Origin of the sequence: Mesorhizobium argentiipisi (SeqCode) (assembly GCF_037179585.1) — a bacterium.
Lineage (GTDB): Bacteria > Pseudomonadota > Alphaproteobacteria > Rhizobiales > Rhizobiaceae > Mesorhizobium > Mesorhizobium argentiipisi.
This window is the reverse complement of record NZ_JAPYKO010000017.1, coordinates 1-55150: the sequence shown is the minus strand read 5'-3', so window position 1 is coordinate 55150 and position 55150 is coordinate 1. Positions and strand designations below refer to the sequence as shown.

Annotated in this window: 54 protein-coding genes, 1 tRNA gene and 2 pseudogenes (1 of these 57 cut by a window edge); 17 read left to right on the top strand and 40 right to left on the bottom strand. The window is 63.9% G+C overall.

Going from position 1 to position 55150, the window contains the following annotated elements:
- Positions 1-1167 carry the 5' portion of a CoA-acylating methylmalonate-semialdehyde dehydrogenase gene (locus tag O7A05_RS22280; RefSeq protein ID WP_337095106.1) on the bottom strand. It extends 330 nt beyond the left edge of the window, so 1167 of the gene's 1497 nt are visible here — the first part of the coding sequence; its start codon is at positions 1165-1167; its stop codon lies beyond the left edge, outside the window.
- Positions 1168-1326: 159 nt separating this feature from the next.
- Between O7A05_RS22280 and O7A05_RS22275 the strand changes: the two genes are divergently transcribed.
- Positions 1327-2208, top strand: coding sequence for a LysR family transcriptional regulator (locus O7A05_RS22275; RefSeq protein WP_337095105.1), 882 nt, complete (start codon positions 1327-1329; stop codon positions 2206-2208).
- On the opposite strand, the gene O7A05_RS22270 is transcribed toward O7A05_RS22275, so the two are convergent.
- Positions 2205-2780: a hypothetical protein gene (locus O7A05_RS22270; RefSeq protein ID WP_337095104.1), complete on the bottom strand. Its 576-nt coding sequence runs from the start codon at positions 2778-2780 to the stop codon at positions 2205-2207. The two genes, O7A05_RS22275 and O7A05_RS22270, sit on opposite strands and share 4 nt — an antisense overlap.
- A 152-nt stretch (positions 2781-2932) precedes the next feature.
- Here O7A05_RS22270 and O7A05_RS22265 point away from each other — a divergent pair, with 152 nt between their 5' ends.
- Entirely contained in the window at positions 2933-3373 is a 441-nt protein-coding gene (locus tag O7A05_RS22265) for a hypothetical protein (RefSeq protein ID WP_337095103.1), read from the top strand.
- Positions 3370-5532: a phospholipase D-like domain-containing protein gene (locus tag O7A05_RS22260; protein WP_337095102.1), complete on the top strand. Its 2163-nt coding sequence runs from the start codon at positions 3370-3372 to the stop codon at positions 5530-5532. The genes O7A05_RS22265 and O7A05_RS22260 overlap by 4 nt, the downstream gene beginning before the upstream one ends.
- A gap of 38 nt (positions 5533-5570) precedes the next feature.
- Here the strand turns inward: O7A05_RS22260 and O7A05_RS22255 are convergent, their stop codons facing one another.
- From O7A05_RS22255 to rsfS, 8 genes are all read right to left on the bottom strand, one after another.
- Positions 5571-7004 carry a D-amino acid dehydrogenase gene (locus O7A05_RS22255; RefSeq protein ID WP_337095101.1) on the bottom strand — a complete coding sequence of 478 codons (1434 nt, stop codon included), beginning with the start codon at positions 7002-7004 and terminating at the stop codon, positions 5571-5573.
- Positions 6970-8133 carry an alanine racemase gene (gene alr, locus O7A05_RS22250; protein ID WP_337095100.1) on the bottom strand — a complete coding sequence of 388 codons (1164 nt, stop codon included), beginning with the start codon at positions 8131-8133 and terminating at the stop codon, positions 6970-6972. Before alr ends, O7A05_RS22255 begins: the two co-directional genes overlap by 35 nt.
- 73 nt (positions 8134-8206) lie before the next feature.
- The gene (locus O7A05_RS22245; RefSeq protein ID WP_415927041.1) at positions 8207-8722 is read right to left on the bottom strand and encodes an RNA pyrophosphohydrolase; all 516 of its coding nucleotides are present in this window, start codon (positions 8720-8722) and stop codon (positions 8207-8209) included.
- 49 nt (positions 8723-8771) lie between these two features.
- Positions 8772-9968 carry a divergent polysaccharide deacetylase family protein gene (locus O7A05_RS22240; protein ID WP_337095099.1) on the bottom strand — a complete coding sequence of 399 codons (1197 nt, stop codon included), beginning with the start codon at positions 9966-9968 and terminating at the stop codon, positions 8772-8774.
- 183 nt (positions 9969-10151) lie between these two features.
- A complete protein-coding gene (locus tag O7A05_RS22235; protein WP_337095098.1) occupies positions 10152-11483 on the bottom strand; it encodes a S41 family peptidase in 1332 nt (443 codons plus the stop codon).
- A gap of 1 nt (position 11484) precedes the next feature.
- Complete coding sequence (locus O7A05_RS22230; RefSeq protein WP_337095097.1) at positions 11485-12819, bottom strand: murein hydrolase activator EnvC family protein; 1335 nt, start codon at positions 12817-12819, stop codon at positions 11485-11487.
- 195 nt (positions 12820-13014) lie between these two features.
- Positions 13015-13497: a 23S rRNA (pseudouridine(1915)-N(3))-methyltransferase RlmH gene (rlmH, locus tag O7A05_RS22225; RefSeq protein WP_337095096.1), complete on the bottom strand. Its 483-nt coding sequence runs from the start codon at positions 13495-13497 to the stop codon at positions 13015-13017.
- 62 nt (positions 13498-13559) lie between these two features.
- Positions 13560-13937: a ribosome silencing factor gene (gene rsfS / locus O7A05_RS22220; RefSeq protein WP_337095172.1), complete on the bottom strand. Its 378-nt coding sequence runs from the start codon at positions 13935-13937 to the stop codon at positions 13560-13562.
- Positions 13938-14182: 245 nt separating this feature from the next.
- On the opposite strand from rsfS, the gene O7A05_RS22215 reads away from it, so the two are divergent.
- Entirely contained in the window at positions 14183-15034 is an 852-nt protein-coding gene (locus tag O7A05_RS22215; RefSeq protein ID WP_337095095.1) for a mechanosensitive ion channel family protein, read from the top strand.
- 20 nt (positions 15035-15054) lie between these two features.
- Here the strand turns inward: O7A05_RS22215 and O7A05_RS22210 are convergent, their stop codons facing one another.
- From O7A05_RS22210 to obgE, 5 genes are all read right to left on the bottom strand, one after another.
- Positions 15055-16341, bottom strand: a complete 1287-nt coding sequence (locus O7A05_RS22210; RefSeq protein ID WP_337095094.1) for an MFS transporter — start codon at positions 16339-16341, stop codon at positions 15055-15057.
- Between the two features lie 82 nt (positions 16342-16423).
- Complete coding sequence (locus O7A05_RS22205) at positions 16424-17008, bottom strand: nicotinate-nucleotide adenylyltransferase (RefSeq protein WP_337095171.1); 585 nt, start codon at positions 17006-17008, stop codon at positions 16424-16426.
- A gap of 84 nt (positions 17009-17092) precedes the next feature.
- Positions 17093-18379, bottom strand: a complete 1287-nt coding sequence (locus O7A05_RS22200) for a glutamate-5-semialdehyde dehydrogenase (RefSeq protein WP_337095093.1) — start codon at positions 18377-18379, stop codon at positions 17093-17095.
- Between the two features lie 79 nt (positions 18380-18458).
- Positions 18459-19598, bottom strand: coding sequence for a glutamate 5-kinase (gene proB, locus O7A05_RS22195; protein ID WP_337095092.1), 1140 nt, complete (start codon positions 19596-19598; stop codon positions 18459-18461).
- Positions 19595-20632, bottom strand: a complete 1038-nt coding sequence (gene obgE, locus O7A05_RS22190; protein ID WP_337095091.1) for a GTPase ObgE — start codon at positions 20630-20632, stop codon at positions 19595-19597. Before obgE ends, proB begins: the two co-directional genes overlap by 4 nt.
- 147 nt (positions 20633-20779) lie before the next feature.
- Here obgE and O7A05_RS22185 point away from each other — a divergent pair, with 147 nt between their 5' ends.
- Entirely contained in the window at positions 20780-21643 is an 864-nt protein-coding gene (locus O7A05_RS22185) for an endonuclease/exonuclease/phosphatase family protein (protein WP_337095090.1), read from the top strand.
- A 182-nt stretch (positions 21644-21825) separates the two neighbouring features.
- On the opposite strand, the gene O7A05_RS22180 is transcribed toward O7A05_RS22185, so the two are convergent.
- The 3 genes from O7A05_RS22180 to O7A05_RS22170 all read right to left on the bottom strand — a co-directional run bounded on the left by O7A05_RS22180 (position 21826) and on the right by O7A05_RS22170 (position 23605).
- A complete protein-coding gene (locus tag O7A05_RS22180) occupies positions 21826-22413 on the bottom strand; it encodes a GNAT family N-acetyltransferase (RefSeq protein ID WP_337095089.1) in 588 nt (195 codons plus the stop codon).
- Between the two features lie 125 nt (positions 22414-22538).
- Entirely contained in the window at positions 22539-22808 is a 270-nt protein-coding gene (rpmA, locus tag O7A05_RS22175; protein ID WP_095767205.1) for a 50S ribosomal protein L27, read from the bottom strand.
- A 98-nt stretch (positions 22809-22906) separates the two neighbouring features.
- Entirely contained in the window at positions 22907-23605 is a 699-nt protein-coding gene (locus O7A05_RS22170) for a 50S ribosomal protein L21 (RefSeq protein WP_337095088.1), read from the bottom strand.
- 327 nt (positions 23606-23932) lie between these two features.
- Here O7A05_RS22170 and O7A05_RS22165 point away from each other — a divergent pair.
- Positions 23933-24022: transfer RNA gene (locus O7A05_RS22165), tRNA-Ser, on the top strand.
- 38 nt (positions 24023-24060) lie between these two features.
- On the opposite strand, the pseudogene O7A05_RS34475 reads toward O7A05_RS22165, so the two are convergent.
- Both O7A05_RS34475 and O7A05_RS22160 read right to left on the bottom strand, forming a co-directional pair.
- A pseudogene (locus O7A05_RS34475) lies at positions 24061-24231 on the bottom strand (IS481 family transposase); the annotation flags it as partial.
- A gap of 99 nt (positions 24232-24330) precedes the next feature.
- A complete protein-coding gene (locus O7A05_RS22160) occupies positions 24331-24801 on the bottom strand; it encodes a MarR family winged helix-turn-helix transcriptional regulator (protein WP_337095087.1) in 471 nt (156 codons plus the stop codon).
- Between the two features lie 93 nt (positions 24802-24894).
- On the opposite strand from O7A05_RS22160, the gene O7A05_RS22155 reads away from it, so the two are divergent.
- Both O7A05_RS22155 and O7A05_RS22150 read left to right on the top strand, forming a co-directional pair.
- The gene (locus tag O7A05_RS22155; protein WP_337095170.1) at positions 24895-25725 is read left to right on the top strand and encodes a p-hydroxycinnamoyl CoA hydratase/lyase; all 831 of its coding nucleotides are present in this window, start codon (positions 24895-24897) and stop codon (positions 25723-25725) included.
- 26 nt (positions 25726-25751) lie between these two features.
- Positions 25752-27269 carry an AMP-binding protein gene (locus O7A05_RS22150; RefSeq protein ID WP_337095086.1) on the top strand — a complete coding sequence of 506 codons (1518 nt, stop codon included), beginning with the start codon at positions 25752-25754 and terminating at the stop codon, positions 27267-27269.
- 320 nt (positions 27270-27589) lie between these two features.
- Here the strand turns inward: O7A05_RS22150 and O7A05_RS22145 are convergent, their stop codons facing one another.
- The 5 genes from O7A05_RS22145 to O7A05_RS22125 are packed head-to-tail and all read right to left on the bottom strand — an operon-like array spanning position 27590 to position 31633.
- Complete coding sequence (locus O7A05_RS22145) at positions 27590-28366, bottom strand: ABC transporter permease (protein WP_415927040.1); 777 nt, start codon at positions 28364-28366, stop codon at positions 27590-27592.
- Positions 28353-29144 (bottom strand): ABC transporter permease, encoded by a 792-nt coding sequence (locus tag O7A05_RS22140; protein ID WP_337095084.1) that lies wholly within the window; start codon positions 29142-29144, stop codon positions 28353-28355. Before O7A05_RS22140 ends, O7A05_RS22145 begins: the two co-directional genes overlap by 14 nt.
- Positions 29141-29923, bottom strand: coding sequence for an ABC transporter ATP-binding protein (locus O7A05_RS22135; protein WP_337095083.1), 783 nt, complete (start codon positions 29921-29923; stop codon positions 29141-29143). Before O7A05_RS22135 ends, O7A05_RS22140 begins: the two co-directional genes overlap by 4 nt.
- A 44-nt stretch (positions 29924-29967) precedes the next feature.
- On the bottom strand, positions 29968-30696 hold the full coding sequence (locus O7A05_RS22130) for a GntR family transcriptional regulator (protein ID WP_337095082.1): 729 nt from the start codon (positions 30694-30696) through the stop codon (positions 29968-29970).
- A 4-nt stretch (positions 30697-30700) separates the two neighbouring features.
- On the bottom strand, positions 30701-31633 hold the full coding sequence (locus tag O7A05_RS22125; protein WP_337095081.1) for an ABC transporter substrate-binding protein: 933 nt from the start codon (positions 31631-31633) through the stop codon (positions 30701-30703).
- A 127-nt stretch (positions 31634-31760) separates the two neighbouring features.
- On the opposite strand from O7A05_RS22125, the gene O7A05_RS22120 reads away from it, so the two are divergent.
- The 3 genes and pseudogenes from O7A05_RS22120 (at position 31761) to O7A05_RS22110 (ending at position 34158) form a co-directional block, all read left to right on the top strand.
- The gene (locus tag O7A05_RS22120; protein ID WP_337095080.1) at positions 31761-32726 is read left to right on the top strand and encodes a fumarylacetoacetate hydrolase family protein; all 966 of its coding nucleotides are present in this window, start codon (positions 31761-31763) and stop codon (positions 32724-32726) included.
- A gap of 24 nt (positions 32727-32750) precedes the next feature.
- Positions 32751-33526: pseudogene (locus O7A05_RS22115) on the top strand (cyclase family protein).
- Positions 33527-33708: 182 nt separating this feature from the next.
- Positions 33709-34158 carry a hypothetical protein gene (locus tag O7A05_RS22110; RefSeq protein ID WP_337095079.1) on the top strand — a complete coding sequence of 150 codons (450 nt, stop codon included), beginning with the start codon at positions 33709-33711 and terminating at the stop codon, positions 34156-34158.
- A gap of 258 nt (positions 34159-34416) precedes the next feature.
- On the opposite strand, the gene O7A05_RS22105 is transcribed toward O7A05_RS22110, so the two are convergent.
- Positions 34417-35172, bottom strand: a complete 756-nt coding sequence (locus tag O7A05_RS22105) for an oxygen-binding di-iron domain-containing protein (protein ID WP_337095078.1) — start codon at positions 35170-35172, stop codon at positions 34417-34419.
- A gap of 142 nt (positions 35173-35314) precedes the next feature.
- Here O7A05_RS22105 and O7A05_RS22100 point away from each other — a divergent pair, with 142 nt between their 5' ends.
- On the top strand, positions 35315-35887 hold the full coding sequence (locus tag O7A05_RS22100) for a TetR/AcrR family transcriptional regulator (RefSeq protein ID WP_337095077.1): 573 nt from the start codon (positions 35315-35317) through the stop codon (positions 35885-35887).
- 35 nt (positions 35888-35922) lie between these two features.
- Here the strand turns inward: O7A05_RS22100 and recQ are convergent, their stop codons facing one another.
- A complete protein-coding gene (gene recQ / locus O7A05_RS22095; RefSeq protein WP_337095076.1) occupies positions 35923-37761 on the bottom strand; it encodes a DNA helicase RecQ in 1839 nt (612 codons plus the stop codon).
- A 244-nt stretch (positions 37762-38005) separates the two neighbouring features.
- Between recQ and O7A05_RS22090 the strand changes: the two genes are divergently transcribed.
- Positions 38006-38632, top strand: coding sequence for a LysE family translocator (locus tag O7A05_RS22090; RefSeq protein ID WP_337095075.1), 627 nt, complete (start codon positions 38006-38008; stop codon positions 38630-38632).
- A gap of 6 nt (positions 38633-38638) precedes the next feature.
- Here O7A05_RS22090 and O7A05_RS22085 read toward each other — a convergent pair whose 3' ends face one another.
- Positions 38639-39460, bottom strand: a complete 822-nt coding sequence (locus O7A05_RS22085; RefSeq protein ID WP_337095074.1) for a sulfotransferase family protein — start codon at positions 39458-39460, stop codon at positions 38639-38641.
- A 202-nt stretch (positions 39461-39662) separates the two neighbouring features.
- Between O7A05_RS22085 and O7A05_RS22080 the strand changes: the two genes are divergently transcribed.
- Both O7A05_RS22080 and O7A05_RS22075 read left to right on the top strand, forming a co-directional pair.
- Complete coding sequence (locus O7A05_RS22080) at positions 39663-40043, top strand: hypothetical protein (protein ID WP_337095073.1); 381 nt, start codon at positions 39663-39665, stop codon at positions 40041-40043.
- 312 nt (positions 40044-40355) lie between these two features.
- The gene (locus O7A05_RS22075; RefSeq protein ID WP_337095072.1) at positions 40356-40691 is read left to right on the top strand and encodes a glycosyltransferase family 9 protein; all 336 of its coding nucleotides are present in this window, start codon (positions 40356-40358) and stop codon (positions 40689-40691) included.
- Here O7A05_RS22075 and O7A05_RS22070 read toward each other — a convergent pair.
- The 3 genes from O7A05_RS22070 to uxaC all read right to left on the bottom strand — a co-directional run bounded on the left by O7A05_RS22070 (position 40688) and on the right by uxaC (position 43319).
- Complete coding sequence (locus O7A05_RS22070; protein WP_337095071.1) at positions 40688-41020, bottom strand: cupin domain-containing protein; 333 nt, start codon at positions 41018-41020, stop codon at positions 40688-40690. The genes O7A05_RS22075 and O7A05_RS22070 overlap by 4 nt on opposite strands.
- A 67-nt stretch (positions 41021-41087) precedes the next feature.
- Positions 41088-41855: a 2-dehydro-3-deoxy-D-gluconate 5-dehydrogenase KduD gene (kduD, locus tag O7A05_RS22065; RefSeq protein WP_337095070.1), complete on the bottom strand. Its 768-nt coding sequence runs from the start codon at positions 41853-41855 to the stop codon at positions 41088-41090.
- Positions 41856-41909: 54 nt separating this feature from the next.
- Positions 41910-43319 carry a glucuronate isomerase gene (gene uxaC / locus O7A05_RS22060; RefSeq protein ID WP_337095069.1) on the bottom strand — a complete coding sequence of 470 codons (1410 nt, stop codon included), beginning with the start codon at positions 43317-43319 and terminating at the stop codon, positions 41910-41912.
- A 182-nt stretch (positions 43320-43501) separates the two neighbouring features.
- Between uxaC and O7A05_RS22055 the strand changes: the two genes are divergently transcribed.
- Positions 43502-45001, top strand: a complete 1500-nt coding sequence (locus O7A05_RS22055) for a mannitol dehydrogenase family protein (protein WP_337095067.1) — start codon at positions 43502-43504, stop codon at positions 44999-45001.
- A 185-nt stretch (positions 45002-45186) separates the two neighbouring features.
- Here O7A05_RS22055 and O7A05_RS22050 read toward each other — a convergent pair whose 3' ends face one another.
- The 9 genes from O7A05_RS22050 to O7A05_RS22010 all read right to left on the bottom strand — a co-directional run bounded on the left by O7A05_RS22050 (position 45187) and on the right by O7A05_RS22010 (position 54104).
- Positions 45187-45594: a F0F1 ATP synthase subunit epsilon gene (locus O7A05_RS22050; protein WP_095769727.1), complete on the bottom strand. Its 408-nt coding sequence runs from the start codon at positions 45592-45594 to the stop codon at positions 45187-45189.
- A complete protein-coding gene (locus O7A05_RS22045; RefSeq protein ID WP_337095066.1) occupies positions 45587-45811 on the bottom strand; it encodes a hypothetical protein in 225 nt (74 codons plus the stop codon). The genes O7A05_RS22050 and O7A05_RS22045 overlap by 8 nt, the downstream gene beginning before the upstream one ends.
- Before the next feature lie 3 nt (positions 45812-45814).
- Positions 45815-47380 (bottom strand): F0F1 ATP synthase subunit beta, encoded by a 1566-nt coding sequence (gene atpD / locus O7A05_RS22040; RefSeq protein ID WP_337095065.1) that lies wholly within the window; start codon positions 47378-47380, stop codon positions 45815-45817.
- Positions 47381-47445: 65 nt separating this feature from the next.
- Positions 47446-48333, bottom strand: a complete 888-nt coding sequence (locus O7A05_RS22035; protein ID WP_337095064.1) for a F0F1 ATP synthase subunit gamma — start codon at positions 48331-48333, stop codon at positions 47446-47448.
- Between the two features lie 29 nt (positions 48334-48362).
- Entirely contained in the window at positions 48363-49892 is a 1530-nt protein-coding gene (gene atpA, locus O7A05_RS22030) for a F0F1 ATP synthase subunit alpha (RefSeq protein WP_337095063.1), read from the bottom strand.
- Complete coding sequence (locus O7A05_RS22025) at positions 49892-50452, bottom strand: F0F1 ATP synthase subunit delta (RefSeq protein WP_337095062.1); 561 nt, start codon at positions 50450-50452, stop codon at positions 49892-49894. Before O7A05_RS22025 ends, atpA begins: the two co-directional genes overlap by 1 nt.
- A gap of 247 nt (positions 50453-50699) precedes the next feature.
- Complete coding sequence (locus O7A05_RS22020) at positions 50700-51095, bottom strand: AGROH133_08824 family phage infection protein (RefSeq protein ID WP_337095061.1); 396 nt, start codon at positions 51093-51095, stop codon at positions 50700-50702.
- 96 nt (positions 51096-51191) lie between these two features.
- Positions 51192-51887, bottom strand: coding sequence for an aspartate/glutamate racemase family protein (locus O7A05_RS22015; RefSeq protein WP_337095060.1), 696 nt, complete (start codon positions 51885-51887; stop codon positions 51192-51194).
- A gap of 33 nt (positions 51888-51920) precedes the next feature.
- Complete coding sequence (locus tag O7A05_RS22010; protein WP_337095058.1) at positions 51921-54104, bottom strand: primosomal protein N'; 2184 nt, start codon at positions 54102-54104, stop codon at positions 51921-51923.
- 90 nt (positions 54105-54194) lie between these two features.
- Here O7A05_RS22010 and fsa point away from each other — a divergent pair, with 90 nt between their 5' ends.
- Positions 54195-54851, top strand: a complete 657-nt coding sequence (fsa, locus tag O7A05_RS22005) for a fructose-6-phosphate aldolase (protein WP_041004472.1) — start codon at positions 54195-54197, stop codon at positions 54849-54851.
- The last annotated feature ends 299 nt before the right edge of the window (positions 54852-55150 follow it).

The following is a 55150-nucleotide window of genomic DNA, read 5'->3' as shown; positions in this document are numbered from 1 at the left end:
GAGCACCGGCCCGAAGATCTCTTCCTTGTAGATGCGCATGTCAGCGGTCACGTTGTCGAACAGGCAGCCGCCCATATAGTAGCCGTTCTCATAGCCCTGCATCTTGAAGCCGCGGCCGTCGACGACGAGCTTGGCGCCTTCCTTGACGCCGATATCGACATAGCCCTTCACGCGCTCCAGCGCCTGTGCCGTCACCAGCGGGCCGAAATCGGCGGAAGAATCGGTCGAGGGGCCGACCTTCAGGCTTTCGACCCGCGGCACCAGCTTTTCCATCAGCCGGTTGGCGGTGTCGTTGCCGACCGGCACGGCCACCGAGATCGCCATGCAGCGCTCGCCGGCCGAGCCGTAGCCGGCGCCGATAAGCGCGTCGACCGTCTGGTCCATGTCGGCGTCGGGCATGATGATCATGTGGTTCTTGGCGCCGCCGAAGCACTGCACGCGCTTGCCCGAGGCGGTGCCGCGCGAATAGATATAGTGGGCAATCGGCGTCGAGCCGACGAAGCCGATCGCCTTGATGTCAGGATCGTCGAGGATGGCGTCGACCACTTCCTTGTCGCCATTGACGACGTTGAGGATGCCGGCAGGCAGGCCGGCCTCGATGAAGAGTTCAGCGATGCGGATCGGCACGCCCGGATCGCGCTCGGACGGCTTCAGGATGAAGGCGTTGCCGCAGGCGATGGCCGGCGCGATCTTCCACAGCGGGATCATCGCCGGGAAGTTGAACGGGGTGATGCCGGCGACGACGCCGAGCGGCTGGCGCATCGAATAGACGTCGATGCCGGGGCCGGCGCCGTCGGTGAACTCGCCCTTCATCATGTGCGGCGCGCCGATGCAGACCTCGACCACTTCGAGGCCGCGCTGGATGTCTCCGCGCGCATCGGCGATGGTCTTGCCGTGCTCGCGCGCCAGGATATCGGCCAGCTCGTCATAGTCGCGCTGGACCAGCTCGAGGAACTTCATCAGCACGCGCACGCGGCGCTGCGGGTTGGTGGCCGCCCATGTCGGTTGCGCCGCCTTGGCGTTCTCGACCGCGGCGCGCAGCTCCGCCTGCGAGGCTAAAGCCACTGTGCCGCGCACGGCGCCGTCCATCGGCTGCATCACATCCTGCTTGCGCCCGCTGGTGCCGGCGACACGCTTGCCGCCGATGAAATGACCGTATTCGATCATGCCTTCTCTCCCTTGTTTGGTGATGGTGCATTGTCCGTCTTTGCGGCGGCGATGGCAACGCGAGGAAGATCGCAACCGTTGTGCGGAAAATAGACACCGATCCCGAGCTGTGCATTAATTGCCGCAAATGACAGGGTGCTCCTGTCGTCAGGGATTCCAATGAACTGGGATGACGTCCGCATCTTTCTCGCTGTGGCGCGCGCCGGGCAGATCCTCGGTGCGGCCAAGCGCCTGGAGCTCAATCACGCCACCGTCTCGCGCCGCATCGCCGCGCTCGAGGAGGCGCTTCGCACAAAACTCTTCCGCCGCCTGACCACCGGCAGCGAACTGACGCCGGCCGGCGAGCGCTTCCTCGACATTGCCGAGCGCATGGAAGGCGACATGATCGCCGCGCGCTCGGCCATTGCCGGCGAGGGCGACGACGTTTCGGGCACCGTGCGCATCGGCGCGCCGGACGGCTTTGGCGTCGCCTTCCTGGCAAAGCGGCTGGGCGAGCTGACCGCTTTGCACCGCGAGCTCACCATCCAGCTGGTGCCGGTGCCGCGCTCCTTCTCGCTATCCAGGCGCGAAGCCGATATCGCGATCACCGTCGAGCGGCCGACCGAAGGTCGGCTGGTGGCGGGCAAGCTTGTCGACTACACGCTCGGCCTCTTCGCCTCCCGCACCTATACCGAAGCCAATGGCCTGCCGAAAGCGCCGGCCGAGCTCGGCCGGCACACGCTGATCGGCTATGTGCCGGACCTCATCGTCAGCCCCTCGCTCGACTATGCCGCCGAGTTCAGCCCCGAATGGCGCACCAGCTTTGCCATCTCCTCGGCCCTCGGCCAGGCTGAAGCGGTGCGCTCCGGCGCGGGCATCGGCATCCTGCACACTTTCGTCGCCCGTTCGATGCCGGAGCTGGTGCCGGTCGACATCGTCGCGCCCATCCGCCGCGCCTACTGGCTGGTCTATCATGAATCGGTGCGGCCGCTGCGCCGCGTCCAGCTGGTTGCCAACTTCATCACCAAGGCGGTGGAGCGGGAGCGGGGCCTTTTTGTCTAATCCGCGTCGAGCACGAACGAGCTCACGATCTTCTCGGCCTCGTCCGCAAGCGGCGCCCATTTCCGCTCTACCTCTTCGGAGTTGTCGCCCGCGACGCCGCAATCGACGAAGCCGTAATGCGAGCTGCGCAGCGTCAGCGCGATGCGGGAATGGCCGTAGAAGCTGACATTTTCGTCGGCATAGTGGAAATCCATCTCGGCTATGCGCACCGGATAGCCGTCCGGAAAATGCGCCAACCTGTCCTGGCGGAAGGCGGCTGCCTGATAGGCGACGCCGACCATGGTCTGCCAGTTGCTCACCTTCCAATCTTCCTCCATGAACGCCCTGACGTCGGATGGATTGTTGGGAGCGGTCGGATCGTAGGCATTTTCCGACACGCGGCAGGTGAGTGCTCCTTCGCCGGATTTGATCTTGAGCCGAATGGTGTTGTCAAACGCGGTTTCGCTCGCCCATTCCTCGGGATAGGTCAGCGAAAAGCCATGCTCCCGATCGTGAACGGTCTTGTCAGCGGCAAGCGCCGCCGCGGCGCAGGTCAGATATGCGGCCGCCGTCGCCAAAAGAAAAAGACGCATCCCAAAGTCCCCTCGCTGCCATCGATCCTATCACAGGCAGTTGGTCCTTGCCGCCTTGCCTCCGCCACAAATTCAGCCACTGTGGCACCAGCGCGCCTGGCCATGTCGTGACCGGGCGCAAGGGGGACAATCTTCGGAACGCCGGCGGAGAAATGCGAGCCGTTCTTGCCATTCTGCCGCTGCTTTTCCTGTCGGGCTGCGCCAATCCCTGGGCGAAGGTTCCCGAAGCGGAGCTGCCGAAGCCGATCCGCTATGCCATGTCGCGCCCCTCGCCTTTCGTCATCGGCAATTATTGCGGCCCGGGCACGCGCACCGGCGATTTGTCGGCCAAACCGGTCGACCGTCTCGATGCCGCCTGCCGGGTCCACGACGCCTGCTACATTGCAAGGCGCAATCATTGCGACTGCGACGGCGCGCTCGTCGCCTCCGCCAGAAAGATACGCGACGACAGGACGGCGCCGCGCAAGATGCGCAGCGAGGCCGAACTGCTCATCGCCACCTTCGCCTTTCCCCTCTGCAGGATCTTCCCGCAAGGCTTCCTGCCGCCACGTGATCCTGCCGAGCTCAAGACCATGAACGGGGCGGCCGGATGAGCCTCAGGTCGGCTGTCGCCAGGGCGTTCCTTGGATTGGCGCTGGCAGCATTTGCCGGTTGCGCCACCATGCCCGGCCATTCGGCTTGCGTCTTCTTTCCGGGCGACGACGCCTGCGGCCGCCTGCCTGTCTCGGCGGACGGCGGCGGCGCGGAGATAGCCGCGGCGCATTATTTCGCGAATGACGGCAACGGCGCCTACGAGAAACAGTTCCAGGCGCTGCTCGCCCAAAGCCGTCTCGATGCGCTCGACCGCGCCAACGGCACCGGCCGCTTCGGTCGCGACTGGCGCGATGTCCAGAACAGCGGCTTCCAGGCGACCTATCCGGCGCTGCAGCGGCTGGCCAGACCGCTCGACGACACTGAGATCACGCCGACACAAGGCAGGCCGGGCGAAGGCCGGTTCGCCGGCCGCTGGCGCGTGTCGCGGCAGACGCTCTATCTCGACTCCACCGCGCGGCCTTTGGCGCCCAAGACCTTCAGCTTCTCCGGCCTCGAGGCGCGTTCGGTCGAGATCGTGCTGCGCCAGGCAGGCCAACAGCCCATCGACATCGGCGGCACCTGCAACGGCCCGCTCGCGATCCGCGCATCGGGCCGATCCACCACTCTCGCCAGGACCGCGCCATTCCATCTCAGCCTACCGGCCGTTGAGATCTCGGTCAGCCTGTTTCCGGACCAGGCGGTGACCCGCTGCGATCTTCGCGTCACCTCGACCCTGGCGCCGGCCGGCGCGCCGCTGACCCTGCTGCGGGAGGAGAGCGCCGATCCCTGGATCGCAGCGCTCGACAGCCGCTACGACCGCTGTCCGGTGCCCGATCCGGCGGGTATGGAGGAGCTTGACCGCGCCTTCTATGCCGGCCGCTGGCTCTCGCAGACCTGCGCGCTGCCATTGGGGTCGCCGACCCTGCTGCGCAAATCGCGCGACGGCTTCAACGCCAAGGTCGAAGCCCTGCTCGGCAAGACGCTGCCGGACAGCGCCTTCGACAAGGCGGACCCCGAACTGCCGCTCGATTTCTCCAACGCGCCGAAGCTCAGGCTTATCTATCTGTCGTCGCTGGAGTTCAAGGCAGACTTCTCCGGCCGTATCATGGAGCGGCTGATCCGCCACCACGCGGCGCAGGGCACCAAGGTGCGCATCCTGGTCACCGATGTGCTGGAGCGGGAGAAGGACGACGCCATGCTGCACCGGCTGGCATCCGAGTTCCCCAATGTCGAGTTGCAGGAATATCGCTGGCAAGCCGATCGCGGCGCGCCGTTCGACGAGCAGATCTCCCAACTGCACAAGACCCACCACATCAAGATGCTGGCGACGCTGGCCGAGCAGTCCGGACGCTCACGCGTCATCATCGGCGGCCGCAACATCCATGACGGTTTTCTGTTCCACAAACCGGTCGACCTGACCCGCTATCCGCAGCTGGAGCAATACGGCAAGACCGACGGCTTTTCGCTGAACTACTATTCCAACTGGAGCGACTTCGACATCGAGATCGCCGACCCGGCGACTGTCGAGACGCTGGCCGCGCATCTGTCGACCATCTGGCTGCGCGACGCCGACACCAATTTGTCGCGGCCGTTCTCCGTTCCGGTCCGTTCCGCCACGGCCCCACGCGGCGTGGCGCGGCATTTCATTTCCGTGCCCTATGAGGACGGGCACGCGCTGGAGGCCTATTTCGTCGAACTGATCGACACGGCCGAGCATTGCATCGAGATCGTCAATCCCTACCTCAACCTGACGCCCGATATCGCCCGCGCCTTCGACCGGGCGCTGGCCAGGGGCGTCAAGATCGATGTGGTCGGCCGCATCGACCTCAAGGGCGATATCGGCGGCCGGTTCCTCACCGCGCTCAACAAGCTGTTCGTCGAGAAATATGGCGACCGCATCAGCATCCGCGAGTTCAAGGCGCCGGATGTCGTCTTGCATTCCAAGATCATGATGATCGACGAGAGGCTGGTCGCAATCTCCTCGGTCAACCTCAACAACCGCAGCTTCTTCCATGACTCGGAGAACGGCATAGTCGTGCTCGATCCGGCCTTCTACCGCCGCATGAAGCCGGTCTATGACGATTATCTCGCCCATTCGCGCCCGGTCGCCAGCAATGTCACGATCGGCTGGGCCTACCGGCTGCTGTTCAGCGACAGCTGGGTCAGGGAGGCGTTCTGAGGCCTTGAAGTGCGCCGCCTCACCCCGATACGACGCGGTCAAATGGGTTTCAGATACCGTTCGGGGCTCAGGTCGCGCGCGTTGATCTCCGGAACCCGGTTGGACATGATGTCGGCCAGCACCTTGGCCGAGCCGCAGGCCATGGTCCAGCCGAGCGTGCCGTGGCCGGTGTTGAGATAGAGATTGGCAACCTCGCTCAGTCCGACCAAGGGCGGTCCGTCCGGCGTCATCGGCCGCAAGCCGCACCAGAAGCTCGCCGCCTTGAGGTCGCCGCCGCCGGGAAAGAGGTCGCCGACCGAATGTTCCAGTGTGCGGCGGCGCGTTTCATGCAGGCGAAGATCATAACCTGAAATCTCCGCCGTGCCACCGACGCGGATGCGGTCGCCGAGCCGCGTGATCGCCACCTTGTAGGTCTCGTCCATGACGGTCGACACAGGCGCGGCCTCGGCATTGCTGATCGGCACGGTGATCGAATAGCCCTTTACCGGATAGACTGGGATCGGCCGCCCCAGCGAGCGCATGAATTGCGCCGAATAGCTGCCCATCGCCATCACGAAGGCATCCGCGGTTCTCCATCCGCCGTCCGTAAGCACATTGGTGAGGCGGTTGCGGTTCCTGACGATGCGCCGGATGGTCGATCCGTATTCGAAGGTTACGCCGCGCGCCACGCAGAGCTCGGCGAGCTTGTCGGTGAACATCTTGCAGTCGCCGGTCTCGTCGCCCGGAAGCCTAAGGCCGCCGACGAATTTCTCACGCACCGCCGCCAGCGCCGGCTCGGCCGCGACACAGCCGTCGCGGTCGAGTATCTCGTAGGGCACGCCATATTTCTTCAGCACCTCGACGTCGCCGCCGGTGCCGTCGAGCTGCTTCTGCTTGCGGAAGAGCTGCAGCGTGCCTTTGGTCCGTTCGTCGTAAGTGATGCCGGTCGCCTCGCGCAGCGCCTTCAGCGTGTCGCGGCTGTATTCGGCAAGCGGGACCATGCGCGACTTGTTAAGCGCATAGCGCTCGGCCGTGCAGTTGCGAAGCATCTTTAGAAGCCAGGTCCACATATTCGGGTCGAAAGCCGGCCGCACCACCAGCGGTCCGTATTTCATCAACAGCCATTTGATAGCCTTGACCGGGATGCCCGGCCCGGCCCAGGGCGACGCATAGCCCGGCGACACTTCGCCGGCATTGGCGAAGCTGGTTTCGAGCGCCGGCCCCGGCTGGCGATCATAGACTGTCACTTCGTGACCGGCCTCGGCGAGGAAGTAGGCAGTGGTGACCCCGATCACGCCGCCGCCCAGCACGATGACTTTCATTCTATGCTCCCTCAAAGGCCGATCATGCCGCCGAAGGGCCAGGATCGTCCCCGTCTGTCTGCCGGATTTTGCCGCGCCCGCCAAGGGGCCAGTCAGCGGCGGACACGCTGTGGACCAGCTTGCAAAGGCGGCTGTCTCAGCCGCCGATATAACGGCGGTGAAAGCGCGCACCCAGGCTGGTCAATATCTCGTAGCCGATCGTGCCGGCATGGCCGGCCGCGTCGTCGACGCTTTGTGACGGGCCGATGAGCTCGACGAGGTCGCCTTCGCCGAGCCGGCCGGCGGGAAGCGCCGAGACGTCGAGAATGATCGAGTCCATCGACACGCGGCCGACGAAGGGCAACCGCACGCCCTCGAACCACGCGGCCGAAGCGGCGCGACGGTGCCAGCCGTCGCCATAGCCCAGCGAAATGGTCGCCAGCCTGAGCGGCCCGTCCGCATGATGGGTGTGGCCATAGCCGATGCCGGCGCCGGCGCCGACCTGCCGCGTCTGCGCCACCTTGGCCTGCAGCCGTATGACCGGCAGCATCGGATTGGGTGCGTTGGGCGTCGGGTTGACGCCGTAGAGCGCCGCCCCCGGGCGGGCAAGGTCGTAGTGATAGGCCGATCCGAGAAAGATGCCGGACGAGTTGGCCAAAGAGGCGGGTGCCGCGGGCAGCATCTTGCGCAGCCGTTCGAATTCGCGCCGCTGCCTCTCATTCGCCGCCTGTTGCGGCTCGTCGGCGCGGGCGAGATGGCTCATCACATAGCGGATGTCGATGCCGTCGAATGCGCCCGCTTCCCCCGCGACCGCCTCGACTTCCGCCGCCGCCATACCGAGCCGGGCCATGCCGCTGTCGACCTGGATGGCGGCAGGCAGGCTCTGGCCCATGCCCCGCGCGGTCTCGCGCCAGGCCTTTAGTTGCGTGGTGCTGTTGATGACCGGGCAAAGCCCGGCCGCCACGGCTTCCGGTTCGGAGCCGGGCGGCAGCCCGTTCAGCACGAAGATGTCGGGCCCTGGGCCGATGGCCTTGCGCAGCGCTATGCCCTCGCCGAGCAGCGCGACGAAGAAGATGTCGCAGCCCTCTTTCGCGAGCGCCGACGCCACTTGGGCGGCGCCAAGCCCGTAGCCGTCGGCCTTGAGCACGCCGGCACAGCGGACGCCGTTCAGCCGCGCCTTCAGCCGCGCCTTCAGCCGGCGGTAGTTTTCGCGGATGGCACCAAGGTCAATCGTCAGGATCGCGCCGGCGGCCGCCTCGCTGACCGTCGAACCACCGTTTGAGTCATGTGCCGGAAAACCGCGTCCGGTGTCGTCGTTCATGGCGACCCCCGCTTATTGCATCGGCAATCAATACGGCCATCAAGCCGGCGCGACAACCGGGTGGATGGGCCAGTCAGGGAGCCAGGTGTTGGAAGGCGGCCACCACCTGCTCATAAACCTTGCGTTTGAACGGCACGATTAAATCGGGCAGCTCCCGCATCGGCCGCCACGCCCATTCGTCGAATTCGGCCGTGTGGCCACCGGGCGGCGGGTTGATCGCGATCTCGCTTTCATCGCCCTCGAAGCGATAGGCGAACCATTTCTGCGTCTGGCCGCGATAGCGGCCCTTGAAGGCGACGCCGACCAGATGCGGCGGCAGGTCGTAATTGATCCAGTGCGGCGCCTCGGCCAGCAGCGACACGCTGCGCATGCCGGTTTCCTCGTAGAGCTCGCGCCCGGCGGCCTCGATCGGCTCTTCGCCCTTGTCGATGCCGCCCTGCGGCATCTGCCAAAGCTGCGTCGTGCCGGCGAACTCGCTGTCCGGCTCGGCAATGCGGTGCCCGACCCAGACCAGGCCTGCTCTGTTGAAGATCATCAGCCCGACGCAAGGACGATAGGGCAGCGTTTCGGGATCGATCTTCTTGACCATAAGGATTTCCAGCCGTTTTGAGGATTGACTGCGGCAAGGCGGGATAGCGTTATCCCTTTTGCGGATCGATCGCCACCGCCGAGATCGGCACGATCTCGATGCCGCGCTTCTTCGCTTCGGCAATCCAGGACGCCACCGTATCAACGGTGATGTCGAAAGCCGAACCGATGCCGACCGCGCTGCCCTTGGCCCGCGCCGTGGCTTCGAGGCTGTCCAGCTTCTTCAGGATTTGACCACGGTCCTGCACGGCATCGATCGCCATGTCGCCGGCGACGAACGGCACGCCATCCTTCAACGCCAGGTCAGGCGCCACACTTCGCGAGGATGAGCCGTCATCGATATAGGCAAGCCCCCGCTTGCCAAGCTCGGCCATGAACGGCTCCATCGCCGAGGCGTCGGCCGAGAAACGCGCGCCCATATAGTTCATGACCCCGGTGTAGTTTGTCGTGCGCGACAGCGCCCAGTGCAGGCTCTTCAGGTTCTCCTCCGGGCTGACCGACACCGTCAGCGTGTTGCGGCCCGGATTGACGTTGGGATAATCGAACGGCTCGAGCGGCACCTGCATGACGATCTCATGCCCGCTCTGCCTTGCCGCCTGCATCCAGCGGCCGATGCTGTTGCCCTGCGGCGCGAAGGCCAGCGTCACTTCGGCTGGCAGCTTGGCGATCGCGGCTTGCGTGCCGGTCTGCGAGACGGCGAGCCCGCCGATGACGATCGCCACGCGCGCGCCGCGTGCGCCGGACCATGGCCGCGCATAGACGTCGAAAGGCCGCCTGCCGTCGGCGGAGCGGATCGGCAGCGGACCGGTGTCGCTGGCCTCGATCAGCGCCCTGTCCGGAATATGGGCGACCTTGAGATTCTGGCCGAGCGTCGAGGGGTCGCGGATGACGATCGCCGCCTTCGGCGGGCCGTCGCCCTCCTCGGTCTGGACGTGGATGATCTGCGGCCCGCCGCTCTTCATCGGCGTGCTGGCCTGCGGCGCAGCCGAAACCGGAGCCGGCGTGGGCGCCGGCGCCGCTGCCGCCGCAGGAGCAGGCTCAGCCGCGACCTTCGGCGTTGACACGGCCGCTTCTTCCGGCTTGCGGAACGGCCTTTCACGCAGCGCAATAGCGCCGGAAACACCGATCACGCCAAGTACGGCCAGCACAGCGGCGAGCGAGCCGGAGCCGATGCCGCGCGAAGCCTTGCGCTGAGGCCGGAGCGTCTGTCCGAGCGGGCGTTCGATGTCCTTGCCGATCTCAGCCAAGTCGTGTTTCCCCGGAAGCACGCCAGGGTCACTTTTTCGTGACATCTCGCGTAAGCTTCACAATCGCTGGCGCGATACCGCACACGCGTGGCGCCCCAACCGCATCCCCGAATCAAACTGCCGGAACCTCGCGGCCCCGGCAGCATTGCATTGCTTCGCGCAGCCGGCCAGAGCCGGACCGCATTACTGGTTCAGCACAGCCTTGTCCGGGTTCGGCGGGAACGACGGATCGGTCTTTTCGCCGCGCAGAAGCTGCTCGGCATAGATCAGCTGCAGGTCGTTCTTCGGATCCGGCGGCACATAGGCAGCCGAGCCCGAGCCGGTGGAACTCTCGTCGGCGCCCTTGATGTGGCCCTTGAGGTCGGATTCGCCACGGGTCAGGTCGCGGCCCTGGAGATCCGGCGGCAGCGGCTGATCGACCTTGATGTTGGGCGTGATGCCCTTACCCTGGATCGACTTGCCCGACGGCGTGTAATAGAGCGCCGTCGTCAGCCTGAGCGCGCCGTTCTCGCCAAGCGGAATGATGGTCTGCACCGAGCCTTTGCCGAAGGACTGCGTGCCGACCACGGTGGCGCGGCGCAGATCCTGCAGCGCGCCGGCGACGATTTCCGAGGCGCTTGCCGAACCGCCATTGACCAGCACGATCAGCGGCTTGCCGTTGATGTCGTCGTTCTGCTTCGGCTTGGCGTCAAAGCGCGTGACGTCCTTCGGATCTCGGCCGCGCGTCGAGACGATCTCGCCGCGCTTGAGGAAGGCGTCCGACACGCTCACCGCCTGGTCGAGCAGGCCGCCCGGATTGAGGCGAAGGTCAAGCACATAGCCCTTCAGCTTGTCGTTCGGCACCTCCTTTTTGATGTTCTCGATGGCGTTCTCGAGATCGTCATAGGTCTTTTCGGTGAAGGAGGTGATCTTCATGTAGCCGATGTCGTTCTCGACCCGGTACTTCACCGCCTTGACCTTGATGATGTCGCGCACCACTGTCAGCTCGATGGGCTTGTCGGCGCCTTGGCGCAGGATGGTGAGCTTGATCGGCGTATTGACCGGCCCGCGCATCTTCTCGACCGCGTCATTGAGGGTCAGGCCGCGAACCTCCTCGCCGTCGATCTTGGCGATGTAGTCGCCCGACAGCACACCCGCCTTGGCGGCCGGCGTGTCGTCGATCGGCGTGATCACCTTGACAAGGTCGTTCTCCATGGTGACCTCGATGCCGAGGCCGCCGAACTCGCCCTTGGTCTGCACGCGCATGTCCTGCGCCTGCTCGGCGTTCATATAGGAGGAGTGCGGGTCGAGCGAGGACAGCATGCCGTTGATGGCATTCTCGACGAGCGACTTGTCGTCCGGCGGCGTCACATAATTGGCGCGCACGCGCTCGAAGATGTCGCCGAAGATCGCCAGCTGCTTGTAGGTTTCCGAACCCGCAGCATTCGCCGCCGAACCCGGTGCGCCGTAGACCAGGCTCATTGCCGATGCGCCCATCAGCGCGCCGGCAAACAGAAGCGACAGTTTCCGCATCATTTCACGTCCTTCCAGAGAATCGGTCCGCCCACCATGGGGCCGGATCGACGGGTTTTCCATCCTTGCGGAACTCTACATAGAGTTCCGGTGTCGCATTTCCATTCCGCGAGGCCGAGGTGCTTGCCACCCGGGCCTCTCCCATCGCGCCGATCGGCTCTCCTGCGAGCACCGACTGTCCGGTCGCGACGCTGATTCTGCTCATCCCCGCCAGAACGACATGATACCCGTCGCCTGCATTGAGGATCAAGAGTTGACCATAGGAGCGAAACGGCCCCGCATAAAGCACGTTTCCATCCGCCGGCGCGGTGACGATGGCTCCCGATTGTGTCGCAACCATGTCGCCTTGCATCGCCGCGCCATTGCCGTCGTCGGCGCCGAAACGCAGTTTGATCTTGCCGATGACCGGCAGCGCGATCTGGCCTTGCAATGCCGAAAACGGCGCCGATCCCGTGAGGCGGTTGGCCTCCGGCACCGGCAGGGCGGCGAGCTCGGCGGTCGAGGCCGTGGTGTCAGCGTCCGTCGATTTGCGCTCGCCCGCCTTGGCCTGGTCCTGCGCCTTGCGCGCCTTATCGGCCTCCAGCGAGGCGATCAGGTCCTTGAGGCTGCTCGCCTTCGCCGCCAGCTGCTGCGAATGCTGCTGCTCTGCCGCCATCGCGGCCTGGGTGTCGGCCTGCAGCTTCTTCTTGGCCTCGAGCAGCATGGTGAGCCGTTTCTTCTCCGCCGTCTGGTCGGTGACTGCGGTGGTGAGCCTGGCCCGCTCGGCCTCGATCGAGGCCGTCACACGCGTCTGCTCCTTGAGATCGGCCATCAGCCGGTCGGTCTGCTGGCGCAATTCCGGCACTACCGCGCCAAGCAGGATGGCGCTGCGCACCGACGACAGCGCATCCTCGGGCTTGACCAGGATCGCCGGCGGCGGATTGAGTCCCATGCGCTGCAGCGCCCCCAGCACTTCGGCCAGCACGTCGCGCCGCGCCATGAGCGAGGCGCGCAGGTTATTTTGCTCTGCCTTCAGCCCTTCGAGCTTGGCGCCTATATCCTCGATGTCCTGCCCGAGCTTCTGCTCCGTCATCGCCGACTGGATGAGTGCTGCGGTGATCGAAGCATAATCCTTCCGCACCGAAGCGATGTCGGCGGCAAGCTTGGCCAGCCGCTCCGACGAGAGCGTGATCTCCTTGGAAACCTGCTCGTATTCGGCCCGGCTTTGATCCGGATCGGGCGCGAGGTCGAGCGCGTACTCGGTCGCCCAAGCCGGCCCGAGTGCGACCAGGGCGGCGACAAGGGTCAAGCCGCAGCGGCTGCGCCAGGCGCGCGTAATCAGAGTCCAGCCTTCAGACATCAGGCCTCTAACCTATCCGCCGCTTCGTTAACGAACCATCAACCATGTTGGAAGCGCCGCTCAGAGCATTCCAGGAAAAGTGTGTAACGGTTTTCCGTCCGGAATTGCGTAAAACAGAATACCCAGTTGCCGCGCGATTGAGGCAGAAATCCTGGCGTGGGCCGGCAATCCCCAGCTTCTTGGCTGTCGAGCCGTTCACGAACGATGATAGGGATGACCCGCCAGGATCGTCGCAATCCGGTAAAGCTGCTCGCCCAGCATGACGCGCGCCAGCTGGTGCGGCCATGTCAGCGCGCCGAAGGATAGCACCAGGTCTGCCTGCTCGCGCAAGGATTTGTCATGGCCGTCGGCGCCGCCAATGGCGACGACCAGCGCCTTGCGGCCGCCGTCCCGCAACTGGCCGATGCGGGCGGCCAGGTCTTCCGACGAAAGCGACTTGCCGCGTTCGTCGAGCAGGATGAGAACAGCGCCCGACTGCAACTGCGCCTGCAGCTTCTGGGCTTCCTCGCGGCGGCGCTCGTCGGCGCTCTGTCCGCGGCTCTCGGGGACCTCGACGATGCCGCCAAATTCCAGCCCGACCGCCGGTCCGCTCTTGGCGAAGCGCTCGAAATAGCGGTCGGCGAGTTCTCTCTCGGGGCCGGTTTTCATCCGGCCCACGGCATGAACGGTAATCTTCATCCTCGCCCCGGCGAGCTTGTCCTAATGCGTACCGTGACGGTTCACGGCAGGCGGATCAAGGCTCAGTGCAAGGTCTCTTCCTCCAGGTCCGGCGCCTGCCACATCTTTTCGAGATTGTAGAAATCGCGGACTTCGGGGCGGAAGACATGGACGATGATGTCGCCCGAATCGATCAGGACCCAGTCGGCGCTGGCCAGCCCCTCGACGCGCGCGTTGCCGAGGCCGGCATCCTTCAGCGCCTTGAGGAGATGATCGGCGACAGCCGAGACATGACGGTGCGATCGACCTGAGGCGATGACCATATAGTCGCCGAGGCTCGATTTTCCCTGGATGTCGATTGAGACGATGTTTTCGGCCTTGGAGTCTTCCAGACTGGCAAGGACTGTGTCGATGGCGAGGGACGCGGCGTCGTTTCCGCTGATCCCGGCCGGCGAAGGCATGATGTCAGCCTTCTTCCGCAGTGCTGTTCTCAGTGTGTTTCCTTTCCCAACAAGAACAACCAAATCACCTACGCAAATCAGGTGACACCACTTAGATAGGCAGAGTTCCATTGCAGTTTCAAGACGACCGCCCCAAAGCGTGATCTCCACGCAATGGTCCAGGAGGTCTTTTCGCGACGCTGCAAAAGGCGGAACCGATCCCGGGCGCATGGGTTATCGGCGCACCGACCAACGGGATCCCCGCCATGCCAACCGACCCGCAAAGCGCATTGCTGACCATCCAGGCCGGCCTTGCGCAGCTCAGCACCTTGATCGTCTCCTATTCCTTCTCGGCCGTCGGCGCCGTCATCCTTCTGGTCGTCGGCTATCTCGTCGCCGGGCTTGCCGAGCGCTCCATCTATGCCGGCCTCGGCCACATCCACGGCTTCGATGAGACGTTGCGGCATTTCTTCTCGCAGGTCGTGCGCTACGCCATCCTGATCCTCGTCGTCATCATGGTGCTCGGCCAATTCGGCGTGCAGACGGCCTCCATCATCGCCGCCATCGGCGCTGCCGGACTGGCCATCGGACTGGCGCTGCAGGGCACGCTGCAGAACATCGCCGCCGGCATCATGCTGCTGGCGCTCAGGCCATTTCGCATCGGCGAAAATGTCGAGGTCGGCTCGATTGCCGGCAAGGTTGAGGAAATCGGCCTGTTCGCCACCAAGCTGCGCACCGTCGAAGGCGTCTACATACTGGCGCCCAATTCGACGCTGTGGAACCAGCCGGTACGCAATTTCACCCGCAATGGCGTGCGCCGCACCGACGTGAGCTTGAGCATCGGCTCCTGGAACGATATCGACCGCGCGCAAAAGACGCTGCTTGCCATCGCCGGCACCGAAAAGCGCATCCGCCGCGAACCGGCGCCGATTGCCTTCGTGGCCAGCCTCGGCGACGCGACCGTTTCGCTCACATTGCGCTACTGGACATCGGCCGCCGACTACTTCTCGACCCAGATCGACATGACCAAGCGCGCCAAGCAGGCTTTCGACAGCGAAGGCATCTCGATCCCGCTGCCACCGCCGGAAATGCCGGCGCCGGAAGCACGCAAGCAGTAGCCCGGCCAGCGCTTCCCAGATCAGCGCTTGGTTGCCGTCTCGTCCGGCGCGAAGGCAAGCTCCACCGGCAAGGGCGTCTGCGCCGACATCGGCGCGAAAGTGCCGCTTGTGGGCGCGGGCGTCGGCCGTCCCGCCATCACGCGCCACAGCACGAACAGGCAAAAAGCCGATGCGATGACGATGCCGACATAGATGAAGGTCGCGGTGCCGAAGACGGCGGAAAGCGCCGTTACGAGACCCGGCACGATGAAGCCCGCAAGCGACCAGGCAAACAGCATCGAGCTAGACAGCGCCAGAAGCTCGTCCTTGGCGGCGCGGTCGGCGGCATGCGCGCTGGAGAGCGCATAGATCGATTCCGCCGCCCCGTCCCAGAGGAGATAGATCACCACCAGCACCGTCAGCGCGCCGCCGTCGAAGACGATGGCAAACACGCTGGCGACGGTCGCGAGCGCCGCCGCGCCCGCCAGCACATAGCGCCTGTCGGTGCGGTCGGAAATCCAGCCGAGGGGGATCTGCAGGATCAGCGTGCCGACCGGCATCGCCGACAACAGCAGCGCCACATCGGCCTGGCTGTAGCCCTTGGCCGTGGCGTGGATCGGCGCGAAGCCGGAAACGATCATCGAGAGGCCGCCGACGGCGAGCATGCCGGCGACGCCGACCGGCGAGATGCGCCAGGCGCGACGCAGCGCCACCGATGCGGCCTGCGGCGCCGGCGGCTGGGCGAGCCGCGTCATGCCGACCGGCAGGATGGAAAGCGCGGTGAAGGTTATGCCGATCAGCGCTGCCGCGGCTGTGTGGATGTCGACCGCGGCGAGCGTCGCGTAACCCACCCCGAGCCCCGCGATATAGGCAACGTAGAACACCGCCATGACCCGGCCGCGGATCGAATTGGGCAAGGCGTCGTTCAGCCAGCTCTGCGCGACGATGAACAGCCCGCAAATGGCGAAGCCGTAGAGCGCCCGCGCGGCGATCCACAGCAGCGGGATCGGCCCGGCGCCGATCGCGGCGTTGGAAAGCGCGATCAGCGCCGACAGCACCATGAAGGCGCGGGCGTGCCCGACGCGCCTGACCAGCGGCCCCGTCAGGATACAGCCGGCCAGCCCGCCGGCCGAAAGCCCGGTGACGATCAGCCCGGCCCAGGTCGGGTCGAACCCGTCGGCACCGAGACGCACCGGGATATAGGCGAACATCAGCCCATTGCCGATCGCGATCAGCGCCATCGACACGATGACACTGGCAATGGCGATCAGCGGCGCCGATTGCGCGGCGCGGATGGAATCGGCTGTGGCTTGGTCCTGCTGCAGCATGCGCCAGCATCTCCTGCCGGCGGGCGAAAAGCCGCCGTAAAAACGACATGGCGCGCTTTCCTTTGTGGATGAAGGAAGAAGCTTAGCCTTCCGCCTTGCGGATCGCGGTGGAGGAGAGCGACGAACGCGGACCGTGGATGAAGGTCCAGGCCGGCGCCTGCATGCGGGCAAGCAGCGGTGCGTCGCCCTCGTCGATGCGGGCATAGTCGAATGTCTTGGCGACCACCGACGACAGGAACGAGAGCGTCGCGCCCGGGCGATCGATGACCGCGATCGGGAAGGTCAGCACGATCTCGCGCCAGCGCTGCCAGCGGTGGAAGTCGCGCAAACTGTCCGCGCCCATGATCCAGACGAAATCGACGCCCGGATTGCGCGCCTTGACCAGAGCGAGCGTGTCGGCGGTGTAGCGCACATGCTGCGCCACCTCGAAGGCGGTGACCTTGATCTTCGGATTCCTGGCGATCTTTTCGGACAGTTCGATACGCTCGGCGAGCGGCTTCAGTTCCCGCGCGCTTTTCAGCGGATTGCCAGGCGTCACCATCCACCACAGCTGGTCGAGCGCGAGCCTTCTCAGCGCGATCTCGGCAACCAGCGCATGGCCGGCATGCGGCGGATTGAACGAGCCGCCGAACAGTCCGACGGTCAGGCCCCTAGCGGCATGGGGCATGCGGAGGTAGCGGGCCGGGACAGGCTGCTCGGCTTGAGAAAGCATTCGCCTTGGCCTCCCCTCAGGCCTTCTGGGCGAAAAAGGTCAAGGCCTCACCTGTCCCGACCCGCGCACGCGGTATTTGAACGAGGTGAGCTGCTCGACGCCGACCGGCCCGCGCGCATGCATCTTGCCGGTGGCGATGCCGATCTCGGCGCCCATGCCGAACTCGCCGCCATCGGCGAACTGCGTTGAGGCGTTGTGCAGCAGGATCGCCGAGTCGATCTCGTTGAAGAATCTTTCGACCGCTTGTGCGTCCTCGGCGATGATCGCCTCGGTGTGATGAGAGGAGAAGGTCTCGATATGCTCAATCGCGCCGGCGACGCCGTCGACCAGCTTCACCGCGATGATGGCGTCGAGATATTCCGTCACCCAGTCGGCATCGGTCGCCGCGCTGGCGTCGGCGAAAGCCTTGATCACCTCGGCATCGGCGTGGATCTCGCAGCCGGCGGCGCGCAGCACCTCCAGGATCGGCACCAGATGCGTGGAGGCCACCGCGCGGTCGACCAGCAAGGTTTCGGCGGCGCCGCACACACCAGTGCGCCGCATCTTGGCGTTGACCGCGATCTTGACCGCCATGTCGAGATCGGCCGACCGGTCGATATAGAGATGGCAGATGCCTTCCAGATGCGCAAAGACAGGCACACGCGCCTCGTTCTGTACGCGCCCGACCAGGCTTTTGCCGCCGCGCGGAATGATGACGTCGAGATTGCCGCCGAGACCTTTCAGCATCTCGCCGACGGCGGCGCGGTCGGTGGTCGGCACCAGCTGGATGGCGTCCTGCGGCAGACCGGCGGCCTTCAGACCCTCGACCATGCAGGCATGGATCGCAGCCGACGAATTGAGCGAGTCCGAACCGCCGCGCAGGATCACCGGATTGCCCGCCTTCAGGCAAAGCGCGCCGGCATCCGCCGTCACATTCGGCCGGCTCTCATAGATGACGCCGATGACGCCGAGCGGCGTGCGAACGCGCTCGATGTGGAGGCCGTTCGGTCGATCCCACGCAACAATCACGTCGCCGACCGGATCCTTGAGCGCGGCGATCTCGCGAATGCCGTCGGCCATCGCCTTGATGCGCGACGGCGTGAGTTTCAGGCGATCCATGAAGGAGCCCGACAGCCTGGCCTCCTCGCCGTTCGACATGTCGATGGCATTGGCCTCGAGGATCGCCTGCTCGTTGCGCAGGATAGCGTCCGCCATCGCAGTAAGCGCAGCATTCTTGGCTTCGGTGGAAGCGACGGCCAACGGTCGGGCGGCGGCGCGGGCGCGCCGGCCGATATCGGCCATCAGCGCCACGGTGTCTTCGCCGGATTTTTCATGCAGCTTCAGCATGGATCATCCCTCCGCCCCAGCTCTCTATTCCCACGCAATCCGGGACGAAAAACCGCTTCGCACTTTTCCCGGAATTGCTCTAGTCGTCGGCCAATACTTGATCGCCGGCAAGGCTTACCACAAGGTCGTCGCGATGGATCATCGCCGAACGCGCCTCGTAGCCGAGCACGTTTTCGATCTCGGCCGTCTTCAGACCCGCGATCCTTACGGCATCGGCGGCATCATAGGCAACCAGCCCGCGCGCGATCTCGCGGCCCTCGGGCGACAGGATTGCCACCGTGTCGCCGCGCGAGAAATTGCCGCTGACCAGCTTGACGCCGGCAGCCAGCAGCGACTTTCCGGACTTCAAAGCCCCGACGGCGCCGGCATCCACCGTGAGCCGTCCGGCCGGCTCGAGCTGCCCGGCGATCCAGGTCTTGTAGCCCTTCACCGGATTGGCGCTCGGCTTGAAGAAGGTCGCGCGCTCGCCGCGCTCGATCGCCATCAGCGGCGAGAGCCTGGTGCCCGATGTGATGATCATGGCGGTGCCGGCGGCATTGGCGATCTTGCCAGCATCGAGCTTCGTGCGCATGCCGCCGCGCGATAGCTCTGAAGCTGCCGCTCCCGCCATCGCTTCGATATCCGGCGTGATGCGGTCGACGACGGGGATGAATTTCGCCTGCGGATCCTTGGCCGGCGGCGCGGTATAAAGCCCATCGATATCGGAAAGCAGCACCAACAGATCGGCGCCCATCATCGTGGCCACCCGCGCGGCCAACCGGTCATTGTCGCCGTAACGGATTTCGGAGGTCGCAACCGTGTCGTTCTCGTTGATGACCGGCACCGCCTTCATCTTGAGCAGCGTCGAGATCGTCGCGCGCGCGTTGAGGTAGCGGCGGCGTTCTTCGGTGTCACCGAGCGTCAAGAGGATCTGGCCCGATTTCAGCCCGTCCTTGCCAAGCGCGTCCGACCAGGCGCCGGCAAGCGCGATCTGCCCGACGGCAGCCGCCGCCTGGCTCTCCTCGAGCTTCAGCGCGCGCTTGCCCAGGCCGAGAATGGTGCGACCGAGCGCGATCGCGCCGGAGGAGACGACGAGCACTTCCGCGCCGGCATCGGCAAGCACGGCGATATCGTCGGCAAGCGAGGTCAGCCAGTCGCGCTTCAGGCCTGTCGCGCGGTCTACGAGCAGCGCCGAACCGATCTTCACGGTGATGCGCCGGTATGATTTCAGCGATCTCATGGGCCTTGCTGCCAGCGCGTCTCGACGGGAGCCGCAACGGCGTCGCGCGATTCGGCCACCACCGCCATCAGCGCGCGCAGCACCGCCTCGACGCCTTCGCCGGTGACGGCCGAGACCAGCATCGGCGCGCGGCCGGCGGCGCGCTTCAGCGAGGCCGTTTTCTTCTTGCGGGCGTCCGGGTCGAGGATATCGACCTGGCTGAGCGCGACGATCTCGACCTTGTCGGCCAGCCCATGGCCATAGGCTTCGAGCTCGGCGCGCACCGTCTTATAGGCCTTGCCGGGATTTTCCTCCTGCGCGGAGACCAGATGAAGCAGCACGCGGGTGCGCTCGACATGGCCGAGGAAACGGTCGCCGATGCCCACCCCCTCATGCGCGCCCTCGATCAGGCCGGGAATGTCGGCGAGCACGAATTCGCGGCCGTCGATGCGAGCGACGCCGAGGCCGGGATAGAGCGTGGTGAAGGGATAGTCAGCGATCTTCGGCTTGGCGGCGGTGACGGCGGCAAGGAAGGTCGACTTGCCGGCATTGGGCATGCCGACCAGGCCGGCGTCGGCGATCAGCTTGAGCCGGAGCCAGATGCTGAGCTCCTCGCCCGGCTGCCCGGGATTGGCGCGGCGCGGGGCCTGGTTGGTCGAGGTCTTGAAGTGCTGGTTGCCGAAGCCGCCATTGCCGCCCTTGGCCAGCAGGAAGCGCTGGCCGACGACGGTCAGGTCGCAGATCAGCGTCTCATTATCCTCGGCAAAGATCTGCGTACCGGCCGGCACTTTCAGCGTCACGTCGGCGCCCTTGGCGCCGGTCATGTTGCGGCCCATGCCGTGCGTGCCGGTCTTGGCCTTGAAATGCTGCTGGTAGCGATAGTCGATCAGCGTGTTCAGCCCGTCGACCGCTTCCACCCAGACATCGCCGCCCCGGCCCCCATCGCCGCCGTCCGGTCCGCCGAACTCGATGAATTTTTCGCGCCGGAACGACACCGAACCGGCGCCGCCGTCGCCGGAACGGATGTAAACCTTGGCTTGATCGAGGAATTTCATCGTTTCAAGTTTCTGCTATTGCACTTGCGGGATTGCTCTAAACCAAGGCAGGGCCGAGGGCGAGGCCGAATTGCGACTAAAGCGCCGGATGCCCTTTCGGCGGGCACGCCGTAGCACTGACAGGGGCATGACTGAAGGGGCGAGGGAATGAAGATCGTCACCTACAACATCCAATACGGCATCGGCCTCGACGGCAAATACGACGTCGGCCGCATCGCCGATGCGGTACGCGGCGCTGACGTCATCGCGCTGCAAGAGGTGACCCGCAACAACCCGCGCAACGGCGATCGCGACATGGTGGCCGAGATCAGCGAGGCGCTGCCCGATTATTTTGCCGCCTATGGCAGCAATTTCGAGGTCAATATCGGCTCGCGGCTGGAGAACGGCCGCGCCATCTCGACCTCCTTCCAGCTCGGCAACATGGTGCTGTCGAGGACGCCCATTCATCTGTCGCGCAATCTCCTTTTGCCGCGCAGCCGCAGCCTCGAGGCCATGAACTTCCAGCGCGGCGCGCTCGAGGCGCTGATCGAGACGCCGCTCGGCTTCATCCGCTTCTATTCCACCCATCTCGACCACCGCAGCCCGGTCGAGCGCCAGAGCCAGATCCGCTTCCTGCGCCAGCGTCTGTTGAACTATGCGCTCGAAGGCGGCGGCCTGTCAGGCATTCCCGAGATCGGCCTGCCGGATCTGCCCTATCCGGAAGCCTTCATCGTCATGGGCGACTTCAACATGCTGCCGGGCTCGCCGGAATATGTCGAACTCGCCGGCCGCCCGGACCATGAGTTCGGCATGCCGCTGACCGCCGATCTTGCCGTCGACGTCGCCCAACGCCTTGCCGTCGCCGACCTCGTCACCTGGGTCGACCCCGACCGCCCCGACGACAAAAGCCGGTACAAATGCATCGACTACATCTTCACCAGCGCCTCGCTCGCCAAATCGCTGCAGCGCCTGTGGTCCGACCGAGACGCCGTCGGCTCCGACCATTTGCCGCTCTGGGCCGAGTTGGGCTGAACTCTGGACTCCCCTCATCTGGCCGCTACGCGGCCACCTTCTCCCCGAGGGGAGAAGGGGTTGGCGCCCGCGCTTACCCGTTCGTCTCCCCTAGGGGAGAGGTTGGATTGCCCCGAATTGCCCTTCGCAATTCGGTTGGCAATCCGGGTGAAGGGCGCTTGCTCATCACCGTGAAGCAATCATCAAAAATGCACCCAATTCCTGAGGCTGGTCCACGTCTTGCGATCCAGCCGGTAACGCTCGACCGGCACCTGGCCGGCGACGATCGAGTTCAGCATGCCCTGGCCGGCATACTGGAAGCCGCATTTGTGGATGACCCGGCGCGAGGCCGGATTGATCACTCGGGTCGAGGCATGCAGCACCTGGATCGAGGTCCGCTGGAAGGCGAGGTCGACCAGGGCGTGCGCGGCCTCGGTGGCATAGCCGCGCTTCCAATAGGGTTCGCCGATCCAGTAGCCCAGTTCCAAGCCGCGATCGGTGGTGTTGAGGCCGGCGCAGCCGACGAAAGTGCCGGCGTCCTTGAGCGTCAGGGCATAGGCGATGCCGGCGCGCCGCGACGCCGCCATGGCAAGAAAGGTGCGGCCCTCGGCTTCGCCATAAGGGTGGGGCATGCGGGCCAGCATTTCGGCGACATGTCGGTTGTCGGCAAGCGTGACGAGTTGTTCGAGATCGCTCTCGCACGGGGCGCGCATGACCAGCCGCTCGGTGGCCAGCACCGGGCAATCGATCGCGTAACTTTCGTCTTCGGTGTCTTCCGCTTCGGCAACCATTTTAGTCCTCCAGGGCAAGAAAAATGAAAAAGGAGAGAGGGCAAGCCCATCTCTCCTGATCCTTTTCCTGGCCTGGCCAGACACCGGTTCCCGAGATGGGCGCCGGTGTTATGGTGCGGAACCGGCTACTCCGCTGCTTTGGTAATCGGGTTCACCGATACGTAGGTTCGGCCGTTGGCTTTCTTGTTGAAGGTGACTGCGCCGGCTTCGAGCGCAAAAAGGGTGTGGTCCGTGCCCATGCCAACATTGGTGCCCGGATGCCATTGCGTGCCGCGCTGACGAATGATGATGTTGCCGGCGATGACGGCTTCGCCGCCGAACTTCTTCACGCCCAGACGCTTGGAGTGCGAATCGCGACCATTGCGCGACGAACCGCCAGCTTTCTTGTGTGCCATTTGACTAACTCCGATGCGCCCAAAGGCGCTTGAATGGTCTTATGAACGCGTTCGCGTTCCGTTTCAAGTCCGTACCGGCGACCACGGTCGCCGGAAGATTATTTCTTCGCCAGTTCCTTGGCCTGCTCGCGCCAGTCCTTGATCTGGTCGGCGCTGAAGGGCATGTGCTCGTCGATCTTGGCGACATCCTTGTCGGAGAGCTTGGCGAGCTGCGCGAAGGTCACGATGCCCTGCTCGGCGAGGTCCTTCGCCGCGACCGGGCCGATGCCCTTGATCACGGTCAGGTCATCCGGCTCGCCCTTCGGCGCCTTGAACAGCGGCGCGGCCTTTGCCTCGGCCTCCTTCGGGGCAGCCTCAGCCTTGGCTTCCTTCTTGGCCTTGGCCTCCTTCGGAGCGGTCTCGGCCTTCGCCTCGGCGGCGACTTCCGCCTTGGCTTCGGCCTTAGCCTCCGGCTTGGCGGCGGCCTTCTTCGACGGCTTGGCGCCGCCCAGCAGGATCTCGGCGATCCGGACAGTGGTCAGAAGCTGGCGGTGGCCGATCTTGCGGCGCGAATTCTGGCGGCGGCGCTTCTTGAAAGCGATGACGGTGCGGTTCTTGCCCTGTTCGACGACTTCCGCCGTGACCATGGCGCCATCGACGAACGGCGCGCCGAAGGTGACATTCTCGCCCTCGCCATGCGCGAGCACATTGCCGATCTCGACGATATCGCCGACCTTGGCTTCGAGTTTCTCGATCTTCAGGAGATCGTTGGCGGCGACGCGATACTGCTTGCCGCCCGTTTTGATGACTGCGAACATTTTTTGCCTTTCGCTGTTCGGTCGGCCTCGATGAACCGCGTCAGGCGGTTCGGCCGTCTTTTTGTCAGTCTGCGGGTTCAAAAAACAAGCGGCGCGGAAGAGCCTCCACGCCGAATGCGGGCTGTCCCTAACCGAAGGTTGCGCCGGAGTCAAGGCGAGCGGCTTTGTCCTTAGAGAGGCCGCGAGCGACGCTGCCGGCAAATATCGGTCCGTGACGTCGCAATCGCTTTTCGCGGAAGCCGGAAATCGGTCGAATAGGGCCTTGTAACTCTAGCAGTCAGCCGTTATCTAGTGCGCCGCGCCGGCAACGGCCGACCATGACCTCGCGGAGAGGTGGCAGAGTGGTCGAATGCACCGCACTCGAAATGCGGCATACTCGCAAGGGTATCGGGGGTTCGAATCCCTCCCTCTCCGCCATACTGCTCGGGGTCCGTTCCGGACACATAGGTTACGGTTTATACCGGAGACATGGGTAACACGTTTGGCCCGAAAGGGTTCTCGAGTGGTTCCAGTCTGCATGTCTCGTCGTCGAAGTAGCCCAGATCATACTCCATGAAGCTGGCCAGCCAGATTCGGTTGTCGACCTGCTTGATGCCGACGGTCTGGCCGGCGATGACAAGGTTCAGTCGTCCGGCTGCTCGGCATCGCCAAGCGATCATTGGCCAATTGCCGAAATTCCTCCGTCAGAGTGTTGAGGTCCATGCGGAACTCAACACTCTTCGGCTTCACGTAGACAAAGGCTGCCAAACCAACGAAAGGAGTCGCAAGAGCTCCACTCGCTCGCTTGCATCAAGTCGCCGCAATAGATGCTCTTCATGTTCGGCGAGTAGGGCAAGGCATTTCGTCGCGATTTCCCGCCCGCCGTCAGTTGGATAGAGCCGCTGGATTCTCTGGTCACTCTTGTCGGTGTCTCGGAGCAGAAATCCCTTTTCCTCAAGGTCGGCAAGGACCGACACAATATTGGCTCTCTGCATGCCGAGCACACGGCAGATATCGGCTGCCGAGATGCCTGGCCTTTCTATGATATTGCAAAGGACACTCATCGAGATCGGCCGCAGGCCCGCCTCTTCCAGAGCTGCAGTCGAGCCCTGGAGGTCGAACACGGACGCTCGCCGCAGGTGGTAACCGACGAGATCTCCGAGCGACCGCGCCGGCGTTGGATTTTGCGGGGCATCCTGCTTACGCTTCGTCGGCATTTGCCACCTCGTGATGATTCCGCTTGATTTCTTCATATTGCTATGGAATATAGCAGTCAATTGTTATGCAATATAGCGATATGGGATATCGCCATGCCCAACGATATCGATACCGTCGTCTACGACGTGTCAGACCGAATTGCTTGGTTGCGATTCAACCGTCCGGACAAGCGCAATGCGATGAGCCCAACGCTCAACCGCGCGATGATGGCGGCGCTCGACGAACTTGAGTTTCGTGACGATGTCGGAGTGCTGGTCTTAGGCGGCGAGGGCGCAGCTTGGACCGCTGGCATGGACCTGAAAGAATATTTTCGCGAGACCGAGGCTGAAGGCCTCAGGGGAATCCGCAAATCGCAGCGCGAAAGCTATGGCTGGTGGCGCAGGCTGCGCTGGTATCAGAAACCGACGATCGCAATGGTCAATGGATGGTGTTTCGGCGGCGGCTATGGGCCCCTGTTTGCATGCGACTTGGCCTTCGCCGCCGATGAAGCAAAGTTCGGCCTTTCGGAAATCAATTGGGGCATCCTGCCCGGCGGCGGTGCGACCAAGGTTGCCGTCGAACTGCTGCCGTTCCGCAAGGCGATGTATCACGCGATGCTCGGCGAACCCATTGACGGCAAAACGGCGGCCGAATGGGGACTGGTCAACGAGAGCCTTCCTTTGGCGAGCCTGAAGGAACGCGTCACCGAAGTCGCCAAGGTTCTCATCGGCAAGAATCCGGTTGCGTTGAAGGCAACCAAGGACGCTATCCGCCGGGTTTGCGTTATGACCTATGACGAGGCGGAAGACTATCTCGTCCGAGCTCAGGAGGCGGCGAATTCCTTCGACAATCACGGTCGCAGGGAAGGAATTCGTCAGTTCATCGACGAGAAATCCTATAAACCCGGCCTTGGGGCCTACGATAAGGACAGAAACGCCGGCTGAAAGCTCATCGGGAGGGAGGAGATTTCATGATGCCGGACTTTGTATCGCCTGATCCGATTTGGCTGCACGCGCGAATTCGGCCCGCGTCGACGGCGGCGATCGATCTTGCGATGGGGATGAGCTGGACCTACCGCGAGCTCGACACCGACATTCAGCGAGCCGTCACTGTTCTTGAGGCCAGGGGCGTCGAGCCCGGTGCGAGGATCGCAGTCCTCGCGCAAAACAGCGTCTATCAAATCATCTTGCAACAGGCGGCGATGAGACTGGGTGCGATCTTCGTCCCCATGAACTATCGGCTGGCCGCGCTGGAACTTAGACTGCTGCTTCGCGACTGCACACCGGTACTTTTGGTCGGGGAAGCGGTGGCGTCGGCGCTTCCTGAGGGTTGCGAGGCCATCAGCATGGCTGCATTTGCCGATTTAGTCGCCGCCGCCGAACCTCGCCCCAGGCGCACGGCAGCGATCGCCAGTCACGAAACCTGCATCATCCTCTATACGTCAGGTACCTCGGGCACACCGAAAGGCGCCATGCTCACCCCGCAATTCCTGCTTGCCACGGCAGTCAATTTCAACATTCTGGGTGAGGTCGACACTGGTTGCGTGTTTCTCTGCGATAGCCCCATGTTCCATGTGATCGGCATCGTCACGCAGATTTGGCCGCCGCTGTTGCGCGGCGGCACGGTCATCGTTTCCCCAAGTTTCGACCCCGAGCTGACAAATGCCCGTCTCAGTGACGCCACACTGGCGGTGACGCACTACTTTTGCGTCCCACAGATGGCCGAAGCGCTTCGGCACGCGTCAAACTTCAACCCCTCGCAATGGACGAACCTCAAGGCCTTGTTCACTGGCGGAGCTCCAAATCCGCCGACCCGCATCCGCTGGTGGCTCGATCAGGGCGTGCTAATCGTCGATGGCTACGGAATGACGGAAACTGGCACGACGCTTGGCATGCCGCTTAACTGGGAGATCGTTCGCAACAAAGCAGGATCCGTCGGCGTGCCCGGGCCGTTGACAGCGGTTCGTCTTGTTGACGAGACGGATCAAGACGTCGCCGATGGCGCGCCTGGCGAAATCCTCGTCTTCGGACCCAATGTCACGCCGGGCTATTGGAATCGTCCGGAGGAGCGCGAACGCGCCTTCACCGCCGATGGATGGATCCGAACCGGCGATATCGGCAGACGAGATGGGGATGGCTTCATATCGATCGTCGACCGGCGCAAGGACATGTTTATTTCCGGCGGAGAGAACGTGTTTCCGGTCGAGATCGAGGCCGCGCTGATCAGTCATCCGGCCGTGCGGGAAGCATCGGTTATCGGCATTGCGGATGAACGCTGGGGCGAGGTTGGCCGGGCTTATATTGTCGTCGCGACGGGGCAATCGCTCGATGCTGACGAGCTTGTCGAATATTGCCGCACGTTGATTGCCCGTTACAAGATTCCCAAGGAGTTCCATTTCGTCGACACGCTGCCGCGAACGACCTCTGGAAAGGTTATGAAGCACATCCTTCGTTCAGGCGATTGGCCACCGCCGCCCCCGTCGTGTTAAAGAAGCGGGAGACCGGACGGCGCGGCTACAAGGCCACAAATGATATGCCAACCGCGCTTGCCGCGAGCTCAGACGACCGGTGATTTCTCAACAATACATCCATATCGAATGTGGGGCGTCGAGATCGGCCGTTTGGCCCGACAACCCAGATCTATTCGAAGCAACTCATCTCTATTGCCCTTCTGTGTTGCCTGTTAAGCGGCGATCTCAAGAGCACACTGCTTCACAAAGGCATTCCAACAAGAGATTCGCTTGAGACGTCTCGCACACCAAGTGGATGCCGCGCAAATATTCATTTCAATTCATGGCTGATGTTACCGCTAGGTCTCATGGACGCCTCCATCCTTCAGCATGTTGCGCTCTATTGCGGCGATGGAGAGGCTGCCGAGATATCCAATCAGCCCGAGCACGACGACGCCTGCAAACAGGTTCGGCCCAGCAAAATTGCGCGCAGACATGAGGAGCCATTGGCCCAATCCGCTGCGGCCGGTCAACATTTCGCCGACAACAGCAAGGACCAGGGATACAGTCAGGCAAAGGCGTGCCGCCGCTAGAATTTCCGGCATGGCGCCCGGAAGCGCGATCTTGCGAACGAACTCCATCCGGCTCATTTGCAGGCTCGCCGCCACATCCTTGAGAAGCGGCTCTACCGTGGTGACGCCATTCATCGTCGAGAGCATGATCGGCCAGACCGCGCCCACGGCAATTGCCCCCAAGACCATGCCCTCGCTGAGCCCGAAAAATGCGATGAACACCGGGATCAGGGCTGAGGTTGGGAGCGGCCTGAGCGTTTCAAGCGTCAGCGAGAGATAAACTCGCGCCGGAGCCGAGCTGCCGATCAGCGCTCCCAATGCTATTCCGGCCACGCATGCAAGCATCCAGCCGACCAGCATGCGGGCAATCGTGTAAAGCGTTGCGGAAAGGAGCGCGCCTTTGGTGAAGCCATCGACGAGGGCGTAGAACGTGGTGTCGGGTGCGGGCAGATAGATCGGTGATACGACCTTGGTGGTAGAGATGGCCTGCCAGGTGGCGACGCAGACGAGCGCGAATCCAAGGCTGCCGAGAAAGGTGAGCGAACGGGAGCTAAGCACGGGCATCCTCCGCGGCTGCGGACTGATAAGGCACGATGCGCTTCTGCATCGCCAGCAATATTGCGTTCCACCCATAGCCGATGACGCCGATCCAGATCAGGATCGCCAGCATGCGAGCGGGCTGGAAGGTCTGCTGCGCCTCCATGATGGCGGCGCCGAGACCGATTGGATTGACAGCGATTTCCGTCGTGATCGAGACGATAAGCGCGACGCCGGCCGCAATGCGAACGGCTAGCAGGATCCGCGGTGCGATAGCGGGCAAGACGATCTGACGGACGGTCGCCGCGACATCCAAGCCCAAAACCCTCGCAACATCGAGAAGGCGCGGCTCCAGGTCGCGTACGGCCGAGCGCGACATGATCATGACCGGCCAGATGGTCGGAAAGGCGACGATGACGATTTCCATTCGGTAACCGAAGCCAAATACGAGCATCGCAAGCGGAAGAACGGCAACGGAGGGGATTGGCCGGATGGTTTCGACCACCACTTCGAGCAGCTTGTCGATTAAAGCCCAAAGACCAAACAGGATGCCGAGGGCGAGTCCGATGGTGGCTCCGACCGCCAGCCCGCCGAGTGACGCCAGCACCGTCTGTACGGTTGCTTTGAGGAGGGTGCCATCGGCCAGTCCCGCGAACAAAGACATGAAGACTGCCTGCGGCGGCGCAAGCACCTCGCTGGTATTCGGAGACAGCCACAGAAAGATTCCCCAGCAAAGAACGAGGCCGCCGGGAACGACGAACGGCCGGACGTCGCGGCCGCGCAAATAAGTGCGTTTGTCGGTCATTGTTCCGCTCCGGTGACGAAATCATAGAGCTGGTGGCGAAGGTCGAGGAAGGCGCGCTCTTCCCGCGTCCGGAGCTGGTTCCGCGGACGCGCGAGCGGGACGTCGAAGACACGTCCGATCCTCCCCGGATTGGGAAGGAGGCCGATGACCCGATCCGACAGATAGATCGCTTCCTCCAGATCATGCGTCCCGAAATAGACGGTCACGCCCGTTCGCGCACTCAATGCCAGCACCTCGTCCTGCAGAGCCTGCCGCGTCATGGCGTCAAGCGCCCCGAAAGGCTCGTCCATCAACAGGACCGATGGCTCCTGGGCAAGTGCTCTCGCGATCTGCAGGCGCTGCTGCATGCCGCCTGACATCTGGCTGGGAAACTTGTCGGCATGCTTCGAAAGGCCGGTCATGGCCAGAAGATCTCGAATTTTCTCATCATGCTCGGCCTTGGGCACTTTCATCGCGTCGAGCGCGAGTGCGATGTTTCCATAGGCCGATCGCCATGGCAGCAGTGCCTTGCCATAGTCCTGGAAAACGATTGCAACATCGCGGCGCGGCGCGACAACCTCGGTCCCATCGAGCCGGACAGCGCCGGATGTCGGCGGCGTGAGCCCCGCAAGCACCCGAAGAGACGTGGTTTTTCCGCAACCGGACGGTCCGACGATGGAAAGGATTTCGCCGGGGCGAATGTCCAAGGTCAGATTTTGCAGAATGTCCTTGTTTCCATAGGACAAGCTGACCGATTCGAGCCGGATAAGCGGCTCCGTTCCCTTAAGCTGGGCTAGCATTTGGTTCTCCTGCGGACGAGGTCGGAAAGGCCGACGGCGGCCCTTTACTTTCCGTCTTCCGGCAACGGCGTATCCGGGAATACTGCTTCCAAGGTCAGCGCCAGATGGCGGGCGAGTGCCTGGCACGCTGCCTCGATATCGGTACCAAGGGCCAGATCGCTCAAGAGCCGATGCTCTTCGATGACCCTTTGCGGATTCATACCGCCTTCCGCCATCAGGCGGCGATAGCGATATGCCTGATCATAGAGATCACCCTGCAAGGACATCAGCCGCGGTACGCCGCACCCTGCAAGGAGGGCTCGATGGAAGTTGCGGTGGGCAGCATCATACTTCTCGAGGTTTTCCGAGATCGGTCCTTGGAGCTGTCCCACTGCCTTCACCAGGCGATGGGTAGCGCCCACCAGGCCTTCTTCCCATTCTTCTTCGCGATTTTCCATCGAGAGCCGCAGCGCGCCGCACTCGACGATGACGCGAGTCTTGGTAATATCCACGAGATCGCCCATGCTGATTGTGGAGACCCGAAAACCCTTGTTACCCTCCACCGTCACCAGCCCATGCGCAACAAGTCGGGAAAGTGCTTCGCGCAAGGGCGTCAAGCCGATACCCAGGCGCTTTTCCAAGGATGGAAGGACGAGGCGTTCTTCGGGTTGCAGCCGGCCGCTGATGATTTCGGACTGAAGAAGAGCTTCTGCCCTGTCGGTCAGAGTCTGAGCGCGTCCCGGCGATCCCGTCCGGTCCGATTTCATGGCTGCTGCCCTGTTCGTCATTTCCATTGCCCTAGTCCTTCCAGATTAGGCTTCCAGTATCGATACTTGCCGATATCAGGCCCTGCTTGCGCATGACCTCTACCCACCAATCCAGCTGTTCTTTCGTGAGGCGGGCGTCCGGTGTCGGCAGAGCGATGGTATTCAGCATTTCCGGGGGCATCTTGACGTAGACGCCAATCGCCTTACGCGTGCTGCTGGGGTCGGAGGCCGCTACTTTCATTGCTTCCGTGATCGCGTCACGAAATGCCGCGACAGTCTTAGGGTTCTCCTTTGCCCAATCAGCAGTGGTCGCAAAAAACTGGGCGAGTTCGCCGTCCGGAACGCCATCGAGCAGGTTGGCGATGGGCTTGCCAATCCCTGCCGCTTCAATTCGTGACAGGAAAGGGTCGACCGTCACGACAGCTGCGACGGTGTCGGCCTTCAAGACGTCGGACTGCACGGGGAAGGGCGTCTCGGTATAGTTTATCGAGGACACGTCCACCCCGGCGTCGATCAGAAGCCGTCGCGCCATGATGTCGAGTACCGCCGAAACGCCTGGGATACCCAACGTCTTTCCGGATAAGTCCTTGAGATTGGTGATGCCGGAATTCTTGCCCGCGACGATGCCGACGCGTGCTCCGGTTTGCGAGGTCACGGTCATCCCGGAGACACCCGTCAGCCCCAATCCGTTCTGACTAGCTTGTAAGAAAACGGTCGGTGAAATCGTTCCAATCTGGACGCTGTCGGACATCAGTGCAGCCGGCAAGGTCGAATTCACGGCGATTGGCACCAGGGTGACGTCGAGACCGTGCTTGGCAAAAATTCCCTGCTCTTTGGCAACATAGATCGGTGCCGCTTCGCCATTCATGGTGAAGCCGATCGAAAGCTTGGTGTCGGCATGCGCAAGGCTTGCGCTGCAAAGCGCTGCGATCAGGCCGATTGCCGATTTGCGAAGTAGAGACATTATTTCCTCCCTTGGCGGCTCCCGTACCGCACGAGCGGCATCAATAAACGAGTGCTGGACAAAAAACAACATACGATTTACAAAATCATATACGATTTCGTAAATTTGGATTCCCGAGGGGATGGAAATGAAGCTGGTTACCTTCGTTGTTGGCAACGGCGTCACGCATATTGGCGCAGTTGTTGAGGATCGAATTATTGACCTTTCCGCGGCAAGACCCGACGCCGATTGGTCAAGCTCCATGCTCGCGTTGATCGAGAGCGGCAACGAGGGTCTCGATGCGGCGCGCGAAACTGTAGCCTCCTCCGCGGACAGCCGGCACAGGCTTTTGTTGGAGGATGTGAAGCTGCTCGCGCCGCTGCCCGTCCCGGCTCAGATCCGGGACTTTTCGGTCTTTCCCGGTCATATTCGCCGGGCGCCATCCGGCATGGCCCGAATTGCTGCACGTCGAAGGGGCGATCTGGCCGCCCTTGAAACCATTCGCCCGCTGGAGGCCGTCCCTGAAATCTACCGGCAGCAGCCAATCTATTACTTCACCAACCGTTTCAGCGTTGTCGGACCGGGCGCGGACATACCGTGGCCGCGCTATAGCAAGATCATGGACTTCGAGCTGGAGTTTGCCGCCGTCATCGGACGGAAGGGACGGGATATCGCGAAGGAGGACGCTGCGAAGCACATCTTCGGTTACCTGATCTACAATGACTTTTCGGCGCGCGACACACAGAATGTCGAAATGCAGGGCATGCTCGGACCGGCCAAAGGAAAGAGCTTCGATCATGGCAACGCGATGGGGCCCTGGCTGGTGACGGCGGATGAGGTGCCGGACCCGCAAAACCTCGCCATGTCTGTCAGCGTGAACGGCGAGGTGTGGGCCAAGGGGAACTCGCGCGACATGCTGCACGGCTTCGCCGACATGATCGCCTATGTATCGAAGGATGAGACCCTCTATTCGGGAGAAATATTCGGCTCCGGCACGATGGGCAACGGATGCGGGCTGGAAATGGATCGATATCTCGCCGACGGCGATATCGTGACGCTCAAGGTCGAGGGCCTGGGCGAGCTTAGCAACCGCGTCGTAACACCGGCACTTTGACACCATGGGAGAGGGAGAAAGTCTATGACACTGCAATTTATCGATATCTCGGTCGCGATCGACAACGAAACGCCCGCCGATCCGCCGCCGATGCGCCCGGCGATCCAGTATAAAGGTCACATGGAGGGCGCGGCCGAGATTGCATCCATGTTTCCCGGGCTTGATCCCGCCGATCTGCCGGATGGAGAGGGGTGGGCCGTCGAGGATGTCAAGCTTACAACGCATAACGGAACCCATCTCGACGCGCCGTGGCATTTTCATTCCACTATGGATGGGGGCAAGCGCGCAGCAACGATAGACGAGATACCGCTCGACTGGTGCTATGCCGCCGGCGTCAAGCTGGATTTTCGATACCTGCCTGACGGGCACGTCGTCTCCGCCGCCGAAGTGGAAGATGAGCTTCGACGCATCGAACACAACTGCGCCCAAAGGATATCGTGCTTGTGAACACGGCGGCGGGAGATGCCTACGGTGGGCCAGATTATCTTAGTCGGGGCTGCGGCATGGGGCGCGATGCAACGCTCTACCTGCTTGAACGAGGCGTGCGGGTCGCGGGCACGGATGCCTGGAGCTGGGACGCGCCATTTCCCGCCACTCGCAGGCGTTTCGAAGAGACAAGGGATGCGAGCATCATCTGGGAAGGACACAAGGCCGGGCGGGAGATCGGCTATTGCCATCTTGAGAAGCTGACGAACCTGGCGGCTCTACCTTCGAAGGGGTTCATCGTTTCCTGCTTCCCCGTGAAGATCAAAGCAGCCTCGGCTGGCTGGACCAGGGCCGTGGCCATTCTGGGAGGTTGACGTTATCGCAGTTGCTGCCAGCGGATACGGAGGGCTGCCTACATCCCCTCACCGCGCCACGTCGGCCTCGCGAATTCCAAAGCCTTCACGTGACAAAAATGCGACCGTGGCCGATCGTAATATGATCTCGGGGGTCATTGCGCACAGGACCATTCGACGTGCGCTCGAGGCGAAATCTAAGAATGTCCGGTCGCGGCTTCACAACGGGGGACAAGATGATCGCGCGACCAATCGCGGTTGCCCTGGCAATTGCGTTTTCCCTTTCGCCTTCGCATGCGCAACCGCAGCATCGTTTGCCGAGCGGCTATAAATGGGGCTGCTGCCTGCTCGTCGTTCACGGTCAGACCCGCATATCCGGAAGATGCTCCTACCAAATCGAGAACGGTGGCGATTTCAATATCCAGGGGCCTCGTCAGGTTTTTGCGGGCATCGACTATCCCGACACGCATAGCGGGGCCGGTGAGATGTCGAAGGATTACTGGGCCGTCGTGTACAAGGACGGTGATCTTTGGGCCGGCTACGGCAACGCGGATATTCGCGACACGCACGGCAACGCAGGCGATTGGGGAGAGCTTCGCCGCGAAGGCGCGTGCTATGTCGGGAAGGACGTCCGGGTGTGCCTTTGGCGTTGAGCAATTCCAGGAAAAGTGTGAGCGGTTGGGCTCGGCGGCTGATTGGCGATCCTTCGCGAGGATGGCCTCCGAAGCCTTGGCGAAGGAGGCCTCTCATTCATTTCAGGCCACGCATTCGCGCGGCGCCCTTCGCAGGACTGACATCCTGAGCCCGAAGCAGGATGCGGCATACGAAGCCGGCGTTCGGGCAGGTGGGCCCCTGCCGGCCGCAAACGCCGGTGATCCGGCAGTCCGTCTTTGTGCCCTCTACGAGCGCGCTCATGCTGCCAGCCTCTGCATGGCTTTGGTCATCTGAGCCGAGACACGGCGGTCGTAGTCGTCGGCAAGCGCCCGCAGGGCCGCGGCCCCGTCGCCGGAAAATGACGGACCGTGCATGAGCGCCAGAGTGCGTGGCGCGAGCTTGGCAAGCTCGCGGATCGTCGTGCCCATGCCGGGATTGAGTGCCGAGTATTTGAACAGATCCTCGGCGGCGATCGCCGGGCCGACAACATCGCCGTCGGTCAGCGCGCGGTCGTTGCCGAGTTGGGTGAACAGATCGCCGCAGAGCAGCGTGCCGGTCGATTCCTCGTACATGACGCCGGCGTCCCAGCCATGCGGCGTGTGCGGTGTATCGATGAAGCGCACGCGCTTGCCGCCGCCGATGTCGATCACCTCGCCATCCTTCAGCACCCGCGGCGCACGATCCGCGAAATCGTTGAGCGACACGTAGACGCCTGTCTGTCCGTGCGCGGCCGTTGCTTGCGGCGCAACGGAGAGCCATTCGTTCATGGCGCCGCATTCGTCGGATTCGAAATGGCCAAATCCAATCCAGCGAAGACGCTCCGGCGGGATGATGCGGGCAAGCGCGTCGCGGTTGAGCGCGAACATCTTCCGCGGACCGGTGTGGAACATGAGCGGCTCATCGCCAATGACCAGGAACTGGTTGAAGGTGAAGCCGACGGGCGGAGCAATATCCGGTACATAGGTCGATAGGCGGTAAATGCCCTCGGCGATTTCATCGATTTTCGTTTCCATGGAATCTCCTCCAAAACAATGGTTGCGTTCCCTCTCCCGGTTACCCAGGGCTGGACTTCGACCAAAATCGAAGTACATATGTGTGTAGCGAAATATTAGAACCCTGTCAACAATGGGTGCACATGCGTGTGCATTTAAATAAATGACCCGCAAATACACCCTTAAACGCCGTGCCGAGCAGCAGGCGGAAACCCGGCGGCGCATCGTCGAAGCTGCGATCGACCTGCACGGTAGCGTTGGTCCCGCAGCAACGACCTTCAGCTTGGTCGCCGAGCGTGCCGGCGTTCAGCGACACACGCTCTACGCCCACTTCCCCGACGAGCGCAGCCTGCTGCAGGCCTGCTCGAGCACGCACATCGAGACGCATCCGCTGCCGAGCCCGGAGCCGTGGCGAGTTGTGGCCGACCCAGGCGAACGGATGCGGATCGCGCTGCTGGCGATCTACGAATGGTACGGGCGCAATGAAAGCGTGGTGGCCAGCGTGTTGCGCGACGCCGAACATCACCCGCCAACCCGGGAGGCTGTCGAGACGAGCATCGGCCCGTATTTCGCGACCTGCCAGGGAGTGCTCGGCGAAGGCCTTGGCGGCAGCCAGCGAGCGATGCTGCGTGTGGCGCTGAGCTTCTTCACCTGGCGCACGCTGGTGCGCGAAGCTGGCCTCCAGCCCGTTGAAGCCGCAAATGCCATGGTTCAGGCCGTCCAAGGCGTGGGTTGAGACTCCGGCGGCAGTAGGCTGAGATATACGTCTTGTCAGCTTTCTGACGGGTGCGCCGCGATCGCACTCAAGAACGCTTCGCCGAACTCCTTGAGCTTTGCTGCGCCCACGCCGTTCACCTCGGCGAAGTCGTCGAGGTCGCGCGGACGGCGCTCGGCCATGTCGATCAGCGTGCGGTCGGAGAACACCACATAGGCCGGCACCTGCCGTTCCTTGGCGAGCCGCAGCCGCAGCGTCTTGAGCGTCGCCAGAAGCGATGCATCGACGTCCTCACCATCCGTGGCGAAGCCTCGCGCGGCACGCTTCCTGCCGCGCGCGAGACGGTCCCGGCCCTCGACACGATATTCGAACGCAACCTCGCCGCGCCCGAGCGCGCGGCCGCTTTCGGAGATGGCGAGGCCGCCATGGCCGTCGGGATCCGGCACCAGGAAGCCGCCGGCGACAAGTTGCCGGATGAGCGACAGCCAGACCGGCTTCCGGTGCATGATGCCGGTCTTGAAGCTGGCAAGCTGCTGATGGCCTCTGGCCAGCACCTTTTCGGTCTCATGGCCGAGCAGAATATCGATGACATGGGCGGCGCCGAAGCGCTCGCCGCTCTGCGCGACCGCCGCGAGGATGATCCGAGCCTCCGTGCCGCCATCGGCGCGCGGCGCCTGGTCGAGGCAGTTGTCGCAATTGCCGCAGGCTTGCGCCTCCTCGCCGAAATAGCCGAGCAGCACCTGGCGGCGGCACTGCGCCGTCTCGCAATAGCCGATCAGCGTGTCGAGCCGGCGATGCGCCCGTCTTTTGTGCTCGGGCGAGGTGTCCTCGTCGTCGATGAACATCCGGCGCGTGCGGATATCGCCGGCGCCGTAGAGCATATGCGCTTCCGCCGCCCGGCCGTCGCGACCGGCGCGGCCGATCTCCTGGTAATAGGCCTCCAGACTGCCGGGCAGGTCGGTGTGGAAGACATAGGCGACGTCGGGCTTGTCGATGCCCATGCCGAAGGCGATGGTCGCCACTATGACGACGCCCGACAGGCTCATGAAGGTGTTTTGGTTCGCCTCCCGCGCGTCCTTGCTCATGCCGGCATGGTAGGCGAGCGCGCGCACGCCGTTCTTCTCCAGGAAGGCCGCCATCTCCTCCGTCTTGCGGCGCGACAAGCAATAGATGATGCCGCTCTTGCCCGGGTGACGCTCGATGAAACGCAGCAGCTGGCGCTTGCTGTCCTGCTTGGGCTCTATCGCCAGCTTGATGTTGGGTCGGTCGAAGCCGAGCACCAGGGTTTCAGCGCGCCCCGCAAACAGCCGCGCTTCGATGTCGGCGCGCGTGGCCTCGTCCGCCGTCGCCGTCAACGCGATGATGGGCACTTGCGGAAACACGCCGCGCAACTGCGACAGGTCCTCATATTCGCGCCGGAAGGCCGGGCCCCATTGCGAGATGCAATGCGCCTCGTCGATGGCGATCAGGCCGACATTGAGCCGGGACAGGGCTTCGAGCATCCGCTCCGTCATCAGCCGCTCCGGCGCCAGATAGAGCAGCCGCGTCTGCCCGGACGCCACGCGCCGCCAGGCAGCGACATTGGCATCGCGGTCGAACGAGGAGTTGATCGTGTCGGCGGCCACGCCGGCAAGGCGCAAGGCGGCGACCTGGTCCTGCATGAGCGCCACCAGCGGCGACACCACGATGGTGAGCCCGCCTTTGACCAGCGCCGGAACCTGATAGCAGAGCGACTTGCCAGCGCCCGTCGGCATCACCGCCAGCACATGCCGTCCGGAGAGCAGCGCCTCGATCACGGCCGCCTGTCCGGGGCGAAAATCGTCGAAGCCGAACACATCCTTCAGGACGCGCCGCTTGTGATCCTCGGCCCGGATGCTCGCTGCCTGTGCCGGCATCAGGCAGACACCGGACAGGAGGTCGTTTTCGGGTTTATGTGAAGACCAGCCAAATGATTCACCGCGTGAAGCCCTGGAGTAGCGCAGCGCTCATCCGGCCACAACCGCGCTTCGCGGGAAACCTGCCGCCTCGCGCCGATGCCGTCATCGAAAAGCCATCGCTGGCCCATCGGTCGGAGAGTTCCGCCGACGCATTCTCCGATGCTATGATTTCGAGCCGTCCGCGATGCAAAAGGACCTTCGGATGATCGATCCCGCCACGCTCATCACTTATGTCGCCGTCGTGTTCGGCTTCGTCTTCATTCCGGGACCGGCGACACTGCTCACGGTCGCGCGGGCGACGAGCTCGGGCACCAAGGTCGGCATCGCCACCGGCGCCGGTGTCGCCGCGGGCGACGTGATCCACACCATCATGGCCATCGTCGGCATCTCGGCCATCATCGCCGCTTCGGCGATGCTGTTCAGCATCGTCAAATATATCGGCGCGGCCTACCTCGTTTATCTCGGCATCCGTGCCATTCTCGAAAAGACGCCGGCCGACCTGGCGGGCAGGATGCTGCCCATTTCCGCGAGCCGGGCCTTTCGGCAGGCGATCCTGACCGAAGTGCTCAACCCGAAGACGGCTTTGTTCTTCCTGGCGTTCCTGCCGCAATTCGTGCACCCGCAAGCCGGTTTCGTGGTGCTGCAACTGATGCTGCTGGGCATCATCTTTGTCCTGCTCGGGCTCTTCAGCACCGTCGTCTTCGCCGTCAGCGCGGGCGGCTTGGGTTCCTTCCTGCGCCGCAATCCGGCGGTGCTGAAATGGCAGGGCAAGGTGGTTGGCGGCATCTATTGCGCGCTCGGCATACGCCTGGCGCTGCAGCAGCGCTGAGATGCTTCATCCGGCGGCGCCGGTCCAGGCAGGCATGTCATAGCCGAATTCGCGACAAAAAGCCTGCATGGGTCCAAGAACGGCCGGTGACAGTTGGCCCTGAAGATAGGCGCGATAGTCCTCGTTGCGCTCCCACTTGCGCAGTGAGCGCGAATGGATAGGGCGCTCCCCGTCGCTGCTCACCGGCACTTTTGGGCGAAGTCCGAACCGGTTTGCGATCCGCTGTTGCACGGCGTCCGGATCGGCGATCGTGTCTTGGTAGCGCAGGTAAAGAATGTCACGCGCCGGCTGCGCCTTTCGCAAGCGCAGTAGGGCATCGTATTCCTCGATCCAGCGGTCGGCCGTGGTATGAAATCGACGCTTTTTCATGGTCTGCGGATGCACGCTGGTAAGCACATCCAAAGGATGTCGAACGCAATAGACGAGGCCGATATCGGCAGGCAGTTTCGCAAGATGGGCAAAGGCCCGGGAATCGCGCTTGACGACCAGATTGTTTTCCTGGCGATCCAGCAGGTAGAATTTCGTGTGCCGCGCCTCCGATGGCCAGACGAAAGTATCCTCGAAGCTTTTCATGACGCGTTGCGTCAGCGTCGTTCCGCTGCGCGCGCACCCGGCTATGAATATCTTGTTGGTCCGCGCGGTCGGCGCATTCGGCCTCGACCGCCAGCGAATTTTGACGGCCGTCACAAGGCGATCGAACTCCCTGCTTGACCGGGCCATCAGAAAACCGACGGCTGTCTCGAATTTCGGCATACCCACCCCCATTGCACCGAACCACATGCCCGCATTCTGCTTTCGGCTGGTTGGCCGAACGGCCTTGTTTTTCAAGCCGGAAGCCACCCTGGTCATGTCGGACCTGACATCACCAACCCGGCCGGCGTCGGCAGGATGACGAGATCAGGCTTTCCTTATACAAGAAACCAAGCCTATTCTTGCAGAATTCAGCCGGGGGCTTGCTGATATTTCTGCAGGAATTCTTCCGCAGCCGTCCCGCTTCTCCGGCATCACACCAATGGAATCCTTCGTCGCCATGGATTTATCCGCGCCCGTGCTGATCTTCTATGCCCGCAACGACGCGCTTGGCGACGGCCTGCTGCGGATTCCGGCCCTGCGAGCGGCAAAGACCGTCTATCCGCAAAGTCATATCGTCTACGGTGCCATGCGCGGCTCGTCGCTCTCGCATGTGTTGCGCAAGCATGTCGCGCATCTCGTCGACGACTTCAGGACGAAGGCGCCGCTTTCCGCCATCTCGCCGAATTCGCGCCGCGCGGCCGCAAAGCCGTCGTTGTCGATCTGCGCACCGGCGTGCCGGGCCTCATCCTCACGGCTCTGCAACTTGCAGGCCGTGGCATCCGCTACGAAGCGAACTTTGCCGGCCATCTCCTGTCGCTGCGCTGGGGCACGCGATTGACGCTGCGGCCCGAACACAATGCCTGGCGCTACCATCGGCTGGTCGAGCGCCTGGCGGGGCGGCACCTGCCTTTCGATCACAGGCTCGATGTTCCGGACGCCGCGCGGGCCTTGGCGCGCCAGCTGCGCGGCGGTGCGGCCGTTCGCTCGTCCTGCTTGGCTGCAATGCCCAGGCCAGGAAGTGCATGAGCGAAAATCAGGTGGTGGCCGTTGCCGGCAATCTCATCGATGCCGGCTGCCGGGTGCTGTATCTGGCGACCCCCGGCGGCGGACCGACGCCGCAGGCGCTCCTCGCGAGGGAGGCCGCCTCCAGGTGGCCGGCCCGGAACTGGCGCCGGACATCGCTAGCTTCGACGATCTCCTGCTCGCGCTGGGTGAGATGGCGGTGGCCTATATCGGCATGGAGGGCGGACTGGCGCATCTCATGGCCAGCGTCATGACGCCGGCTGTGATCGTCAACAACGGCGCCAATATGGAACGCTGGCGACCCCTTTCGAATGCGGTCGAAGTCGTCACGGCGCCGAGGCGAGGCCGTTCTGCCTATGTCGCCGACGCGCCGGTCGAGGTCATACTCGATGCCGCGCATCGTCTGCTCGCGGCGGGCCGCCGCGATCACGCGGCTGTTGGAGCGGCTCCGGAAAAAGTCTAGCCCAGGAAATCGGCCCGGTAAGGTGCGAAGCTGTCGACCAGCCGACCGGTCTCCAGCGCCTTGACGCCATGCAAGAGGTTGGATGGCACGATGAAGCTGCTTCCCGTTTCGAGGATCTCCGACCGGCCGTCGATGGTGACCTCGAAGCGGCCCTCGGCGACATAGCTCGCCTGGACATGCGGATGCGAGTGCAGCGCCCCGACGCCGCCCTTGTCGAAGGCGAACTCGACCATCATCAACTCATCGGTGTGCACCAGCACGCGCCGCCTGTTGCCGTCCGGCGTCGGCTCCCAGGCTTTTGCGCCCGCGTGGGAAAAGATATCGGTCATCGCTCAGCTTCCGTTCGGCTTGTAAAGCAATTCCAGGAAAGGCGCGGCGCGGTTCGGCGGGAGACGGTCACCGCGCCAGCCAGCCGCCATCAACCGGCACCACCGCGCCATGCATATAGTCCGACGCCCGCGCCAGCAGGAACACGGCCGCGTCGCCGATATCCTCCGGCCTGCCCCAGCGCCCTGCCGGGATGCGCCCGAGGATGGCGACACTGCGGTCCGGGTCGGCGCGCAGCGCCTCGGTGTTGTTGGTCTCGACATAGCCCGGCGCGATGCCGTTGACGTTGATGCCTTTGGCCGCCCATTCGCAGGCGAGCAGCCTTGTGAGGCCGAGCACGCCATGCTTCGAGGCCGCATAGGAGGCGACGCGGATGCCGCCCTGGAAACTCAGCACCGAGGCGATGTTGACGATCTTGCCGCGCCGTCCGGGCTCCGCCAGCACGCGCCTGGCAAAGCTCTGGCAGAGCCGGAAGACCGTCTTCAAATTGACGTCCATCACCTCGTCCCAATCGGCTTCGCTCAGGTCGACCGCATCGGCGCGCCGGATGATGCCGGCATTGTTGACGAGGCCGTCGAGCGGGCCGCTCTCGCTCCAGACCCGGTCGAGCATGGCGGCCGCCTCGGCTGGATCGCCAAGATCGGTCTTTACCGCTTCGAAGCTGCCGCCTGCGGCGGCGACTTTCCCGGCGGTGTCATCCATCGCCGAACGGCCGACGCCGACAACCAGGCCGCCGGCGCGCGCGATCGACGCGGCGATGCCCTGCCCGATGCCGGTGTTGGCGCCGGTGACCAGAATGCGCTTGCCCGTGAGGCTGAAGGCGGAAAGATCGCTCAAGTCATGCCTTTCGCTTGCTGCCGATCGAAGGATCGGTCGTTCCGGGGCGCGTCTTCACAGCCGATAGGCTTTCTCGGCTAGTGTATAGGCCAACTCGCCGGCTAGCTCATGCGCCTCGTCCTCGCGCAGTCGATGCTCGGCGACCAGCCGCGCCAGGAAGGCGCAGTCGACGCGGCGCGCGACGTCATGGCGCGCCGGGATCGACGGGAAGGCGCGCGTGTCGTCGTTGAAGCCGACGGTGTTGTAGAAACCGGCCGTCTCGGTGGTCATCTCGCGAAAACGGCGCATGCCTTCCGGGCTGTCGTGGAACCACCAGGCCGGGCCGAGCTTCAGCGCCGGATAGACGCCGGCGAGCGGCGCCAGCTCGCGCGCGTAGCTCGTCTCGTCCAGCGTGAACAGGATGATCGTGAGGTCGCGCTCCAGCCCGACGCATTCGAGCAGCGGCTTCAGCGCCGTCACATAATCGGCGCGGGTCGGGATATCGAAGCCCTTGTCGCGGCCGAATTTCTGGAAAACGAAAGGCGAATGATTGCGCCATGATCCAGGATGGATCTGCATCACCAGGCCGTCGTCACGACTCATCTTGGCCATTTCGGTCAGCATCTGGGCGCGGAACAGTTTTCGCTCGCGGCCGTCCTCCGAGCCGCGACGGATGCGGTTGAACAGCTCCTGCGCCGCCGCATCGGAGAGATTGGCGGTCTCGGCAGTCGGGTGGCCATGATCGGACGAGGCCGCGCCGAGCTCCTTGAAATAGGCGCGGCGCTTTCGATGCGCGTCGAGGTAGCCGGTCCATGTGCCGGTATTGCATCCGGTGATTTCGCCGAGGCGATCGAGATTGGCCGAGAACCCCTCGAAATCGGGATCGACGACAGCGTCCGGCCGATAAGCGGTGACGACGCGGCCGCTCCAGCCGCTGTCTCGGATCATACGGTGCCATTTGAGGTCGTCGAGCGCGCCTTCGGTGGTGGCGATCACCTCGATGTTGAAGCGCTCGAACAGCGCGCGCGGCCGATAGTCGTCGCGCTGCAGCAGCGTGGCGATCATATCGTAGCAGCGGTCGGCACTGACTGCGGTGAGCGGCTCCTCGATGCCGAACAGATGCTCGAACACATGGTCGAGCCAGAGCCGTGTCGGGGTGCCGCGGAAGAGAAAATAATGCTCGGCGAAGCGCCGCCAGATTATTCGGCCGTCGGTCTCGACCGGCAAACCGTCGAGCGTCGGCACGCCCAGCTCTTCCAGCCGCACGCCTTGGCTGAACAGCATGCGGAAAATGTAATGGTCCGGCACGATGAGCAGCTGCGCGGGGTCCGGAAATGGCTCGTTGAGCGCATACCAGCGCGGATCGGTATGACCATGCGGGCTGACGATGGGCAGGTCTTTAACCGACGTGTAAAGCGCGCGTGCGAGCGAAAGCAGGCGCGCTTCGGCGGCGAACAGCAGATCCGGATCGGTCAATGCGGCCACGTCGATCCCTCCTCCGGCGATCCACCGGTAGGGTCAGGGAGAAATGCTGTCAACACACGAAAGCTACGCCTCTTCTGCGCGCCGCGGCCATTGTCGGCGGCAGCGGCGGGTGCTACGCCGCCAGCCATATTTGCCGTCATTCCGGACGGCTTGGCCGCAAGCGATTGGAGACTTCACATCCGATGAAGAAGCGCCTGTCGAACATGACGATTGCGAATGTGCCGGCCGCCATCCCGCGCTATGACCGCCGCGCCGTCACGCCCGGCATCGTCCATCTTGGCGTCGGCGCCTTTCACCGTGCGCACCAGGCCGCCTATGTCGATGCCTGTCTGGCGGATGGCGAGAGCGATTGGGGCATCACCGGCGTCTCGCTGCGCAGCCCTGACACGCGCGATGCGCTGGCGCCGCAGGACGGACTCTACACGCTGGCAATCCGCGACAGCGCCGGCGAACAGCTGCAGGTGATCGGCTCGATCCAGTCCTTGCTCGTCGCTCCGGAGGACCCCGGCGCTGTGCTCGCCGCGCTGACCGACCCGCGCATCCGCATCGTCACGCTCACCATAACCGAGAAGGCCTATCTCAGGGCAGCCGACGGCACGCTCGACAGCGCGCACCCCGATATTGTCCATGACCTCGCCAACCCGGGATCGCCGAAGACGGCGCATGCATTTCTCGCCGAGTCGCTCGCGCGCAGGCGTGCCGCCGGCGCGCCTCCCTTCACCGTCCTCTGCTGCGACAACCTGCCGGCCAACGGCGCCACATTGCACCGGCTGATGGTCGAGTTCGCCGAGTTGCGAGACAGCCGCGAAGGCGGTGCCCGCCTCGCGCGTCACATCGCCGACGAAGTGGCGTTTCCATCTTCTATGGTCGACCGCATCGTGCCGGCGACGACGGATACCGATCGCGCCCGCATCGCCGGCGAACTCGGCATCGATGATGCGTGGCCAGTGATGACGGAACCGTTCCAGCAATGGGTGATCGAGGACCGCTTTCCGGCCGGCCGGCCGGCTTGGGAGAAGTTCGGCGTCGCCATGGTCGAGGACGTCGGCCCCTTCGAGGATATGAAGCTGAGGCTGCTCAACGGCGCGCATTCGGGCATCGCCTATCTCGGCCTGCTCAGCGGCCACGCCACCGTCGACCGCGCCTTTGCCGATCCGGCGATCCGGCAGTTCGTTGACTGGCTCTGGGCCGAGGCCATTCCAACGCTGCCGCAGGACGCCGGGCTCGACCCGATCCCCTACACGGCCGAGCTTGCCGCACGCTTTTCCAACACGGCACTCGCCCACCGCACCGCACAGATCGCCAATGACGGCAGCCAGAAGCTGCCGCAGCGCATCGTCGCCTCCGCCCTCGCCCGGCTGGAGGCTGGCTTGCTGCCGGAACATCTGTCGCTGGTTGTCGCCGCCTGGATCGCCGCCTGCGCCGCTCGCGGAGCTACTTTGCCTGAAGGCCATTTCACCGATCCGCTCGATACCGCCCTCGGCGACCTGTTCGGCCGCAATCTGCCGACGACGACAATGGCCGAGGCTGTGTTCGACCTCGCCGGCTTTGCCAAAGGCCACGCGGAACGACAAAGGTTGATCGAGTTTGTCGCCACCCACCTCGTCCATTTCAAGCAGGGCGGTCCGAAACTGGCTTTTGCCGCGCTCGGCATCGGCAGCGAGAGTGGAACAACCAGATAGCGTTTGTGCCCGGCATTGGCTCGACGGTGAGCTGGGCGGCTTCACGCTTGTTGGCCGACCCGTTCACCACCTGCCGCGCGGCATAGTCGACCCCTTTCGCATTCGGGACTGTTTCGCAAGCGAAAGGCTGCAACAAAAAAGGCGGGTTCAAGCCACCTTTCTCAATCGCTTATCAGCAGCTGAAATCAGGCTGGCAGCAGCGCGCCTTCCAGCGTGGTGAGCTGGCTGAGGAACTGCTCCGCCTTGCTGCGGCTCTCGTCGTCCTTGGCGTCGGCCGCGTCTTCCTTGGCCTCCTGGATGCGGCGGGCGAGGTCGGCGCGATCGATGTCGTTCACATGCGTCGCCGATTCGGCAAGAAGCGTGCAGCCGGAAGGCAGGATGTCGGCGAAACCGCCAAACACGACGAAGCGTTCTTCCTTGCCGCCCGCGGTCTTTATCGTGACGACGCCGGGCTTGATCGTGGTCATGACCGGCGCATGCTGCGCCATCACCGTCATCTCGCCCTCGGCACCGGGTATCACGACGGACTCGACCTGCTCGGAAACGAGCAGCCGCTCCGGCGAGACCAGTTCGAACTTGAAAGCTTCAGCCATTGTGCTTCACCTTGCCGGCGATACTTTTGTCAGTCTGCAATCCCGTCCCGCAGAAGGGACAGAACATGACCGCTTGATCAAAATACCCAAGACCGTCTTCCGTTTCGACAGTCCCGACCGTCATCATCAATGTCCCGTCGTCGGTTTCGAAGAACGACGGCGAGGGAAGCTCTGTCATCACCTCTCGCAAGGTGGAGCAACAGAACTTCCTGTCCATGGATTACGCCGCTTCAGCCGCGAGGCGCTGCGCCTTCTCGACCGCTTCGTCGATGCCGCCGACCATGTAGAAGGCGGCTTCCGGCAGGTGGTCGTAGTCGCCGGCGCAAAGGCCCTTGAAGCCCTTGATGGTGTCGGCGAGGTCGACCAGCTTGCCCGGCGAGCCGGTGAACACTTCGGCGACGAAGAAGGGCTGCGACAGGAAGCGCTCGATCTTGCGGGCGCGGGCAACCGTCTGCTTGTCCTCTTCCGAAAGCTCGTCCATGCCCAGGATGGCGATGATGTCCTGCAGCGACTTGTAGCGCTGCAGGATCGACTGCACCTGGCGGGCGACCTGGTAGTGCTCCTCGCCGACGACCATCGGGTCGAGCATGCGCGAGGTGGAATCCAGCGGATCGACGGCCGGATAGATGCCCTTTTCCGAGATCGCGCGGTTCAGCACGGTCGTGGCGTCGAGGTGGGCGAAGGACGTCGCCGGCGCCGGGTCGGTCAAGTCGTCGGCCGGCACGTAGATGGCCTGCACCGAGGTGATCGAGCCCTTGGTCGTGGTCGTGATGCGCTCCTGCAGCGCGCCCATGTCGGTCGCCAGCGTCGGCTGGTAACCCACGGCGGAAGGAATGCGGCCGAGCAGCGCCGACACTTCCGAGCCCGCCTGCGTGAAGCGGAAGATGTTGTCGACGAAGAACAGCACGTCCTGGCCCTGGTCGCGGAAATATTCGGCGACGGTGAGGCCGGTCAGGCCGACGCGGGCGCGCGCGCCCGGCGGCTCGTTCATCTGGCCGTAGACGAGTGCTGCCTTCGAGCCTTGGCCGCCGCCCTTCTTGTTGACGCCCGATTCGATGAACTCGTGATAGAGGTCGTTGCCTTCGCGGGTGCGCTCGCCGACGCCGGCGAACACCGAGAAGCCGCCATGCGCCTTGGCGACATTGTTGATCAGCTCCTGGATCAGCACCGTCTTGCCGACGCCGGCGCCGCCGAACAGGCCGATCTTGCCGCCGCGGGCATAAGGCGCGAGCAGGTCGAGAACCTTGATGCCGGTGACCAGGATCTGCGCTTCCGTCGACTGGTCGACATAGGCCGGAGCGGGCTGGTGGATGGCGCGCATTTCGACGCCGTCGACCGGGCCTTCCTCGTCGACCGGCTCGCCGATGACGTTGATGATGCGGCCGAGCATGCCAGGACCCACCGGAACCGAGATCGGCGCGCCGGTGTCATAGACGTCCTGGCCGCGAACGAGACCTTCGGTCGAGTCCATGGCGATGCAGCGCACGGTATTCTCGCCGAGATGCTGGGCGACCTCGAGCACGAGGCGATTGCCGACATTGTCGGTCTCCAGTGCGTTCAGAATGGCCGGCAGGTGATCCTCGAACTGCACGTCGACGACGGCGCCGATGACCTGGCGGACCTTCCCGGCGGCGCCGACCCGCTTCGTCGATACGCTTGCCGCCTTGGCCGGAGCGGCCGCCTTCTTCGCCGGAGCGGCGGCCTTCGCGGCGGCTGCCGGAGCCTTTGCCGCCTTGGGGGCCGGTGCCGCCTTGGCGGCGGTCTTCGGGGTAGCTGCTTTCGCCATCGTCTTTGCCCTTTTCGTCTATCCGTTGGTCACGCCGCCCGCCGGGTATCCCGCGCGGGGCGTGATTAGAGCGCCTCGGCGCCCGAAATGATCTCGATCAGTTCCTTGGTGATCTGCGCCTGCCGCTGGCGGTTGTAGGTGATCGACAGCTTGTTGATCATGTCGCCGGCATTGCGCGTCGCATTGTCCATCGCGCTCATCTTGGCGCCCATCTCGCCGGCCGCGTTTTCAAGCAGCGCGCGGAATATCTGCACAGCGATGTTGCGCGGAATGAGGTCGGAGAGGATCTCGCCCGGCTCCGGCTCGTATTCGTAGACGGCATTGCCGCCACTGGTCGCCTCGGGAGCGGTAGACCCGGCGGCCACCGCCGGGATGATCTGCTGCGCCGTCGGGATCTGGCTGATCACCGACTTGAACTGCGAATAGAACAGCGTGCAGATGTCGAAGCCGCCCTCGTTGAAGAGGTGGATGACCTTGCGCGCGATCGCATCGGCATTGACGAAGCCCAGCGTCTTCACTTCACGCAGGTCGACGCGCTCGAGGATCATCGAAGCATAGTCGCGGCGCAGGATGTCATAGCCCTTCTTGCCGACGCAGATGATCTTCACCTGCTTGCCGTCGGCCAGCAGCCGGCGGATGTGGTCGCGGGCGAGACGCGCGATCTGCGAGTTGAAGCCGCCGCACAGGCCGCGCTCGGCGGTGCAGACGATAAGCAGATGCACGTCGTCCCGGCCGGTGCCCGTCATCAGCGCCGGGGCATCGCCGCCACCGCCGATCGCCTGGGTGATGTTGGCAAGAACCGCGCCCATGCGCTCGGAATAGGGTCTGGCTGCTTCCGCCGCTTCCTGCGCGCGACGCAGCTTCGCCGCGGCGACCATCTGCATCGCCTTGGTGATCTTCTGCGTCGCCTTGACCGAGGCGATACGGTTACGAAGGTCTTTTAACGAAGCCATGCTTCAAACCTGATCCCGTCCAGCTTCGTTCAAGCGAAGGTCTTGGCGAAGGCGTCGATCTCGGCCTTGAGCTTGGCGCGCAAATCGTCCGACAGCGCCTTCTCCTTGCGGATAGCATCGAGCACGTCCTTGCCGGCCGAGCGCATATGGCTGAGCAGCCCATGCTCGAACTTGCCGACCTGGCCGAGCGGCAGCTTGTCGAGATAGCCGTTGACGCCGGCGAAGATCACCGCGACCTGTTCTTCGACCTTGAGCGGCGAGAACTGCGGCTGCTTGAGCAGCTCGGTCAGGCGCGAACCGCGATTGAGCAGACGCTGCGTTGCCGCGTCGAGGTCGGAGCCGAACTGCGCGAAGGCAGCCATTTCGCGATACTGCGCGAGCTCGCCCTTGATGGAGCCGGCGACCTGCTTCATCGCCTTGATCTGCGCCGAGGAGCCGACGCGCGACACCGACAGGCCGACGTTCACCGCCGGACGGATGCCCTGGAAGAACAGGTTGGTTTCGAGGAAGATCTGGCCGTCGGTGATCGAGATCACGTTGGTCGGGATGTAGGCCGACACGTCGTTGGCCTGCGTCTCGATGATCGGCAGTGCGGTCAGCGACCCGTTGCCGTTGTCGTCATTGAGCTTGGCGGCGCGCTCGAGCAGGCGCGAGTGCAGGTAGAAGACGTCGCCCGGATAGGCTTCGCGGCCCGGCGGGCGGCGCAGCAAGAGCGACATCTGGCGGTAGGCGACGGCCTGCTTCGACAGATCGTCATAGCTGATCAGCGCATGCATGCCGTTGTCGCGGAAATATTCGCCCATGGTGCAGGCGGTGAACGGCGCCAGGAACTGCATCGGCGCCGGATCGGACGCAGTGGCGGCGACGATGATCGAATAGTCGAGCGCGCCGCGCTCTTCCAGCACCTTGACGAACTGCGCGACGGTCGAGCGCTTCTGGCCGACGGCGACGTAGACGCAGTAGAGCTTTTCCTTTTCGGGGCCGTTGTCGTGCACCGACTTCTGGTTCAGCATCGTGTCGAGGATGATGGCGGTCTTGCCGGTCTGGCGGTCGCCGATGACCAGCTCGCGCTGGCCGCGGCCGACCGGGATCAGCGCGTCGATGGCCTTGAGGCCGGTCGACATCGGCTCATGCACCGACTTACGCGGGATGATGCCGGGCGCCTTGACGTCGACACGCTTGCGTTCGGTTGCCTTGATCGGGCCCTTGCCGTCGATCGGATTGCCCAGCGCGTCGACGACGCGGCCGAGCAGGCCCATGCCGACAGGCGCGTCGACGATGGCGCCGGTGCGCTTGACGGTGTCGCCTTCCTTGATGTCGCGGTCGTTGCCGAAGATGACGACGCCGACATTGTCGGCTTCGAGGTTCAGCGCCATGCCGCGGATGCCGCCGGGGAATTCGACCATCTCGCCGGCCTGGACATTGTCGAGGCCGTAGACGCGGGCGATGCCGTCACCGACGGACAGAACCTGACCGACTTCGGAGACCTCGGCCTCCTTGCCGAAATTCTTGATCTGGTCTTTCAGAATTGCGGAAATTTCCGCGGCGCGGATGTCCATCAGCCGACCTCTTTCAGTGCAAGCTTGAGCGAATTGAGTTTGGTTTTGAGCGACGTATCGATCTGGCGCGAGCCCATCTTGACGACCAGGCCGCCGAGCAGCGACGGATCGACGGTCATGGCGATGGCCACATCCTTGCCGGCGATGCTCTTCAGCGTCGCCTTGAGTTCAGCCTGCTGCGCATCCGTCAGCGCATGCGCCGAGGTGACTTCGGCGGATGCCTCGCCGCGATGGTCGGCGGCGATCTGGCGGAACGCCTTGATCATGCCGGGCACCGCGAACAGGCGGCGGTTCTTGGCGACGACGCGCAGGAAATTGCCGACCAGGCCGGTGATGTTGGCGTTGTCGGCGATGGCCGCGATGGCCTTTGCCTGGTCCTCGCTGGAAAACACCGGGCTGTTGATCAGCCGCGCGAGATCGTCGCTGCCGTTGAGCATCGCCTCGAAGCTGGCGAGGTCGGCCTCGACCTGGGCGACCGAATTTTCCTGCAGCGCGAGCTCGAACAGCGAGCCGGCATAGCGCTCTGCGACAGCTGAGATTGGCGATGACGATTGGGCCACGGACCGTCTTTTCTCTTGTCTGACAGGCCGCAGATTGTTGGCGCGAGCGAAAACTCTGGCTAAATCTTTGACCTTACTGCGATTTTTCCAAGCACGGAGGCGCGGCTTCCGCTATCCCCGGTCGAAAGTCGATTGCCGTCTAGCACAGGCTTTTTAAGACCGCAATGGATCGTCCGGCATGGTTTTCAGGCACTTTTGTCGCATCACCCGGATAAGGCCAAGCTCAAGCGCCGGATTAGTCGCGGATTCACGGCACCAAGCCGAAAGCAAAGGCCAGCGGCAGCGCCGCCAGCGCCAATTCAACCACGATTGAAATCCAGTTGAAAGGGGTGTTGGCGCCGTCCGACATCATCGACAAAAGTCGGCCGAAGGCGGTGAACAGCCAGGAGAAGCCCAGCGCCATGTAGAGCAGCGGCTGCGCCAGGAGAATGCAGCACAGGCTGACGCCGAGGTAGAAGCCCGACATGCGGCCGCGTCCCTCGGCGATCGCCGCCGCTTTCTCCGGCCTCGGCTGCAGGCGCAGCACGCGAAACGCAAGCCCCGGCGCCAGGAACAGGAACAGGCCGAGGGCCAGGGTCACGACAGCGCTCGACCAGGCAAGCCATTCGCCCTGGCTCGCCGGCCACGGAAACGCGAACTCCATAAAATCCCCCTCTTATTTCTTGTTCTGAAACGCCGGCATTCTAGCGAGGGAACGAAAGCGCGCCAGAGGACGGCGGGCACATTAGAGGTGGCGCAATCAGGCGAGCGCGAAATCGACCGCGGCCGCGGCATGGATGCGCGTGGTGTCGAAAACCGGAACGTCGAAATCGCCCTGGCCGATCAGCATGGTGATCTCGGTGCAGCCCATGATGACGCCATCCACCTGGTCGGTGCGCCGCATCCGGCCGATCTCGTCGAGATAGGCGGATTTCGATTCGGATTTGACGATGCCCTGGCAGAGCTCGTCATAGATCACCTTGTGCACCATGTCGCGGGCGGCCTGATCCGGCACCACGGGCTCCAGGCCGTATTTGTCGGCGAGACGGCCCTTGTAGAAATCCTGCTCCATGGTGAAGCGCGTTGCCAGCAGCGCCGGCCGCTTCACGCCGGCATCGACGACAGCCTGCGCGGTGGCGTCCGCGATATGGATGAGCGGGATCGATATGGCCGCCTGCACCGCGTCGGCGAGCTTGTGCATGGTGTTGGTGCAGATCACCAGGCCCTCGGCGCCGCCCGCCTCCAGCTTGCGCGCGGCTTCCACAAGAAGAGTGCCGGCACCTTCCCAATCGCTTGCATGCTGGCGTTCGGCGATCTCGGTGAAATCGAACGACCACAACAGCAGCTTAGCCGAATGCAGCCCGCCCAGACGCTCGCGCATGATCTCGTTGAGCAGGCGGTAATAGATGGCGGTCGATTCCCAACTCATGCCGCCGAGAAGGCCAAGGGTTTTCATAAGCGACCACTCCGTTGGGGCTGTCTCTCCCGCTTATAGGAAGCTCTGCGGGTCGATGTCGACTTGCACCCTGACCGAGCCGCGCAGCTTCGGCCCTTCGGCCAGCATGGCCCGAATAAAACCCTGCATGTCGGCGCGGCGTTCGCCTTGCACCAGCAGACGAAAGCGATGGCGGCCGCCGATCAGCGACAGCGGCGCCTCGGCCGGTCCGAGCACGAAGAGGTCGGAAGCCTGCGGCGCCGCGCGCCGCAAGCCCCGCGCATGGCTTTCGGCCTCGCCCCTTGTCGCGGCGCTGACGATGATGCCGGCTAGCCGGCCGAACGGAGGCAGCGCCGCCCGTTCGCGCTCGGCGATCTCGCGCTCGTAGAAAGCTTCCGAATCGCCCGAGACGATGGCGCGCATCACCGGATGATCCGGCTGGTAGGTCTGCAAGAGGCCGAGGCTCTTCTTGCCGGTGCGGCCGGCGCGGCCCGTCACCTGGCTGAGCAGCTGGAAAGTGCGCTCGGCGGCGCGCGGATCGCCATTGGCCAATCCCAAATCCGCATCGACCACGCCGACCAGCGTCATGCCGGGAAAATTATGGCCCTTGGCGACCAGCTGCGTGCCGATGACGATATCGGCCTCGCCATTGGCGACGGCTTCCAGCTCGAGCCGCAGCCTGCGCACGCCGCCCAGAAGGTCGGACGACAGCACGATGGTGCGGGCATCGGGAAAATGCCCCACCACCTCCTCGGCAATGCGCTCGACGCCTGGGCCGCAGGCCACCAGATGGTCGAGCGTGCCGCATTCCGGGCAGGCGTCCGGCCGCCGCTCATTGTGGCCGCAATGATGGCAGACGAGCTGGCCGCGAAAGCGATGCTCGACCAGCCAGGCCGAGCAGACCGGGCAGCCGAATCGATGGCCGCAGACGCGGCAGAGCGTCAGCGGCGCATAGCCACGCCGGTTGAGGAAAAGCAGCGACTGCTCTTGTCTCTCCAGAGTGCGCTGCATCTGCTCCAGGAGGACAGGCGACAGGAAGCCGCCCCGCGCCGGCGGCGCGCGTCGCATATCGATCGACTTCAGGTCGGGGAGCGCCGCCTCGGCAAAACGGGCCGACAGCACCGCGCGATGGTAGCGGCCCTGGCTGGCGTTGACCCGGCTTTCAACCGAGGGCGTCGCCGAGGCGAGCACGACCGGGAAGCCGCCGATATGGCCGCGCACCACCGCCATGTCGCGCGCATTGTAGAAGACGCGGTCTTCCTGCTTGTAGGCGGGATCGTGCTCCTCGTCGACGACGATCAGGCCGAGTTCCTTGAACGGCAGGAACAGCGCCGAGCGCGCGCCGGCGACGACGCGTACGCCGCCCTCGGCCACCTGACGCCAGACGCGCTCACGCATCCGGGGCGGCAGGTCGGAATGCCACTCCGCCGGCTTGGCGCCGAACCGGTCCTGGAAACGTTCCAGGAAGGCATGCGTCAGCGCGATTTCCGGCAACAGGATGAGCACCTGCCTGCCATTGTCGAGCGCCGCCGCTATCGCCTCGAAATAGACTTCCGTCTTGCCGGAGCCGGTGACGCCGTCGAGCAACGTGACGTTGAAGGCATCGGCGGCGACAGCGGCGCGCAGCTTCTCCGCCGCCGCTTTCTGGTCAGGCATCAATTCCGGCACGGCATGAGAGGGGTCGGGCGCCGCCACCACCGGCCGCGGCGGGATCATCACCGTCTCGAACACGCCCTGTGCCCGCAAGCCGTCGATCACGGTCGAGGAGACGCCCGCCGCATGCGCCAGACCCGAGCGCGTCCAGGCAAGGCCGCCCTCCGCGGTTTCGAGCACGCGCCGCCGCGCGTCGGTCAGCCGGTCGGGTTCGGCAAGCGTGCGCTGCAACCCTTCGATCCATGGCTCCGGGTCGAACGCCTCGGGAGCTCGGAGTAGCATCCGCGCGACCATACCAGGCGCCGACAGCGTGTATTGCGCGATCCAGTCGACGAAGCGGCGCATCGCCTTATCGATCGGCGGGCAGTCGAACACCTCCTCGATCGGCCGCAATTTCTTCGCATCGACGGTTTCGACCGCGCCGTCCCAGACGATGCCCGCGACTTGCCGCGGCCCGAGCGGCACGCGCACGATCGAGCCCGGCACCACGCGCATGCCGGGCGGCACGCCATAGGTGTAGGGCCGTTCGGCCGGCATCGGCACCAGCACGGGCGCGGCTGCGACAAAGGGCGAATCTTCGATCATCGGGCGTGACCTTGCCCCGACTTTGCTCTAGATCAAAGGGGACCCTCGCATCTGCCTGGCCCGAGCCAGGCAATCCCCAAGGAGACAGCCATGAAGTTTTTTGTCGATACCGCTGACATCAAGGAAATTAAGGAGCTGCACGAGCTGGGGCTGCTGGACGGTGTCACCACCAACCCGTCGCTGATCCTGAAATCGGGCGGCAAGATTTCCGAAGTCACCAAGCAGATCTGCGACATCGTCGAAGGCCCGGTCTCGGCCGAGGTGGTGGCCACCGAATACAAGGACATGATGGCCGAGGCCGAGGTACTGGCCAAGATCGCGCCGAACGTGGCCATCAAGGTGCCGCTGACGCTGGACGGCCTGAAGGCCTGCAAGACCATCCGCACCGAAATGAACCGCATGGTCAACGTGACGCTGTGCTTCTCGGCCAACCAGGCGCTGCTCGCCGCCAAGGCCGGCGCGTCCTTCATCTCGCCCTTCGTCGGACGCATCGACGACACCGGCTCGGACGGCATGGAGCTGATCTCGGAAATCCGCACCATCTACGACAATTACGATTTCAAGACCGAGATCCTGACTGCTTCGGTGCGCACGGTGAACCACGTCAAGCAGGCCGCGCTGATCGGCGCCGACATCGTCACCGCGCCGCCGGCGACGCTGAAGGCGCTGGTCAATCATCCGCTGACCGACAAGGGCCTCGCCGCCTTCCTCGCCGACTGGGCCAAGACCGGCCAGAAGATCGGCTGAGACCGGAGCAGTTCCAGGAAAAGTGTGTAACGATTTTCCGTCTGGGAATTGCGCAAGGCAAAAAGCAACTGAGTAGCAAAGAAGGCCGGGCAACCGGCCTTTTTTCGTGGCAAAGTGCCTATGCCTTGCCAGGTCACCTGCCTCGGCGATTGGCCGGAACGCCCATCGCGATCGTCATCCACGGGCGGAGCAAGGAGCGAAGCGACGCGCGCAGACCCGAGGATCCTGTGTGTTGGTTCTGGTGTATGGTTGAAGTGGGAAGGAGGCCGAGTGGATCCTGGTCGTCCTTTCGGACAGGC

Excerpts from the sequence above, each read along its gene's own strand:
- O7A05_RS22275 (WP_337095105.1), top strand. The coding sequence starts at position 1,327 with ATGAACTGGGATGACGTCCGCATCTTTCTCGCTGTGGCGCGCGCCGGG.
- O7A05_RS22260 (WP_337095102.1), top strand. The coding sequence starts at position 3,370 with ATGAGCCTCAGGTCGGCTGTCGCCAGGGCGTTCCTTGGATTGGCGCTG.
- O7A05_RS22035 (WP_337095064.1), bottom strand. The coding sequence starts at position 48,333 with ATGGCTTCGTTAAAAGACCTTCGTAACCGTATCGCCTCGGTCAAGGCG.
- obgE (WP_337095091.1), bottom strand. The coding sequence starts at position 20,632 with ATGAAATTCCTCGATCAAGCCAAGGTTTACATCCGTTCCGGCGACGGC.
- O7A05_RS22245 (WP_415927041.1), bottom strand. The coding sequence starts at position 8,722 with ATGGTCAAGAAGATCGATCCCGAAACGCTGCCCTATCGTCCTTGCGTC.
- O7A05_RS22145 (WP_415927040.1), bottom strand. The coding sequence starts at position 28,366 with ATGCCCGTGCTTAGCTCCCGTTCGCTCACCTTTCTCGGCAGCCTTGGA.
- O7A05_RS22055 (WP_337095067.1), top strand. The coding sequence starts at position 43,502 with ATGAAGAAGCGCCTGTCGAACATGACGATTGCGAATGTGCCGGCCGCC.
- O7A05_RS22150 (WP_337095086.1), top strand. The coding sequence starts at position 25,752 with ATGATGCCGGACTTTGTATCGCCTGATCCGATTTGGCTGCACGCGCGA.
- O7A05_RS22235 (WP_337095098.1), bottom strand. The coding sequence starts at position 11,483 with ATGATGCGGAAACTGTCGCTTCTGTTTGCCGGCGCGCTGATGGGCGCA.
- O7A05_RS22070 (WP_337095071.1), bottom strand. The coding sequence starts at position 41,020 with ATGACCGATATCTTTTCCCACGCGGGCGCAAAAGCCTGGGAGCCGACG.
- O7A05_RS22200 (WP_337095093.1), bottom strand. The coding sequence starts at position 18,379 with ATGCTGAAGCTGCATGAAAAATCCGGCGAAGACACCGTGGCGCTGATG.
- O7A05_RS22215 (WP_337095095.1), top strand. The coding sequence starts at position 14,183 with ATGCCAACCGACCCGCAAAGCGCATTGCTGACCATCCAGGCCGGCCTT.
- O7A05_RS22125 (WP_337095081.1), bottom strand. The coding sequence starts at position 31,633 with ATGTCTCTACTTCGCAAATCGGCAATCGGCCTGATCGCAGCGCTTTGC.
- O7A05_RS22160 (WP_337095087.1), bottom strand. The coding sequence starts at position 24,801 with ATGCCGACGAAGCGTAAGCAGGATGCCCCGCAAAATCCAACGCCGGCG.
- O7A05_RS22180 (WP_337095089.1), bottom strand. The coding sequence starts at position 22,413 with ATGGTTGCCGAAGCGGAAGACACCGAAGACGAAAGTTACGCGATCGAT.
- O7A05_RS22105 (WP_337095078.1), bottom strand. The coding sequence starts at position 35,172 with ATGGAAACGAAAATCGATGAAATCGCCGAGGGCATTTACCGCCTATCG.
- O7A05_RS22110 (WP_337095079.1), top strand. The coding sequence starts at position 33,709 with ATGTCCGGTCGCGGCTTCACAACGGGGGACAAGATGATCGCGCGACCA.
- O7A05_RS22130 (WP_337095082.1), bottom strand. The coding sequence starts at position 30,696 with ATGGAAATGACGAACAGGGCAGCAGCCATGAAATCGGACCGGACGGGA.
- O7A05_RS22185 (WP_337095090.1), top strand. The coding sequence starts at position 20,780 with ATGAAGATCGTCACCTACAACATCCAATACGGCATCGGCCTCGACGGC.
- O7A05_RS22170 (WP_337095088.1), bottom strand. The coding sequence starts at position 23,605 with ATGTTCGCAGTCATCAAAACGGGCGGCAAGCAGTATCGCGTCGCCGCC.
- O7A05_RS22020 (WP_337095061.1), bottom strand. The coding sequence starts at position 51,095 with ATGGAGTTCGCGTTTCCGTGGCCGGCGAGCCAGGGCGAATGGCTTGCC.
- O7A05_RS22080 (WP_337095073.1), top strand. The coding sequence starts at position 39,663 with ATGGATTTATCCGCGCCCGTGCTGATCTTCTATGCCCGCAACGACGCG.
- rsfS (WP_337095172.1), bottom strand. The coding sequence starts at position 13,937 with ATGCCTTCGCCGGCCGGGATCAGCGGAAACGACGCCGCGTCCCTCGCC.
- rlmH (WP_337095096.1), bottom strand. The coding sequence starts at position 13,497 with ATGAAGATTACCGTTCATGCCGTGGGCCGGATGAAAACCGGCCCCGAG.
- alr (WP_337095100.1), bottom strand. The coding sequence starts at position 8,133 with ATGAACGACGACACCGGACGCGGTTTTCCGGCACATGACTCAAACGGT.
- O7A05_RS22155 (WP_337095170.1), top strand. The coding sequence starts at position 24,895 with ATGCCCAACGATATCGATACCGTCGTCTACGACGTGTCAGACCGAATT.
- O7A05_RS22015 (WP_337095060.1), bottom strand. The coding sequence starts at position 51,887 with ATGAAAACCCTTGGCCTTCTCGGCGGCATGAGTTGGGAATCGACCGCC.
- O7A05_RS22140 (WP_337095084.1), bottom strand. The coding sequence starts at position 29,144 with ATGACCGACAAACGCACTTATTTGCGCGGCCGCGACGTCCGGCCGTTC.
- fsa (WP_041004472.1), top strand. The coding sequence starts at position 54,195 with ATGAAGTTTTTTGTCGATACCGCTGACATCAAGGAAATTAAGGAGCTG.
- O7A05_RS22135 (WP_337095083.1), bottom strand. The coding sequence starts at position 29,923 with ATGCTAGCCCAGCTTAAGGGAACGGAGCCGCTTATCCGGCTCGAATCG.
- proB (WP_337095092.1), bottom strand. The coding sequence starts at position 19,598 with ATGAGATCGCTGAAATCATACCGGCGCATCACCGTGAAGATCGGTTCG.
- O7A05_RS22230 (WP_337095097.1), bottom strand. The coding sequence starts at position 12,819 with ATGTCTGAAGGCTGGACTCTGATTACGCGCGCCTGGCGCAGCCGCTGC.
- O7A05_RS22100 (WP_337095077.1), top strand. The coding sequence starts at position 35,315 with ATGACCCGCAAATACACCCTTAAACGCCGTGCCGAGCAGCAGGCGGAA.
- O7A05_RS22090 (WP_337095075.1), top strand. The coding sequence starts at position 38,006 with ATGATCGATCCCGCCACGCTCATCACTTATGTCGCCGTCGTGTTCGGC.
- O7A05_RS22010 (WP_337095058.1), bottom strand. The coding sequence starts at position 54,104 with ATGATCGAAGATTCGCCCTTTGTCGCAGCCGCGCCCGTGCTGGTGCCG.
- O7A05_RS22270 (WP_337095104.1), bottom strand. The coding sequence starts at position 2,780 with ATGCGTCTTTTTCTTTTGGCGACGGCGGCCGCATATCTGACCTGCGCC.
- recQ (WP_337095076.1), bottom strand. The coding sequence starts at position 37,761 with ATGCCGGCACAGGCAGCGAGCATCCGGGCCGAGGATCACAAGCGGCGC.
- O7A05_RS22265 (WP_337095103.1), top strand. The coding sequence starts at position 2,933 with ATGCGAGCCGTTCTTGCCATTCTGCCGCTGCTTTTCCTGTCGGGCTGC.
- atpD (WP_337095065.1), bottom strand. The coding sequence starts at position 47,380 with ATGGCGAAAGCAGCTACCCCGAAGACCGCCGCCAAGGCGGCACCGGCC.
- O7A05_RS22045 (WP_337095066.1), bottom strand. The coding sequence starts at position 45,811 with ATGGACAGGAAGTTCTGTTGCTCCACCTTGCGAGAGGTGATGACAGAG.
- O7A05_RS22210 (WP_337095094.1), bottom strand. The coding sequence starts at position 16,341 with ATGCTGCAGCAGGACCAAGCCACAGCCGATTCCATCCGCGCCGCGCAA.
- rpmA (WP_095767205.1), bottom strand. The coding sequence starts at position 22,808 with ATGGCACACAAGAAAGCTGGCGGTTCGTCGCGCAATGGTCGCGATTCG.
- O7A05_RS22120 (WP_337095080.1), top strand. The coding sequence starts at position 31,761 with ATGAAGCTGGTTACCTTCGTTGTTGGCAACGGCGTCACGCATATTGGC.
- atpA (WP_337095063.1), bottom strand. The coding sequence starts at position 49,892 with ATGGACATCCGCGCCGCGGAAATTTCCGCAATTCTGAAAGACCAGATC.
- O7A05_RS22205 (WP_337095171.1), bottom strand. The coding sequence starts at position 17,008 with ATGCCCCATGCCGCTAGGGGCCTGACCGTCGGACTGTTCGGCGGCTCG.
- O7A05_RS22050 (WP_095769727.1), bottom strand. The coding sequence starts at position 45,594 with ATGGCTGAAGCTTTCAAGTTCGAACTGGTCTCGCCGGAGCGGCTGCTC.